This is a genomic window from Ensifer sp. 22460, from assembly GCF_052044935.1.
In the GTDB taxonomy this organism is placed as follows: domain Bacteria; phylum Pseudomonadota; class Alphaproteobacteria; order Rhizobiales; family Rhizobiaceae; genus Ensifer.
This window is the reverse complement of the sequence record NZ_JBQENZ010000036.1, coordinates 1-57,317: the sequence shown is the minus strand read 5'-3', so window position 1 is coordinate 57,317 and position 57,317 is coordinate 1. Positions and strand designations below refer to the sequence as shown.

Below are 57,317 nucleotides of genomic sequence, written 5' to 3'. Positions count from 1 at the left end.
GACCACGACGAGTGCACCAGGTCGAGGCACCACTTGGTCGAGCACAGCCGACGGCGCGTCGGCTCCCTCGACGCGAAGCAGCGCGATGTCAGTCGACGGATCGCGCCCCACCACGCTGGCTGGGTGTTGCGTGCCATCCGAGAATTCGATGAGGATCTGACCTTCGTTGGAAAGAGCTTCATCTGCGGTGATGATGAGCCCTTCGCGCCAGACGAACCCGGTAGCGAGCGAACGGGTTGAGGCAATTTCAACAATGCTCGGCGCCACCGCAGCGGCGGCTTCGACGATCGTGGAAGATAATTGAGCGAGGAAACTAGGTTCAGTCATGGGTGATCTCCTGTAAAGCCTAATGTGTGTCTCTACGGCGGTGATAGCCACTGCCCGGTCAGGTAGGCCGATCACGCTCGGCTTGCCCGCATCCCAACGCCTCGGCGCTCATCACTTGTCGACGTACGCGGCTGGCCCAATATTTCAACGCGATCTGGAAAGTCAGGATAGCGCCCGTGGCGTCGTAGTTGGGGAGCGAGTCTCATACAGGCAGTTTGAATAGATTACCCCGTCAGGGGCATAATTAGCCGGCTGCTCCTTGGCGTAACAGGTATTCGCCGGGGGGTCGTAGCCCCCCAATTAGCCAGAACCAGCGGCCCAGAAAACTCTCCGGATATCCCCGTTCCTCGCATATCGAGCATCCGGCAGGGGCACGGGTTCCCTCGATTCCGCGCTGCTACCGGTCGGCAAATGCGCAGAAGTCCGGATGGTGGCATCATCGTCAAATCAGCCGTCGCTGTCTTTGGTTGATAAAGGCCCGATACATTATGCAATCTTCTTGGCCCAAGAGGTGAACGTCACGGCAACAAGCCGTGCAGGGCTCGTGGGAGCACGATTCTGTCCGCCCCTAAGGCGAGTTCCACGCATAAGTTTGCGAACGGCAGTATTGCGGCCCCATTTCGGCCGTTGAAGCAGACCTTGCACCTGCCGGAAAGCAGATTTTGTCTAGTTTCAAGGTAACGGCGCCGCCTATAGCGGAAGTAAGCGTCGTCGCCTTCATGTCTCGGCGAAGCTGCTTAAATGTTTCGCAAAGCATCCTGTCTTCATTCTGGGCTACGGGCTCATCGCCACCATGATGCGTCCAGCGGAAAATTCATGCGAGACTCGGTCTGGTTGACGCGTTTTGTGGAGCGTCTGAAGAAGCTTGGCACTGCGATCCAGACCGCCGTTCTCGCGCAGCGCATATCCGTTGATCAAGTCCTCGAACGCGTCGGGATTGTCCCCACCAGCTGTCACATCTCCGGCAGGCCAGCCTTTCGGAAGCCGTCGACAAAGTGGTCTCGTACAGATGCATCGCGCAGCGGCTGGGAGCTGAGCCAATGGCCGATCGTGAAATGAGGGTGGGCGATCAGGAACAATTCTGCTTCTCGCCGCGCCTCCTCAGGGTGGCCCAACTGCGCAAGCGAAGCAGCCAGGAATTTGCGTGAGTTGGTACGATACGTGTCCTTCCTGCGGAGTGTAGCGGTTGCCGCCCCATAGTCACGCGCGGCGTATTGCGCCTGCCCAAGATGACAAAGATACCAGCAGGTTGGATAGGGATTGAGCCGCAGAGCTTTTTCGATCTGCGCTAGTCCGTCGGCAACCCTGCCGTCCAGCACGGACATGTCCGACATGGCGGCCCAGGTGTCGGCGTGGTTGGGGTCCAGCTCCAGGGCCTTGGCGAAGGCGGCCTCCGATTCCTCCCATCGCCGCTCATAAGCCAAAATGGTTCCCAGAACGTAACGGCAGCCGGCATCGTTGGGATCTAGGTCGACCGCCTTCTGCGCGAACGTCGCCGCCATCCGACGGTTAGGATCTTCGGGCTCGCCGAAATGAGTCCAGGCAAGCCAACGGTTATAGGCGAGCAGACTGAGCGCCTCGGCATATGATGGCTCGAGCTGAACCGCGCGTTGAAGCAGCATATAGGCCTCACGCTCAGTTTGCGGCGACTCTTCCGTCAGGAGGCGGGCGCGCACACACAGATCGTACGCCTCAAAGTTCTTCGGCCGATTGCGCTGCGTCGGGATGGTCAGCCGGCCGACGAGGGCTTCAACAATCTTGGCGTTAACTTCATCCTGTAATTCGAAAACATCTTCCACCGTCCTGTCAAACCGGTCGGCCCACAAGTGCTGGCCGCCAAGCGCGTCGATCAATTGGGCATTGATGCGGACACGGCCCATTGCGCGTCTGGCGCTCCCCTCAAGGACGTAGCGGACGCCGAGCTCCTGGGCGACCAGCCTTACGTCGACCGGCTTGCCCTTGTAGCCGTACACGGAATTGCGCGCGATGACGAACAGGCCAGCCGTACGGGAAAGGTCGGTGATCAGGTCTTCGGTCAAGCCGTCGACGAAAGGCGCGTCCGCTTCATCCCCACTCATATTCGTGAACGGCAATACAGCGATCGAGGGACATTCGGGCAGCGGCAATATGCTCTGCAGCGCATCCGGCCAATGCCACACGTGGACCGGGCGAGTCAGGTTCTTTAGGTAGCGTTCGCCTGCATCAAAGAACCGGTCGCCGATCTTGCCGACGATCTCGCCGTGAACTTTGGCTGAAATGCAGATACCTCCCGGTGCGGCCTGCGTCTCGAGGCGCGCCGCGACATTGACGCCGTCGCCGAGGACGTCTGAACCGTCGTCAATGACATCTCCCAGATTGACGCCTACACGCAAAAGCAGGCGCCGGTCTCCGGAAGCCTCAACAGCAGTGGTGGCCCGTTGCATTTCCAACGCTGCTGTGACCGCGTCCACCGCGCTAACGAATTCGATTAAGAATCCGTCGCCCATGACCTTGAAGATGCGACCGTTGTGGCGCATCACAGCCGGCTCGATAACGCCAGAACGGAGTTCCCTGAGGTTCGCCAGCGTTGCGACTTCATCAGCCTCCATCAGGCGTGAATATCCCACCACATCGGCAACGACGATGGCGGCAAGGCGACGCTGAAGAGACTGATCCGTCATGTGAGGACAAGCCTAACGACCGAGTTCGCAAGTTATTGTTCAGCGGCGGGTGAGTCAACAAATGGTCAGAGTAATGTCCAGGCGATCGCCACCTCCATCGAGCCGTCATCCTTCTTTGTGACCGACGGCGTCGAAGTGGACGACACGGAAATGAGTATCCACGGAAAGCGGATGGTTCTTGAACGCGTGGTGATGGGCGGCGAGCGGGGGCTTTCGGCGGAAGCGCCCAGTTCTGTTCGCGAAATTGCGTTCCGGGGGAGACCCGAACTGCAACTGCGCTAAGTCGGCATTTCTGGCCAACTCTCCAGATGCGGCCAGTCTCCTTCCGGCCCGAGGGCTGCCAGCCTCGATCGTTTCTCTTTCGGCCAATCAAGGCCAAGGAGAAATGAAATGGGATACTCTCGATATAATGCTGCAGCCCGCGGCTGTGCCGCATGGAATGCGGGGAAGACGGTCGGGACCAAGCGCCCTCTGACGCAGAAGCAGATCTGGGCAATCCGCTTCTTCCTGGATCGGGAAGGGCGGTTCGAGATCGCGCGCTTTTCGATCTCGCGATCGACAGCAAGCTTCGCCGTTGTATCTGGTCAAGATAAAGACAGGCGACCTGGAAACTGGACCGGAGAATCGAACGCGGGCAACGGTCGTTCAACAGAAGACCGGGCGTCCGGGTCCAATTCGAACTGACCAGCGATGTGCGTGCCAGCCTATTGGCGTGGCTTGAGAGACGCGGTGGCACCGTCGATGAATACGCTTTCCTAAGTCGGGTCGATCACTCGCGGCACATGAGCACGCGGCAGTACGCCCGCCTGGTCGATGAATGGGTCACAGCGATTGGGCTTCGAGCATCGGACTAGGCACGCACTCGCTGCGAAGAACGAAAGCGGCCATCGCCATCCAGATATTGCTCGGGCACACCAAGATCGAGAACACGGTTCGATATCTCGGTGTGGACATCGAGGATGCGTTGCTTTTGGCTGAGCGAACCGAAATATGAACATGGAACGGTCATTCGCTCAAACCGGATGACCGCTTCGTGGGGCTGGTTCTTCATTCACGAGATCCGATTTGGGGCGGGAGCGGAACGGCGGCTACGGCCAGTCGAAGAAGGCGCATGAAGAGTTTCATGCCGTCTTGAAGGCTGGAACCGCCGCCTTGGGCGTGCTTGATCCCATTCATGGCAGCGACAATGAGATTGGCCAGCTGCGCAGGTGGCACTTCCAGAGGTTCAAGATCGATTTCGCCCTTCTGCGCAGCAGCCAGTATGGTTTGCGTCAGCAGGTTCAAAAGCTTCTGGCGCGCGTCGAGCGTAATATCGGCCGCCAAGGCCACGTTGGCGGCAAATAGCTCATCTGCATCAGCACTGCCGCCAAATGGCGCAATCAACTCCCGCTGAAAAACCGCCATGGCCTTGGCAATGCGATCAAAGGCACACCCGTCGCTCGCCAGCACCGCTGCCACTTCATCCAAAGCCTTGGCGTGGGCGCGAGCTGAACCGGCCCGAAACAGCTCTTCCTTGCTGCTGAAGCTCAAATAGAGCGAGGCGCGCGAGATCGACGCCGCACGGGCAATGTCCGCCATTGACGTCTTGCGAAAGCCAAACCGCACAAACACCGGCAAGGCTGCATCCAGGATCAGGGTTATTTTTTGGTCGGGCTGCATGATGGGCAGATTGACACCTTAAGTCCAGACTGTCAAAAGACGATTGGACATTTAGGGTTCAAGTGTCTAATCGACATGGCCGACTGATGCGGTCAGAAGGACATTCGATGAAAAAAGAGACGAACGCTGCAAATGCAGCGGTGCTGGTTACCGGCATTGGTGGGTTTCTCGCCGGGCACGTCGCTTTTCAGTTGCTTAAGGAAGGCTATCGTGTGCGCGGTAGTCTGCGCCACATCGAAAAAAGTGACAGCGTGCGACGTCTGCTTGGCGCTCATATTGGCAAGGATGCTCTGGAGCGGCTCAGCTTCGTGCAGGCAGATCTTGATAGCGACAATGGCTGGCCTGCAGCTGTCGAAGGCTGTCGTTATGTCATTCATACCGCGTCTCCCTTTCCTCCTGGGTTTCCGGAAAATACGGACGCTTTGATCCAGACCGCCCGTGAGGGCGCTTTGCGGGTGCTCCTTGCGGCGCACAACGCGCGCGTCGAGCGGGTGGTCCTCACATCCTCGATAGGTGCCACCAACCATGGCGACGGGCAGGCCCCCTTCACCGAAGAAAATTGGACTGACCCGAACGGTCCGCGGGCAACGCCCTATTACCAGTCAAAAACTTTGACTGAGCGTGCTGCCTGGGCCTTTGCGCGCGACGTAGGGCTCGAACTGACGGTCATTAACCCGAGCATGATCCTGGGGCCGTTGCTCGGAGCGAATTTCGGGACATCCGTGGGACTGATCCATCATCTGATGACAGGACAATTCCAAGGTATTCCACGGTTTGGTTTCTCAGTGGTGGATGTGCGCGATGTGGCGCGGGCTCACCTGCTGGCGATGACGCAGCCCGAAGCCAAAGATCAAAGGTTTATCGTTGGCGGGCGCTTTTTCTGGCTCAAGGATTTGGTAGCTGTCCTGGCTGCGTCCTTCCCAGAGTACGTCTCACGGCTTCCTTCAGGTGAAGTTCCCGATGAGGTGGTTAGGGCGATGGCGGAATCCGACCCCCATGCACGAACCATCGTTCATGAACTCAATCGTGACCTGAGTGTCAGCGCAGCAAAGGCCAGGCATGTCCTGAACTGGCGGTCGCGCTTAGAGGAAGAGGCTATACGGGCTAGCGCCCAGAGCCTGATTGACCTGGGCTTGATCGCAGCCATGCCGCCGACAGCCGCAGCCTCCGTATAATCGTCACTTATTTAGAGATCGAGCGATCTCGCCTTTTTCAATTGGAGAATACCGTGACGACCCGATCCCCCGATACTGTCGAAACCTCCAGCACAATAGAGTTTTTGCGTGAAACGGAACGCGCCAGACTGCGCGCCCTCGTCGTCGCTGATCTCGACCGGGCAAGAAAGCTTCACGCACCAGACTTTCAATTGATCACGCCAATCGGCGTGGCCCTTTCCAAAGACGAGTATCTGGGGTCTATCGCATTGGGCAAAATTCGATACCTGACCTGGGAGCCTGCCGACATTGCGGTGCGCCTGTACGACACCGCTGCGGTCATCCGATATCGCGCCCAGTTGGAGGTCTTGTTCAGTGGGCACAAAGTCCCTCTCAGTGATTACTGGCACACCGACGTCTACGAACAGCGTGATGGCCAATGGATGGTCGTCTGGTCTCAGGCGACCAGCATCAGCGGATAGTCGGTGCCGCAGCCACGACAAGGGCCTGAAGTTTAGTGCAGACCGTCAAGCCGACTACGCAGCCAAATCGGCCATGTGATTGGTAGGTAATTGCAAGCAGCTTTGGGGTCTACGTTTTTGGAGAGCGAATGGCCGAATTGCGGTCGCTTACTGAACGGCAGTTTTCTGCCGGACGTTGCTCCGAAGGCGGCGCATTGACGCTGCCGGAGACCACCCCGTGCCCGTGCGCTTCCGAAGCGGATGACGTATGCCACAGAACAAGCGCAAGGAGCGCAGGCACTCCCCACAATTCCAGCATCGTTTCCCAACCCAATAGACGGGACAGACCAGCTGACGTCGCGGCCGCCAGCGTGGCGCCGCCCAAGGCGTTCTTGTAGCGGAAAAAAGAGAACATTTGACTGAAAAGTAGTCGGGTTACCATCCCGGTAGCTTTTCAGTTGCTCAGTTTCCTTCGGACCACGTCCCAATCAACATTGTCATGAAGCGCTCGGCCGCGGGCGAAAGCGTCCCACCGCGACGACGCACAATGCCGATCGTTCGTGAGATTTGAGGATTGCGAATAGGTCTCGTGACGAGGAACGGGTGCTCTTCCTGTGGTGTAGCGAGTTTTGGCAGAACCGAAATTCCAAGCCCGGCTTCCACCAAACCAAGCGATGTCGAAAGATGTGTGACTTCATAGGACCAACGCAGTTTCAGGTTCGATTTCGCCAACGCAGCGTCAAGAAGCGTGCGATTGCCGCTGGACCGGTGAACTGTGATCAGTTGATAGGGCGCCAGATCGTCCCATTCGAGTTCGCTCTTCGCCGCCAGCGGATGATCCTTGCGTGCCGCCAGCACGAATGGATCTTCGATGAGCCTGTCGAAGATGAGGTCGGGATCTGAAAAGCCCATGATATTGATGCCGAACTCGACTTCCCCACGGGCGACTGCCTGTAAACCGTCGGTAGCCGGCAGATCGAGAATGCGAAAACGAATATTGGGATACTCGTCGCTGAACTGCTTGATGACGGTTGGTAAAAAATAAAAAGCGGCCGTTGGCAGACATGCGATAGTCACAAGGCCGCTGCGCTGAGATCCGACATCGCGCACCGCAAACAGCGACGTGTCGAACTCCTCAAGCATTCGTCGCACCAACGGGATCAGCTCCGCGCCAAGGGCGGTTGTCGAGACATGACGGGTGGTGCGCTCGAGCAAGGGCGCCCCGATTGCAAGCTCCAGCTTCTGAATTCGACGGCTGAGTGCCGGCTGTGACAGATTGAGCGCTTCGGCAGAGCGGTGGAAGTTTTCCAGTTCGACGACCGCTAGAAACGCGCGGAGATCCAGTATCTCGCAATTAATGCTCACAACGCATCATTCCTTCTAATATTCGCATTTCACATATCAATCTTTTTGCCGCTTACTGCAACAAAGAAGCTGATTGATATTTAAATCACATCAGTAAGCGGACACAACCATGAACGATCTGATTTCCATTCCCTGCGTTCTGATGCGAGGCGGCACCTCCAAAGGACCGTTCTTTCTCGCCTCCGACCTTCCGTCAGATGAGCGTCCACGCGATCAAATTCTGCTTTCGGTCATGGGATCTGGTCATCCTCTGCAGATCGATGGTATCGGCGGCGGCAACCCCGTTACCAGCAAGGTTGCCATCGTCGGCCCGGCAACCATACCGGATGCCGATGTGGATTATCTGTTCGCCCAGGTCCGCATCGATCAGCAACTCGTCGATACCTCGCCGAATTGTGGAAATATGCTAGCGGCCGTCGGGCCGTTCGCGATCGAGGCCGGCCTGGTCAAGGCGGCGACGGGCGTAACCCGCGTGCGCATTCACAACGTCAATACCGGCAAAGTGATCGAAGCGGAGGTTCCGACCCCTGATGGCTGCGTTGCCTATATGGGGGATGCCTCGATCGACGGCGTGCCTGGCAATGCTGCGCCGATCGCGCTGACCTTCATGGACGCGGCTGGGGCACGCACGGGGAAGCTTTTTCCCACCGGCAACCCGCGCGACAGCATTGACGGTATCGATGTCACCTGCATCGACTGCGCTATGCCGATGATGTTGCTGGAAGCCACCGCCCTCGGTGTGACGGGCGACGAACCTGCAGCCGAGCTTAATACCAACGGCGCATTGCTCGAACGGCTCGAAACTCTGAGGCTCGAAGCTGGCCGGCGCATGGGTATGGGTGACGTCAGCAATCAGGTCACGCCAAAGCCGGTTCTAATCTCCAGGCCCAACAACGGCGGCGATCTCGGCGTGCGCTATTTCATGCCGCATCAGTGCCACCCATCTCTCGCAACGACCGGTGCGGTCGGCATAGCCACGGCCTGCATCAGCGACGGAACCGTCGCCTCGCGGCTGATCGGAGACCGCAAGCCACCGGTCGTTCTCGTTCTCGACCATCCAAGCGGCCGTTTGGAAGTGAAACTGGATACCCGCGATGGCAAGACAGTTGCTGGAATCCTGCGTACGGCCCGGCGCCTCTTCGAAGGCCAGGTCTTTGCAAAACCTATCGCGCAAATGGTTTGCGCGGCATAATCGAAAGTGGTTGCCGGGAGGGCGCCACGCATCAGGGAGGAATACACATGCGTAACCTATTGCTCGCACTTGCGGCAACGGTCGCTTTCGCCGGTTCGGCTATTGCGGAACCCGTCCGCATCAGCGTCGGGTCCTACAACCTCAACAACCTGCCCTTTCCGGTCGCAGCTGGCCTAGGTCTCTACGAGAAGGAAGGTCTTGAGGTAACCGTCGAAAACTTCGCATCGGGCGGTTCCAAGACGCTGCAGGCGCTCGTTGCCGGCTCCACGGATATCGCCGTCGGCTTCTACGACCACACCATCCAGATGCAGTCGCAGAACAAGGCTGTTGTCGCCTTCGTGCAATTGGCCCGCAATTCCGGGCTCGTGCTTGCCGGTGGAAAGAACGCTGCGTTCGATCCCGCCAAACCTGAAACGATCAAGGGCGCGAAAATCGGTATCACAGCGCCGGGCTCGTCTTCAGACTTCTTCGTCCGCTATTATCTGCAGCGCCACAGCCTATCGGCTGATGACGTCTCGTTGATCGGGGTCGGCTCCGGTTCAGCTGCTGTTGCGGCGCTCGAGCAAGGAAAGGTTGATCTATTGGTCAACTACGATCCGGCGGCAACCTTTATCGAAGCCAAGGGTGTCGGCAAGATTTTGATCGACGCCCGCAGCGACGCCGGTGCCACGCAAATCTACGGTGGGATCTACCCGACCTCCGTCCTTTATGCGACGCAGGCCTATATCGATGAGAACCCGGAAACCATCCAGAAAGTCACAAACGCGACCGTGAAGGCGCTGGCCTGGATGAACACACACAGCGCTGAAGAGATCGTCGAAAAACTGCCGAAGGAATTCATCTCCGGTGACCGGGGCACCTATGTGAAGGCTGTCGAGAATGCCAAACTGATCTTCTCGGTCGATGGCAAATTCAGCGAGACCGACACTCAGATACCCCTCGCCGTCTTGAAGAGTTTCAACGAAAAGGTTGCTGCCGCGACTATCGATCTTTCCAAAACCTACACGAATGCTTTCGTGGACAAAGTCAACGACAAGACCATCAATTAATCCAGGAGGAGGCCATGGCTTTGGCTGTCGTAAAACCCATGTCCGTTCCGTCGGGCGAGCTAAACAAGAGGCCAATGGTATCGATTGACGCCGTCACGATGTCATTCGGCTCCTATGTAGCGGTGCAGGACGTGAACCTGACAGTTGCCGATGGCGAGTTTCTCGCCATCGTGGGACCAACAGGCTGTGGCAAAAGTACCGTGCTCAACGCCATTGCTGGTCTTCTGAAGCCTGCCAGCGGAACAGTGGCGATCGACGGCGCTCCGGTTAAGGGCGTCCAGAACGATATCGGCTATCTCTTTCAGCAGGACGCGCTGCTGCCCTGGAAGACATCGATCGAGAATGTCGAGCTGGGACTGCTGTTCAAAGGTGTGCCGAGTTCAGAGCGACGCGAGCGTTCTATGAACTGGCTTGCGAAAGTCGGACTCAAAGGGTTCGAGCATCGCTATCCGCATCAGCTTTCGGGCGGCCAGCGCAAGCGCGTCCAGATGGCGCAGGCCCTAATCTCCGGCCCCAAAGTCATCCTAATGGACGAGCCCTTTTCGGCCCTCGATATTCACACACGGCACCTCATGCAAAACGAACTCCTGCGTCTGTGGCAGGAAGAGCGCAGGGCTGTCGTAATGATCACGCATGACCTCGAAGAAGCAATAGCCCTCGGCGACCGGGTCGCAATTCTTGCAGCCGGCCCTCGTTCACGGGTTATCGAAAGCTTCCCGGTGGAACTCGAGCGCCCTCGCGACGTCGCGGAAATTAAACTCGATCCACGCTTTATGGATCTTTATCGAAATATCTGGGCGTCCCTGCGCGGCGAAGTGGAGAAAAGCTATGAACGTCGTGACTGAACGCATCATCCAGCTCGGGATGCTAATCTTTATCCTCGGCGGCTGGCAGCTTGGCGTGACCGCCGGCTTCATCGATGTCTTCTTCTTTCCAGCCCCGCTCGACATCTTCAACCAGATGATCAGCTGGATTGTTGACCCCAGCTTCTATCGTCATGTGTCAATCACACTGACGGAGACTGTGCTCGGCTACATCATCGGCACAGGCCTTGGCGTCGCAGCCGGTGTATGGCTCGGTCTTAGCCGCAGTGCGGCACGGATTTTGGACCCCTTCATCAAAGGCCTGAACGCCATTCCGCGCGTCGTGCTTGCCCCAATTTTCGTGCTTTGGCTTGGTCTCGGCCTATGGTCCAAGGTAGCGCTCGCAGTAACGCTTGTCTTCTTCATCACCTTCTTCAACGCCATGCAGGGCGTCCGCGAAGTCAATCCGGTCGTCCTCGCAAACGCAAGGATTCTCGGGGCCAAACGTTCCGATCTGTTGCGGCATGTCTATTTTCCGGCGGCAGCCAGCTGGATTTTGTCCTCCCTTCGCACGTCAGTCGGCTTCGCGGTGGTCGGCGCCATCATTGGCGAATATCTCGGCTCCTCTGCCGGGCTCGGCTATCTGATCGCGCAGGCGGAAGGCAACTTCGACGCGGTTGGAGTGTTTGCCGGCATCATCATCCTGGCCGCGTTCGTGCTCATCATCGACCGAATTCTTGATGTTCTGGAAGGCCGGCTGATCAAGTGGAGACCGAATACCGCAGAAGAAAGAGCGACGTAACTATTAATCGGATCAGTTTCCATGTGAGAAGAATTGGGGTGCCGCCATCGGCGGCCCTTCTTAGCACGGTTCTGTCCGCCCCTAAGGCGACGTCCACGCTTAAGTTTGTGACCGGCAGCATGCACCTCCAAGTCGGACACTGAGCAGAGCACGGTGGTATCACAGAAGCGGACATGATACATGCCGCCGAGCTGCAGGTTTGCACCACTTCCAGACCTTACCTCGGAAGCTACGATCGACGCGTTTGGACCCAACGCTGCCATTCGCCGATAGCGCCCGACGGCTGGTCGATCGAAGATTCCGTGCGTTTCGCGGGTTAGCAAAGCGTGTCATCGGTAAATCGCGGTTCATCGCCCGGCTTGCCGCACGCGACCCAGTCGCGCTTCGCCCGCAGATAATTGGTCAGCTCGGCCAATTCAATTGCCTTCTGCTCAAGCCTGACGAGCTGGACGTCCATGATCTCGATCTCACGCGCCGGCGATAAGCCCTCGCGTTGCAGTTCCGTGGCAATCTCCGCGATCTCCTTGAGTGGCAGACCCAGTGATTGTGCGAAACGGATCATCCGAACCGTCGAGGCCTCCTGATCGGTGAAGATCTGATAGGGATTGCGACCACCTTTGGCGCCGAGTTGCGGCCTGAGCAGACCTTTGCGGACATAAAAGCGGACAGTGTCCTGGCTCAATCCTGTCCGCTGGGCGAATTCTCCGATCAGCATATTTTTACACCTTAAGCTGTTGACCATGGACCTTAGTCCAGCCTTATATGATGCGTTCCCTCAATTGTGGAACACTTTCATGCTGAACTATCCTAATAACGAGTCCCATGAGCCGACTGCCTTCGTGACTGGGGCAACCGGCCTTCTGGGCAACAATCTGGTCCGCGAACTAATCGCCGACGGCTGGGGCGTGCGCGCGCTGGTTCGCTCGCACGAGAAAGCAGCAATGCAGTTTGCCGGGCTGGATTTAGAGATCATAGCCGGCGATATGCTCGACGTGTCGGGTTTTGCGGACGCACTTAGGGGCGTCGACGTGGTTTTCCACACAGCGGCTTATTTCCGCGACTCTTACAAAGGCGGGAAGCATTGGGACGCGCTCTACGCGGCCAATGTCGCGGGTACGCGTGGCTTGCTCGATCACGCTTATCGTGCCGGAGTGCGGCGCTTCGTCCATACCAGCTCGGTTGCAGTGCTGCGCGGTGCAAAGGGACAAACCATAGACGAGTCCATGTTGCGGGACGAGCGGGACGCCGATGATTATTACCGCAGCAAGATCCTGTCGGACCGCGTGGTGCTTGATTTTCTCGACAAACATCCCGATTTTTGGGCGGCCATGGTGCTTCCGGGCTGGATGCACGGGCCGGGGGATATCGGGCCGACGTCGGCTGGCCAAACAGTGCTGGATGTGGCGCTCGAGCGCTTGCCCGGCGTTCCCCCCGGCTCCTTCTCGGTGGTCGATGCGCGCGATGTGGCGCGGGCGATGATCCTCGCTAGCCACAGGGGGCAACGCGGCGAACGTTACCTCGCCGCCGGACAGCATATGACCATGGCCGATTTGTTGCCGTTGATCGCACAAGCCACCAGGGCAAAGGCACCGACCCGCCGCATTCCACTCTTCTTGCTTTACCTGATCGGCGCCGGCAATGAGCTCTACGCGCGGATGACTGGCGAGCCTGTACTCTTGAGTTGGGCCATGGCGCGAACAGTTGCCACGGAGAATGACCGATCTCGCTACGATTGTGCGAAGAGCACACGAGAATTGGGTCTGGAGTTCCGGCCCGTGAGCGAAACCCTGCGTGATGAAGTGGCCTGGTTCCGTACGCACGGCTTCTTGCCTAGCTGAAGTTCGCGATACGGCGTTAAAGGGCTACAGCCAAGACAGAGGTTTCAGCCAAAGCCCCTTGAAGGTCGGTGACATTCGTTGAAATCGGTCTTAGTGCCCTTTTCGCCTTAGAAATCGAGCACGGATACGAAGGCGTCGATCCATTTTCGCTTCGGTTAATTGTGGCCCGATCTATTGGGCGATCGCAACGCGATCACCCACACTTACGCTGGCTCATCAGTGGGCGTCACCTCAGATGTAAAGGGGCATCAACGTGAACAGGAGTGGGGACGATTCTCCCAGAGTTTGACCGCCACCGCGTGCTCAGGTTTCGGCTTGGCCAGCACTCGACGGGCAACACGCGTGGCGGTGCGACGGCAAAAAAACAAGGCGTCCGGCGGTCTGCATGTGGATTACAACCCCGGAACATCGCGCCGATTGATTGTCGCACCATCTGATCCGGCATTCGTCGCGCTATACGCTCACCACCTAATTGCTGTGACGCCGCCTCGGCATCAGATGCGCCACGATGGCCGTTATGGTGCCGTGCCCAACTCTTCGAACAATACACGTGCGTAGAAATCCACACACTCTCCAACCCGTGCGGTGACCTCCTCATCGCTATCGTTCCATGGTGTTTCAAGGCCGATAGCGGCCCTGCGCAAGGGCTCAGCAACCAGAGCAGCAAGGATCATCCGGGCAGATCGGATGACATCAAATGACTGGACATCGGCTTGGTACTCGCGCAGCCAGTTCGCCACGGCCAGCACTCCCCGCTCGACTCCATTTCGATTATAGATTTCTGCCAGCCGTTCTCGACCCTCCTTTTCAGCACAGATGAGACGGAAAAGGGCTACAGCTTCCTTGGATAGGGCGATCCGATAAATCCTGCTCAATAGCTCCCGCAGGCTCCCCGGATCAGGACGCGGCTCGCTCGGCCGGTGATCTCCACTCGTTTGGAGTTGCTCAGTCCAGGACGCTACGATTTTCCCGACCAGTTCCTCACGATTGGCCGCCATAGCGTAAACAGTCTTTTTGGCAACTCCTGCGCTACGCGACACCGCATCGATGCTGAACTTGGCAAATCCCTGATCAAAGAGAAGCTGTGTTGAGGCTTGGAGAATTTTGCGTTCCACCTCAAGCCGATTACGGGCCGGACGCCCTCTCGCTCGCTTTTCCAAATCTTGATCCCCTTGACCAACGTCGTACGAAGGGTATACCCATCGAATTTAGGAAACGCCACACGTTTCCTAAATATAGGAGATAGGAAATGCAACAGGATTTGGAAGCAGCAATCCCTGTCGCGCTGCTGCACGCCGACCCAATTAGACTCGAAATGGGTATCGAGCGCTTCGGCTCCGGCACCCTCACGGTCGCCTGCAGAACGATAATGCCAGGGTGCAACGGAGCGATGCTGGAATGGTGGTTCAAGTATTTTGAAACCGACGAACACCTTCGCTGGTGGCATCCGATTGATCACAAGCGCCATTTCGGTTGGGACGAGCTTTGGAAAAAAGGTGAGAACTACATCGGCGCGACGATCAGGGCGACGGAGTCGCTAGGAGAGGTTCCTCCGGTCAAAGCAACCATCAAGTTCCTAAGCCCAGCTGCATACTTCAGTGCCACGGACATCGATGCCGCAAAGCGGGTGGGCGGCGTATCCGCACTTTTCTACGCCGGAATTGGCTTTGGCGATGATGTTGAGACTGACGAGCATGGAGTTCCAATAGGCGGCCGGATGATGCACGTCACACGGGACACGCCCGATGGCCTCGTTCTGCGAAGCAGATTCGTTCTTGGTCTCGATAGCGACAAGGGCGGCCACGCTGTCCCGGACGAGATCGGACTGGGGCTGATGCGCCATTGCCATTCGGAGTTCTCGTTCCTCGCGAAGGCACTTCCGTCTGCATATTATGGTGATCTCGCAAATTCTCGACCTGCCGACAACTGGTAGGTTCGCCCGGAGGCTGCTTATGCTGACTTGTCCGGTCGAAAGCGGGGGCAGTTCAGCTATCGAACTCATTCCGGAAGTTTGAACCACGAGATAACTTTTCTCAAAATTTTTCGGTGGCACGGTGACGTTCGCTTCCATCTGCCAACGGCGGCTGTCTATGCAGATTTCCGGGAATGAACGATGGATATGGCCGGAAGCAAAGCGCGGCCAGCCAGCTCGGGGCGTTCTATCCGCCAACCCACGCTTCGGTGGTGATCTTGAGAAGATCTGAACCTGGATCTGCTGCCAATTCCACACCTGCTCACGACTTGATCGTGAGCCTTGAGTACTCAATGCCCCCGCAGATAGATCGTTTGTCTCCAACACGGAAGCGAAGAAAATATGACGCGGCCCGGCTGGGACGCAAAAACAAACGGGGCGCAGAGACCGAAGTCCCTACGCCCCACTCTGGGAGATCGTCTGGCGCCGGATCAAAGATTGGCGAGCAGGTCGTTGATGCGGCTCTCGGCGCTGCCGAGGGCTTCGTCGACTGTCTTGTCACCATTTACGGCCGCACCGACTTCTTCGCCGATGATGTCCTGGATGGCAAACTGGCGCTGGACGGCGCCCGGCAGCGAGCGGCCAGTCTGTGCGACCTCGGCGATGTTATCACGGCGCGGCAGCGACTTGAATTCCTGCATGTCGAAGACCGCCTTGACCGCCGGCAGGTGACCGGTGCGAGCCCACTGGAAGTCGTTGTCGACCAGGAACTTGAATAGCTTGCCGACCGCTGCAGTTTGTTCCGGCGAACGATCCTTTCGCGGTACGACCCAGCTGTGGCCGTCGGCATAGGTACTGTCGCGACCAGCATAAAGCTGCGGAACCGGGTAAACCGTGTAGCCTTTCGCAAGGGGGGTGCCTTCCTTCTCCGATTGTGCGACGAAATCGCCGATCAGCCAGGTGCCGTTGACCGCAATGCCACCATCGCCGTTGGTGAACGCGGTAACAGCTGCCGCATAGTCAAGACCGGTTGTTGTCAGGCCCTCGTCCTTGATCTTCTTCATAAGCTCGACGACGTTCTTGGCTTCGAGCGTATTCAGCGTAATCTTGGTCGGGTCGGCGAAGAAGTCAGCGTTCTGCTGCTGCAGCAGTGTGTAGAGTACCCGCGCATAGGCGGCCGTCTCATTGGCGAGGATCTGCACGAGGTAAGGCTTGCCGGTCTTTTCCTTGAACTGCTTGCCCTGAGCTACAAGTTCGTCAGCCGACTTCGGAAGGATTGGCGTGCCGTCTGCGTTGACGAGGCCAGCTTGCTTCATAAGGTTCATGTTGACGTGGAAGAGCATCGTCCAGTTGTCGAAGGGCAGGCCGAACATCTGGCCTTCCTTGGTGACACCGTCACGGGCGGCAACCGTAAAGCTATCGGGCGAGATGCCCTGCGCGGAAAGAACCTCATCGACCGGGTCGATCAGACCGCGCGACTGATAATCGGAGATCGCGGAGTAATGCATGGACACGACGTCTGGCGCAGCGCCCGATGAGAGTTGGGCGTTGAGCTGGTCATAACCCGGCCATTCCACGGTGGTCACATTGACGTCGATATCGGGATTATCGGCTTCGAACTTGTTCACCAGCGAGGTGATGATACCGCACTCGCCGATAGCCTTGGAAACATCGGTGACGGAACCATAGTCTGCCTCGCAGGCGCCGAAGAAGCGCTGCAACTCGATCTTCGTCTGCGCGTGAGCCGACGTGCCGCAAGTCAGCGCGATCAATGCTGCCGTACTGAGTAGAAAACGTCTCATGGTAAATCTCTCCCTTTGACGGGCTCTCGCCCGGGTTCAAACCTGCTGCGGCCATTTCCTCCCGGCCGCAGCAGCAGTCACTTCACAGCACCGCTCGAAACCGCGGTGACGATATGGCGCTGGAAAATCACGTAGACGATCAGCACCGGCAGGCTGGCAAAGACTGCCTGCGCGCTGAGAAAGCCGAGCCCTTCGCTTTGGGCGAAATTGGTCTGGGACGAGGCGATGCCGATGGTGAGCGTAAACATCTCCTTTCTCGTGGCGGAGATCAGCGGCCACCAGTAGTCGTTCCAGGCATGCAGGAAGGTGAAGATGCCGAGCGTCGCTTGGGCCGGCAGCGTCTGCGGCAAGAGTACCTTCCAAAAAATGCGCAGCGGAGAGGCATTGTCGAGCAGTGCCGCCTCGTCGATCTCCTTGGGGATAGCCTTGAAGAACTGGGTCATCAGGAAGACCCCGAAGGCAGACGACATGCCAGGCAGCATCAGTCCGACATAGGTGTTGTGAAGGCCAAACCAGTTGAACATCTGGTGACGGGCAATGATGACTGCCTGTTCGGGCACAGCAAGACCGAAGAGCACGATGACGAATATCGTCTTGCGCAACGGAAATTCGAGGCGGGCAAAGGCATAGCCGGCAAGTGAAGACAGGATCAGCACGCCCGCCGTCTGTCCGATCGCAACCACCACGCTGTTGAAAAACCAGCCAAAGGCCTGCGATGAGTGGACGATGTTGACGTAGTTGATGAGCGTGTAGGGCAATCGGAATACCGATTCCGTGCCGAGCATCAGTTCCTTGTTGTCCTTGATCGACAGGCCGACGAGCCAGGCGACCGGCGCCATCATGGCGAGCGAGAGCGCAATGGCGATCGTAAGCAGGGTTCGATTGCCGGTCAGGGCATCCGAACGACAGGTCCTTTGATCCGTGCTCATTCGGAGGCCTCCGACTTGCGCGTCGAGACCACATACTGCGCCATCGCCGCCACGAGAATGATGAGGAAAAGGAACTCGGAGGCTGCAGCAGCCTTGCCGACATCCCAGCGCACGAAACCGACTTCATAGATATACATGACGAGCGGTCGCGACGTGCCGTTGGGGCCGCCATTCGTCATGATCTGCGCCTGGCCAAACAGCTGAAACTGCATCACGATCTGGACAATCGTGACCAGCATAATGGTGCGTGCGATCGAGGGAAGCGTCACGCGGGTGAGCACGCGCCATGGGCTGGCATTGTCGAGCGCCGCGGCTTCATAGAGATCGTTCGGGATTTGTTGCAGAGCGGCAAGAAACAGCATCATCGGCAGGCCGAGGCACCACCACACGGTAGCGACGCCGACCGAAAACAGCGACCAGCCGCTCGTTGAAAGGAAGTTGATCGGCTGTATTGCGAGCTGTTCGGAAACAACCGCCAACAGCCCGTCGCCGGGAATGAAGACAAAACGCCAGATCAGCGTCACGATCGTAACCGAAAGCACGGACGAAGAGAAGAACAGGCCGCGCAGGAACGAGGTTGTTCGCGTCGTCTTGTTGAGGGCAAGCGCCAGGAAAAGTCCGAGTACAACGAGCGACGGCACACTCACGAGCACGAAGATGACCGTATTGCGCAGTGCCTGCAGGAAGACTGGGTCGGCCATGACGCGCGCATAGTTTCCAAGGCCGACGAAACGGCCCGGCCCGAAGAGATCGACCTTGTGCAGACTCAACCACGCGCCCCAGAAGAGCGGAAAGACCAAAAGCACGACAAAGACAGTTAGATAGGGAAGGATGAAAAGGCCGTTGCTCCACTGGCTGCGGCGATAGCTCTCGGCCATGTCAATCGCCCTCCGAATGGTGGGCGATACCGGCGGCGTCGAAAAGGTGAATGGCGGTCGTGTCGAGGGCGATCTGCAAAATGTCGCCGCCACGCGCCTCGCTGCGCCCGTCGGTTTCGGCCGTCAGTTTCGTGCCGTCAGACATTTGTCCGTAGATCAGCGTGCGATCGCCAAGTCGTTCGACAACTTCGGCCTTGAGCGCAATGCCGGTCTGACCAGCTGGCAGCACGGTCACATCCTCGGCGCGAATGCCAAGACTCGCACCTTCAGGCGAGAAGCTGGGCGGCAAACGAAAGACGGTACGGATCTCGCCAAGACCGTTCGTCCCGACGGTCAGTGTATTGCTATCGTCAGACACGCTCTTGAGTGGCAAAAAATTGATGGCTGGCGAGCCGACAAAACCTGCCACGAACCGGGTTGCAGGACGTCGATAGATTTCCATCGGCGTACCGATCTGCTCGATCTTGCGGTTCTGCATGATGACGATGCGGTCAGCGAGCGTCATCGCTTCCACCTGATCATGCGTTACGAAGATCATCGTGCTGCCGAGGCGGCCATGAAGCTGGGCGAGCTCCAACCGCGTACGTGCGCGAAGGGCAGCATCGAGGTTCGAGAGCGGTTCGTCGAACAGGAACGCCTTCGGTTCCTTGACGATGGCGCGCCCGATCGCCACGCGCTGGCGCTGCCCACCGGAAAGCTTCTGCGGCTTTCGGTCGAGAAGATGGGCGATTTCCAGAGTCGAGGCGGCTTGGCGGACGCGACGATCGATCTCCTCCTTTGGCATGCCGATGTTTTCCAGACCGAAGGACATGTTCTCGGCAACGGTCATATGCGGGTAGAGCGCGTAGGACTGGAAGACCATCGCGACGCCCCGCTTGCCCGGTGGCAGCGTATCGACGCGCTGTTCGCCCACCGCGATCGTGCCGCTCGTCACGTCTTCCAAGCCTGCGATCATGCGCAGAAGCGTCGACTTGCCGCAACCCGAAGGCCCGAGGAAGACGACGAACTCGCCTGCCTTGATGGACAGCGAGATGTCGTCCAGCACGGTGAGCGCGCCGTAGCGCTTGGTGACGTTGGTGATCTCAATCGATGCTGACATGGTCCCTCCTCCCTGTCATTGCCGTCTTACGCGCCGAGCCGGATCATCCGATAACTCAGCGGTGCGATGGCGGCGACGAGCCGGCGACCGGCAACCGATGCGCCCGAGCCGTCGCGCGGCTCGATCGCTTGGCTACCGGGTCCGTTGGCGGCACGAAGATCGTGACCTTCGATGACCTTGTCCATGATCACCTTGCGGTCGCCGAAGCCTTCGAGCGAGAGATCAAGCTCGATCGTTTCCGCCTGGTGGCGGCTGACGATGAAGAAGGTGAGAGCGCCATCCGCCTCCGTCTCGACGGCGGAGACGTCGAGATAGGCGACATTTTCGGCAAAGTCGGTTGAATAGCCGGGGCAATCAAGCGCCAGCTGGAGCGCCTTGCCGCGGCCGTATTGCGAGGCGTAGGCATAGGGGAAGAACGTGGTCTGCCGCCATGCCGGGCCACCCGGAACGGTCATGATCGGGGCGATGACGTTGACAAGCTGCGCCAGGCAGCCGACCTTCACCACATCCGAGCGGCGGATGAAGGTGTTGAGGATGCAGCCCACCTGCAGCACGTCCTCGAAATTGTAGATGTCTTCCAGAAGGGCGGGGGCATGCGGCCAGCCGTCGTTACCCTCCAGTACCTTCCGGTCGGCCTCGCGGGAATGATACCAAACGTTCCACTCGTCGAAGCTGATATAGACATCCTTCTTGGAGCGCTTCTTGGCCTTGGTATAGGCGATCACGCCGGCAATGGTTGCGATGTAGTCGTCAAGACGGGTGTTCTGCGCCAGATAGTCGGCCGTGTTGCCTGCGTGATTGTCGAAGTACATGTGCAGGCTGATGTAGTCGATGGAATCGTAGGTGTAGTCGAGCACCGTGGCTTCCCAGGCCGGGTAGGTCGCCATCTTCGGCGAGGACGAACCGCACACTACGAGCTCGATCGACTTGTCGAAGGCGCGCATTGCCTTTGCTGTTTCGTACGCGATGCGGCCATATTCTTCCGCCGTCTTCTGGCCGATCTGCCAGGGGCCGTCCATCTCGTTGCCAAGGCACCACAACTTGACGTTCCACGGCTCTTCGCGACCGTTCTTGCGGCGAAGATCCGACCAGTAGCTGCCGCCCGGATGGTTGACATATTCAAGGAAGGCGCGAGCCGAATCCAGGCCTCGCGAGCCGAGATTGACAGCGAGCATCATGTCAGTGTTTGCGGCTTCTGCCCAATCGGCGAATTCATGGATACCGACGTGGTTGCTCTCGGAGCTGTGCCAGGCGAGATCGAGGCGCACGGGCCGTTCTTCGCGCGGACCGATGCCGTCCTCCCAGTTATAGGCCGAAACGAAGTTGCCGCCGGGGTAGCGCACGATCGGCACGTCGGCCTCACGAACGAGGTCAATGACGTCCTGGCGCATACCGTTCTCGTCGGCAGTCGGATGATCCGGCTCATAGATACCCGAATAGACGGCGCGGCCGAGATGTTCGACGAAGGATCCGTAAAGACGCGGATCAACTGAACTAATGATGTAACCGCTGTGAGCGGTACCGACTGCGCGCATGCTTTTCCTCCATGTATATCCAAATTTCGGATATATATCAATTAGTATGATAATTCGCACAGGAGGACGCAGGCGTCAATCCGCCTTTCGGCGACAAGCGCCGAAATGACAAAATCAGATCTTCAATCGCAGCACGATGTCCTGATCGTAATTGCCGAAACCTCGCCCGAAGATATTGATCCCGCCGGGATGCTCGGCCGTTTCGGGAACTTCGATCCGCAGGCGGATCGAGCGATGTTCAAGCAGGTTCAGGTCGGCCAGTCTGGTGTCGGAAAAGCGCACACCATCGATAAAGGTCCCGTTTTCGGTGACGCGGAAGGACTTGAGCACGCCGTACTGGCTGCCCCGAAGCTTCCACCAGTCGGGCGTATATTTTCCCCGACGATCGCCAAAATCGCCAGGTGAGGTCCAGGCGAAGATGCTTTTGCCGTTAATGGAAAGCGTGATGTCGGACGGCCAATTGTCTGAGGTTCCCGGCACCTCGGAGGAAAGCTCCAGGATGACTTCAAGTTCCTTGACCTCCGCTCCCTTGATGCGGGCATTGTTGGGAAACTGATAATCGACATATCCCGTTGAAAACCATAGCAGACCAGCCTTCATCCGGTCCGGTGTGAGGAATGTGTCGGGGCTGTCGAGATAACCGATGATGCCGTCGCGAGAACACATGCCGCAGGGAGCGTAAACCTCGCATCCGCTATAGAGGCCGACTGGCATCGCCACTTCGATCAATTCCTGGGCGGTTTGGGCATGGCGGGCAAAGGAGAGGATGATTTCCTCGTGCACGGCATGACAGACCTTTTGGCTGCCCTTGCGCGCTTTGGAAACCTCTGTACGGATCAGGCCCGCCTCCTCCAGCAGATTGAGATGGGTGGATGTGGTCGACTGCGGCAGCTCCAGTGCCTCTGCGATTTCATTGACGTTCAGCGGTCCGCGGCTGTGCAAGAGATCCAGCATCGATAGCCGCGCGGGAGCGGCAAGGCATCTCAACACATCCTGGCCGTCTTGCGGGCCGATCATCAGAAATCGCGTGCTCATATATTCCCCCAAACGTCGCATCTGATCTGTATCAGAGATTTTGATACAATCAACATCCGGCTGAAATTGGGACTGTGAAATATAGTCTCGGTCAGGTCGCAGAGGGCGACGCCGTTACTGTTACGTTTCGAAACCGGATTGGGCTTGGCAGGGTAGAAGAATGCGAGAGCGCAAAGTGATGCAAGCAAGGCTAGCAATTGTCCGATGTTGCCTTGGTGCCCGGCGCAGGTCGGAGCTTCGGGCTTTCAATATCTTGGTGGAATTCACACATAGCTTCGGACAACAAGCAATTGGGGCTTTCTTAAACTCATGCTACGGCTGCCCATCGTTCGCGGCCAGCTTCAGCTTCTCAGCAGCCGCGAGCTTCAGCGTCGGCATCCTCAGAGTCGGGTCGCGTGTCCTCAAGAGCCTGCAACACCTTGGCGCGAAACCAGGCATCGTGAGCCTCAGTGCTACCGACCAACTCTAGTGGAAGCGAGCCTTCGTTCGCCGTCCGAGTTAAAAGGATTCGCACGGCATCCGAAACCGTTAGTCCCATGTTCTGCAGGACTGCAGTAGCACGGTCCCGAATGTCGGGATCAATTCGCGTTTGAACGAGTGCATTAGAAACCATCGCCAATCTCCTTCACTGAATTCAGTGTAATGCGATTGCATGACAGAATCCAACCAGGGTTAGGACGTTCCTGACGATACATGGCCTTTATCAACCAAAAACAGTAATAACCTTGATAGCCAACGATTCCATGCGATTCTTCGGGCATGATCCGAAGGAGATGAGAATGTCGGAAACGATGCTTGCAGCGCTTACCAATATTCGGACCGCGGAAGATATGATCGTGGCCTTTCGCGATGAGGAGCAGTGTCGGCGATTGCTGGAAAGCATGGTGTGGCCGGCCGGGAGAGTTTGCCCTGCCTGTGGCTACAAGCGCTCGATCGCGATCGCCGGGCGATATGAGCAAGCGGCGTGCGCGTCCGGGTCTCTATCAATGTTCCAGCGGCGGATGTCGGTTCCAGTTTACGGGTGACGACACACACACCGCTGCATTCCACAAAGCTTCCTTTGCGTGTCTGGCTGAAGGGCATGTGGCTTATTCTGCAGTCGGATAAAGGTTTGTCCTCGGTGCGTCTGGCCGAGGCTCTGGGGGTGAGCCAACCCACGGCCTGGCGGATGGGACACGCGCTGCGTCTCATGGCGGCGCGCGAGCGCATGCTCGATGGCACGGTGGAGATCGACCATTTTCATCTCGGTGGGCGACCGAGAATAAATCCGGACGATCCACCGCCTGGACGAGGCCGAAAAGGTCTACCGAATACCCAGAAGACGCCTGTCATGGTGATCATGCAGCGACCAGATGACGTCACACCCGGCACTCCGGCCGGTGACGCGCGTGCTGCGGTGGTGACGGGTCTTTCGCTCCGTGCAGCGGCGCGCGCGGCCGAAGCGCAGATCGACCCCGACGCCTACTTGATGAGCGATGAGGCGACAGCGTTCATAGCCCTTGGCGAGAACTATGCCAGGCATGACACCGTGAAGCATTCCAGCCGCGAATACGTTCGCGACGCCGTTCATGTCAATTCGGTCGAAGGTTTCAATTCCCGCGTCCGCCGCACAATTGCCGGCGTCTTTCATCATATCAGCCCGCAGCATGCCGACCTGTATTTCCACGAGATCGGTTTCCGCTGGTCCCAGCGCGTCATTACTGGCCAGGTTGTGTGGAAAAGCCGAAATGGCAGGGAGCGCATGAAAACAATGTGGTCACGGGTGCCGCCGGCGCTGCAATTGCTGCAGGTCTTCCGCGCTGCTACCGGTCGGCAAATGCGCAGAAGTCCAGATGATGGCATCATCGTCAAATCAGCCGTCGCTGTCTTTGGTTGATAAAGGCCCGATACATTATGCGATCTCCTTGGCCCAGAACGTGAACATCCTAGGGTCCGGACCCAATAATTGGCTCTCCCTGAGCGCTGGGACATGATCCATTGCCGCAACGAAAGGGCGGTGAGATGTCTGATTTCTTTTGGTTTTCCGATGCGCAGTGGGAACGGATCGAACCGCTCCTACCAACGGATGTGCGGGGCAAGCCACGCGTGGACGATCGTCGCGTGTTGAGCGGAATCGTCCATGCGCTGCGATGCGGTGGCCGCTGGGCGGACTGCGCCGACGTCTATGGATCGAAGAAGACGCTCTACAATCGCTTCGTTCGCTGGTCCGAGCGCGGCATCTGGGAAGGCATCTTCAGCGCACTCGCCGGAGCCGAGGATGCGCCGGACCGATTGTTCATCGATAGTAGCTGCATCAAGGTCCACCGCTGCGCAGGCGGCGGAAAGGGGGGGGCTTGGCTCATGGTATCGGCCGCACGAAAGGCGGACGGAACACCAAGCTCCATGCCGTCTGCGACGCCAAAGGTCGCCCTCACGTCCTGCTCCTGACGCCCGGCATTCACGCATTGCAAATCTGTGTCCGCTTGGAGCGTTGAAGAGACAAACAAGCTTCTCCACTGGCGGTTCAATTAGCTCACTGTCGCGAGCTCACGCGCAAGTTCCAAGAACGCCCTGACCCCGGCTGACAGATTTCGGCGCCCAGGGTAGTAAAGGCAAAGCCCCGGATATGGTGGCGTCCAGTCTTCCAGTACACGGACGACGCGCCCCGCCTCAATGTCCGGGAAAATGTCTTGCTCGAAGATGTAGCCTATACCGGCGCTTTCCAGGACAGCGGTTCTTGTGAGGCTAGCCTCGTCCAGCGATATCGGGCCGCGTGCATCGATTTGCACCTGCTCCCCGTCCTTCTCGAAACGCCACCGAAACAGGGAGCCATCGGGCAGGCGAACGCGAATGCATCGATGGCTGAGAAGGTCGGGAGGGACCACCGGCTTCCCATGCCTCTCGAAGTATTCAGGAGACCCAACCACAGCATGTCGCTGGGGCCGGCCGAGCGAAACTGCAATCATGTCGCTGGGAACGAGGCCCGCAACCCTGACTCCCAGATCAAACCCGTCCTTGACGATATCGACCATCTTTCCTTCAGTTACAATATCGACATTCATGTCGGGATAGCGGCGCAGGAACTCAAGCACGAGCGGTGAGATGATTGCGCGCGCCGCGAACGGCGCCGCGTTGATCCGTATTGTTCCGGAAGGTGTCTCACGTTGCGCACGCACCGAATCCAAAGCGGCATAGAGATCCTGGAGCGACGGCGCCACCTGCTGCACAAAGAGCCTGCCGGCATCCGTCAGCGACACGCTGCGTGTGGTGCGGTTGAACAATCGCACCCCAAGCTCCGCCTCAAGCCTGCCTATTGTGTGGCTCAACGCTGTCGTAGACATGCCGAGATCGATGGCCGCTGCGCGGAATGTGCCGCGCCGGGCAATAGCGATGACCGCTTCAAGTTCCTTCAGGTTGGCTTGTTCCATTGTCCCGATCTGTTCATTGCTGCATGCCGGCTTATCCCACTTATCTACGCAATGGTCGAGCGCTACTATCGGGTCAGCCAATGAGGAGAAACACAATGGATATGCCCGATATCGCGAACATGTACTTTGACGCTGACAGCGGCAGCAACGCGGATGCGCTGTCGGACACCTTTGCGATCGAAGCCGTTGTCGAAGATGAGGGATCGCGCCATCAAGGCGTCGTCGCCATCCGTGAATGGTGGGTGGCTGCGAAGAAGGCGACGCAGTACGTTTCTGAACCTTTGGAATCCACCGTTGACGGCAACAAAGTGCTCGTCCGAGCCAAAGTTGGCGGCCAGTTTCCCGGCAGTCCGGTGACGCTCTCATATGCCTTCACCATCAAGGACGGCAAAATCGCTAGGCTGGAGATCCGGTGATGACAGACTTTCTCAACCTGAGAGGCAAACGAGCCCTCATTACTGCTGGAACCAAGGGCGCCGGGGCTGCGACCGTCAGCCTGTTTCGGGAACTCGGCGCGCAGGTGTTGACGACCGCGCGGGCGCGTCCTGAGAACCTGCCGGAAGAATTGTTTGTCGAGGCCGATCTCACGACTGAAGAGGGGTGCGCGGCCGTCGCGGACGTTACACGTCAACGTCTCGGCAACATCGATATCATCGTTCATATGCTGGGTGGCTCGTCAGCAGCCGGCGGTGGCTTTGGGGCGCTAACTGATGCCGAGTGGCACAAAGAAATGTCTCTCAATCTTTTTCCCGCTGTTCGACTCGATCGCGAACTGGTTCCAGGCATGGTCGAACGGGGAACCGGTGTGGTTGTGCATGTCACGTCCATCCAAAGAGTGCTGCCTCTCCCGGAAGCGACCACGGCTTATGCTGCAGCCAAGGCGGCACTCTCGACTTATAGCAAGGCCATGTCCAAGGAGGTATCGCCCAAGGGCGTCCGCGTCGTGCGAGTGTCTCCGGGTTGGATCGAAACGGAAGCGTCCGTTCACTTGGCCCAGCGCTTGGCGGACAAGGCGGGTACGGATCTTGAGGGTGGCAAGAAAATCATCATGGATAGTTTGGGCGGCATACCTCTCGGACGCCCTGCCAAGCCCACGGAAGTGGCAAACCTGATTGCCTTCCTGGCATCGGATCGCGCTGCATCGATCACAGGTACCGAATACACCATCGATGGAGGAACTGTGCCAACAGCTTAGGATCGAGACGCCTTCACAGATCAAGCGGGCGCGTCCCATCCGCCGATCTGTGAATAGATGGCGTCGCGGAGATGCCGGACGTCGCGATTCAAGGATGCCAACTCCTGGGGCGTCTGTGTAGAGGTTGCGAGCAATGTGTCGCTGAGGCAGCCGGCCCTGTGCTGCAACGTGCGTCCCTCGTTCGTCAATGCAACGACAACCTGCCGCTCATTGCTCAGATTTCGTGTCCGTCGCAGCAAGCCTGATGCTTCCAGCCGCTTCAGAAGCGGCGTAAGCGTGCTGGATTCCAGAGCGAGGGTATGGGCGATGGCACCAACCGTCTGCTCGTCGTCGCGCCAGAGAACGTTGAGCACGAGGTACTGCGGATATGTCAAACCCAACTCGTCGAGCACCCGCTTGTAGGCACGCTGGATAGCGATGCCAGCGGTGTAGATTGCGTAGCAGAGCTGATCGTGAAGCGGCGGTGGGTCGTTATGTCGTTTAGTCATTTTGAGCTCCTGTCGGCTCAGGATTAGCAAAAAGTACTGCAAAAAACAATATTGCGATAAATGATGTTGACACGAAAAATTAAATCTGACAGGTAATATTTATTGCAATAACAGTTATCGCATACACCAAGAGGAGAAAGCCATGACCACCAGGACCAAATTGGCCACTGTCGCAGCCGTAGCCGCAATATCCGCCGCAGTGCCTGCGAACGCTGGGGACACCATCCCTGCTAACCAGGCCGTGAAGAACGTTGTACTCGTTCACGGTGCTTTCGCCGATGGTTCCGGTTGGAGGGGCGTCTACGACAATCTCACGAAGCGTGGATATCGTGTCACCATCGTCCAGAATCCGTTGACCTCCCTTGCAGACGACGTTGCCGCCACCAAGCGTGCGCTTGAGCGGCAAGATGGACCGGCCATTCTGGTAGGCCATTCATGGGGTGGAACAGTCATTACGGAATCCGGCATTGATACGAAGGTCGCGGGACTGGTTTACGTCTCCGCGCTCTCACCGGACGCAGGCGAGACGACGGCCCAGCAGTATGAAGGTTTTGCCCCGGCATCTGAATTCGTCATCGAAACCACGAAAGATGGATTTGGGTATGTTAACCCTGGAAAATTCAAGGTTGGGTTTGCGCATGACGCCAGCGATACCGACGTCGCGTTCATGCGGGATTCGCAGGTCCCAATCAACATGTCGGCGTTTGCCACGAAGCTGGAAAATGCTGCCTGGCGAACCAAGCCAAGCTGGGCCGTCATCGCCACAGAGGACAAAGCATTTGATCAGGCCATGCTGATCCATATGGCAGAGCGGATTAAAGCCAAGATCACCAAGGTCTCAGCAAGCCACGCTCTGTTCATGACGCAGCCAACGGTGGTCGCAGACACCATCGACGAAGCGGCGAAAACTGTTTCGGCGCAGTAAGGATGGTCATTCGAGCTTTATCATCGGGACAGGCATTACTGTTCCGATGATCGGATGCTGGAACGTCCTCACTTCCCACCACGCTCGGCTCTACACCCAGTATGTAAAACCGTCGATCTCCAACTGAGATCGATTGCATCTCCGATGCCAATAGCGCTCACGGCCATTTCTTACGATTTCAGCCCACCAATTCACAAAGGTAACCCCGTGGATCAGAACACGCATGACATAAACCGACATGAAAATCCGGCACCACTACATCGTGAGGTTCCAGTCGATTTTGACTTTATAGTATGCGGAGCCGGATCCAGTGGTTCCGTCGTTGCTGCTCGACTGGCAGAATGCGGAAACGCACGCGTCTTGCTTCTTGAGGCTGGCGGAGATGATGCGGCCGAGTCCGTTGTAAACCCGTCGCAATGGCCGCTCAATCTCGGTACGAACCGTGACTGGGGTTTCGTTGGAGAGCCGGCGCCTGAGCTCTACGGTAGGCGGCTTCCTCTCAGCATGGGCAAGGGTCTGGGTGGTGGGTCGAGTATCAATGTCATGGTCTGGGCGCGAGGCCACAAGGAAGACTGGAATCATTTCGCGGCTGAAGCGGGCGATGAAGCCTGGGGTTATGAATCGGTTCTCGGCTACTATCGGCGGATTGAAGACTGGCGCGGCACGCCGGATGCGGTACGCCGCGGCGCTGGAGGGCCGGTATATGTCGCCCAGCCACGTTCGCCACAGCCAATCGCAGAGGCTCTGCTGGACGCTGCATCGGCGATGGGCATTCCGGTATTCGACACTCCAAACGGCGAACTGATGGAGAGTGCCGGAGGTGCATCGATCGCAGAACTGCGCATCCGGCATGGCAAGCGGGAGTCCGTATTCGGATCTTATGTTCGTTCGCTCATGTCACGACCAAACCTTACGGTCGTAACCGACGCGTTGGTCACGCGCCTCATCTTCGATGGCAAACGGGCGACAGGCGTCGAGGCTCTCGTCAACGGTCAGCGGCGTGAGTTCACTGCGCGATGCGAAACGGTATTGTCGCTGGGTGCGATCAACACGCCAAAGGTGCTGATGCAGTCAGGCATTGGCCCGAAGGACGAGCTGAAAGCTCACGGGATATCTGTCGTGCAGCATCTCCCTGGTGTGGGTCGAAATCATCAAGATCATCTCGCGTTCGGCTGCACGTGGGCATATCGAAAGCCGGAAGGCGTCGGCGGGGGAGGCTGCGAAGCAAAACTCTATTGGAAAAGCGACTCCCGCCTCTCTCAGCCGGACATTCTTCAGTGCCAGTTGGAGTTCGCCGTACCTTCGCCAGCAGAGACAGGTCTGGAAACCCCGGCGCATGGCTGGACGATGTTTTCAGGGCTTGCGCAGCCGAAAAGCCGTGGCCGGCTGAGGCTCTCCGGCCCCAATACAAACGACCCTATCCTGATTGAAACAAATTCTCTCAGTGAGCCGGAAGACATGGCTGCCGCCTTGGCGGCGGTTGAGCTGTGTCGCGAACTCGGAAATAGCGACGCCTTCACGCCGCTGGTCACGAGCGAGGCAGCTCCGGGCACACGCGACCGGGCAGGGATGATCGATTTCATCCGAAAGTCGGCCGTCACTTACTGGCACCAGTCCTGCACGGCCAAAATGGGACGCGACAGCATGTCCGTGGTCAACAACGAGCTCAAGGTCTACGGGATTGAAAGTCTTCGTATCGCAGATGCCTCGATCATGCCGCGTATCACCACCGGAAACACGATGGCACCGTGTGTCGTCATCGGAGAGCGCGCAGGCGATTTGATCAGGAAGACGCATGGTCTTGCTGACTGGAGTGGTGTCGCTCCATTCGACTGAAGATGCTTTAGAAGAGCTCGGCGGCCCGCACACACTGGCGGTCGAGCACTTTATGCCCTCTTGGGTTGACCGTTCGGCGTGTTTCAAGACCTTCTACTAGCACCTCAATAGACGAGCGGCTTACAGAGTTGTGTTCAGCATATTGACGGCAGCGTCGCGCGCCCACGCCAGTCGTTGAGGTCGATTGGGCTTCGCCCCGAAAACAGCCAGCCAGCCAATGCATAATCAACCAACGCAGCCCGGGTCCGGAGCCCGGCGAAGGCTGGGTCGCAGTAAGTGGAACGTGTGGGCAATGTCGTTACGCTCGGCGGCTCGCAGTAGAGCGACCGTCGAACGCAATTCATTGATCAGGCTTCGCCCGTGTTTTAACGGTCGAGACCCCAAACGTCCGGGTTCCGTTTGAAGTACTCAGTCAGCATTTCGGTAAGCACACGCACTTTCCGCGTGGGATGCTGACCCGGCGGGCGGACGACATACGCCGCCCCCGGAGGGACCGGATAGCGTGTCAGGATCGGGACCAGACCGCCGGAGGCCACATATCCATATGTGATGCAATCGGGGAGCCAGGCGATGCCGAGACCTGCCGCCGCCGCAGCGGCAAGCGCCGTGGCGCTGTCGGCCTTGAACCTGCCCTGCGGCTGAACCGTGACGATCTTGTCGCCATCCATGAACTGCCAGGCTTCCGTTCCCTGCATGAGGGCCTGATGGGTAACGAGTTCGTCCAGGGTCTCAGGTGACCCGTGCGCTTTGATGTAATCCGGGCTGGCGACAAGCTTGCCATGGATCGGGCCAACGCGCTTCGCGATCAGGTTTGAGTCTTGGAGGTAGGCACCCCGAATCGCGCAATCAAAACCCTCTGCAATGAGGTCGACGAAGCGATCGCTGTAGGAGGTATGGATGTGAAGCTGCGGGTGCTGGCGCGCCATGTCAGCAAGCACGGGGGCGAAGTGGGTCGGGCCGAACGTAAGCGGCATGGCAACCCTCAGGCGGCCGCGCAACTCACCGGTGGGGAGTATCGTTTCCTTGGCGGTGTCAATCTCGGCGCTGGCTCTGGCCGCATGGTCCCTGAACGTGATCCCCGCTTCCGTGAGCGCGGCGCCGCGGGTCGTTCGTGCAAGAAGCTGGACGCCAAGCTCCGCTTCGACCCGGAAGAGTCGCCGGCTGACGATCGATTTGGAGACGCCGAGCCGGCGCGCGGCGGCCGATACGCCCCCGGCATCGGCCACTGCGACGAATGTCTGTAGGTCTTCGATGTCCATTCCGGCGTTCCTTATTTCGCGACACAGCTCGCCCGAATATGGCACTACCGCACTACCAAAAGGAACAGCAAATTGCGTCCAGGCAACGGCACCCGCTGGCGCATGTCTCCCGTGAACCCATTGCCGTCCATAGCGGCAGAAAAAGGAAGTCTTGATGCCCCCTCGTAACGGCCTCGATTCGCTTCTTCGTCCCGAAGATTCAGTTCTCGTTCTGATCGATCACCAACCTTATCAACTCGCGAACCTGAACAGCCACGATCCGCATATGGTGGTCAACAACACGACCGCGCTGGCGAAGCTAGCAAGAGCCTTCAATGTTCCGACCATTCTCACCAGCGTGATCGCGGCGCGCGGTGGACTTCTCTTTAAGCAGATCACCGACGTATTTCCGAACCAGGAAGTCATCGATCGCACCTGGGTGAACACCTGGCAGGACGAGAATGTGGTGAGCGTCGTCAGGGCGACCGGCCGCAAGCAACTGATCATCGCCGGCCTGTGGACCGAGGTCTGCGTCGCAATGCCTGTCATCCAGGCCGCCGGCGAAGGCTGGGACGTCACCGTGATCACCGACGCGTCGGGCGGGATTTCGAAGGAGTCTCACGAAGTTGCCATCCAGCGCATGGCCGCGGCCGGCGCGAACGTGATGACCGTGATGGCGCTCGCTGGCGAATGGCAACGCGATTGGGCGCGCACCGAGCATGTCGAGGAGCTGACCGAGATTCTCATCCAGCACTTCGGCGGCAGCGGCATCGCGTATCTTTGGGAGCAGCAGCTTCTCAACACGCCGGTGCCAAGCGAAGGCTGACCCAGGCCGGGTAGCCAAAGCCGTCCTCGTCGCCGCCCTTCCGCCGCTGATGCTGAAGACCGACGACAACCCCGAAGGCACGCCGATGGAGGTCTTCGACGGCTTTCGGACGGCACTGGCCGGAAACCGTGCACAGTTCTACCGCGACGTCCCGTCAGGCCCGTTCTCCGGCTTCAACCGCGAGGACGGGGCGGTCCATGAAGGCGTGCTCCAGAACTGGTAGCGGCGCACGGGATGCTGACAGTGAACGCTGATGTGCTGAACGCCGACCTTCTGGAGTTCATCACGAAGAGAAGTGGCTGCGGGGCGTGGCTCGCGGCCCCGTCCCGTAGTTCGAGTCGACGCTTGAAAAGGTGTGCGTGCGTCGGTGGAGCACAAGAACTGGCAATGTCACGTTGTTTCATCAACGCCCGGACATGGCTTTTGTCTGGAACCTCAGACTGTTGCGCCGGCCACGGCATTCCACTGCGCTATCGTGCGGATCCGCTGAATGTGGGTGGCGAGGGCTGAGCGTTTCTGGTGCGGCGGGACGACGAGATTTCGGACTGCTGAAAAGACTGAGATGAACGTTACAGCAGATCGAAATCCCTGCATCATCCGTTCTCGTTTTCGAAGTGGCACGTGAGAATTCTCCGCGCGATTGTTCAGCCCCTTGTGCGAGCGATGTTCGACAGCCGACATCACCTCGCGTCTTGCCGCTCCATTTGAGCGCAGCTTGTCGGTGACGATCCGCTTCGGCGCTAAGCCTTGCTTCTTCAGCAGCCTGACCAGCAATCGCTTGGCAGCTTTGGTATCGCGCCGCGCCTGGACGATCTCGTCGAGAACGTAACCGTCCTGGTCAACGGCACGCCAAAGCCAATGCTTGCGGCCGCCGATGGAAATCACGACCTCTTCCAGATGCCAGATGTCCTTTCACGACGGCTTCTTTCTGCGCAACTGCTTCGCGTAAGCCGCGCCGAATTTGCGGCCCCATCGCCGTATCATTTCGTAGGACACGACAATGCCACGCTCCAACAGCTTTTCCTCGACCAACCGCAGGCTCAAAGGGAACCGAGCGGTGGTTCTTGTGGCTGATGGTCGGTTCGCTCATCCCCGCCAAAATTCCTCCAACCTTTAAGCCACAGACAACGTGACATCACCCCGGCAGCTATCGGTAATGTTCCGTATGGGGAGGCTCGCTAGTGGCTTTCCGTGTCGCGAAGTCCTTCCGCCTGGACCCGACGAAGCGGAAACCGACAAAGAGCGAGGACTATGTCGCGTACGGCGTTTCCGGCCGGTATGGGGTCCAGTAGCGGAGGTCTAATGCCACAAAAACTAGGGAGGGTGCGCACTGCACAATGCGGAACTCACCTATCTATCGGCGGGGGCAAGGGTGTGACAGCGCGAGAGCTGATCACCACGTCTCACCCTGATTGAGCAGCTTCGCCCGAAGCGATCGCGAACGCCGCCTTGATACAAATCGAGGTCCGGACTGTCGATGCTACTCGGCTTGGAGCGGAACCGCGTCGCAGCAACGATCCCCCAGCGCATTCGCTCTGGATTTTTCGTTTCTATCCTGATTGGCTGGTTCATGAGCTTTCGCATTTGCTTATCAGGCGATACTGTATTTTCTTGGCGGAGGGGCAAGCGTGGAACGTCGCCTTACCACAATAATGGCTGCCGATTTGGTCGGCTATTCTCGTCTCATGGCGGCGGACGAGGAAGGCACCATTTCGCGGCTGCGCGATGCGCGAACCTACGTGATTGACCCGGCGATTATGGAAGGCGGTGGCCGCATCGTCAAAACCATGGGCGACGGGCTCCTAGTCGATTTCCCATCGCCAGTGTTGGCGGTAAGAGCGGCTCTTCTAATGCACCGCAGCTTGATCTCGCACGAGTCTCTTCAAGGGGAAGACCGACGTCTGCGTTTCCGGATCGGTATTCATCTGGGAGACGTGGTGATCGATGGGGACGACATCCTCGGCGACTGCGTCAACATCACTGCGCGTTTGGAAACCATCGCACCCGCCGGAGGCATCTGCATATCTCGTGCAATCTTCGATCATGTGCAAGGCAAGATAGACGCTGGGATGACGTGGCTCGGGCCACAGTCCGTTAAGAACATCCCCGAACCAATTGACGTGTGGCAGGTCGAGGTGGACGGCACGGCGCCGAGCCCGGTTCGGCTCTCTGGCCAGGAACGTGCTTCGATCGCGGTTCTCCCATTTCAGAATTTTTCTGCCACGCCCGATCAGGACTTCTTTGTCGACGGACTGGTCGAAGACGTCATCACGGAACTAGGTCGCTTTCGATGGTTGTTCGTGATCGCTCGCAACTCGACTTTCGCCTACAAGGGAACAGCCAAGGACGTACGCAAGATCGCCCGGGAACTTGGTGTGCGCTATGTCGTGGAAGGATCGGTTCGGCGGTCAGGTGATCGTTTGAGGATCACTGTACAGCTAATCGACGCGATGTCCGGAGCACACATCTGGGCCGAGCGGTGGGATCGTCCGATCGCCGATTTTTTTGATGTGCAGGATGAGATAACGCGCCGGATTATCGCGGGCATCGAACCAGAACTGGGAGCGCACGAACGGGGCCTCGCCCTCGCCAAATCGACGGACAACCTTACTGCTTGGGAACTTTGTCACCGCGGCCTTGCTGAATTGCTTTCCTTCGAAGCAGGTTCTCAAGCCACTGCCGAGAAGTTCCTTCGACAAGCGCTCGAACACGATCCGAATTTCGCACTTCCCTACGCCTATTTAGCTCGTCACCGATACGCACTCGTACTTTGGGGGCGTGCCGCAGACGTGCCTGTCGCTATCAAGGAAGGACTATCGTTCGCCACGAAGGCCTTAGAAATCGACAGGCGGAGCGATATCGCGTACGCGATGATGTCGCTCCTTCTTACGGTGGACGGGCGAGCGGCTGAGGCCATGCCTCTCGCTGAACAGGGCCTTGCATTAAATCCCAACTACGCGTTTCTTCACTTCGCACATGGAATGGCAGCCGTGCGGCTCAGGGACGCCGATACGACGATTAGAGCCGCACAAAATGCCATCGATCTCAGTCCTCACGATCCGTCTATGTTTGCGTTCAAGACACTACTCGGTATTGGCTTGATGCTGAGAGGCGAGCCCGATGACCTCTCAACGGCCCGGATGCATCTACGGGAAGGCGCGTCCTTCGAACGCACAACCTATTATCCATTCATTGGGGCAGCGTTGCTCGCCCTCAGGGCGGGCAATACCGATGAAGTGAGTATCTGGATCTCTGATGCTTTGAAGAAATTTCCAAACCTGAATGCGGAATACGTCCGAGAGGCGGCCCACCCATTCTATGAAGGCAGTCCTTACTGCGACTACCTCGACAGGTTGATCGAGCAGGGGCTCCCCCCGGGAGAGAAGCGTCTGATCGAAGAATAATCGCGTCGGACTGCCAGCACGAAAGCACAAATGTATGGCTCTTACGCCAAAGCCGCCACCCGTCCGGGGGCGGCCTTTGATCACCAGCATTTTACAGTGATTACTGTGCAGCCTCTTCGATGAGGTCCGCAACGGCTTGAGGCTGCGACACCATCACAACATGGGATGCACCTTTGATCACGACAGTGTGCTTTGAGCCTGCCCGTTCGGCCTTGAAGCCGAGTGCCTTCGCTGGGATGTCCGCTTTTTGACCTCGCGATAGACAGCAAGCTGCGAGGATGCGACCTGGTGAAGATCAAAATCGGTACGCTCGTGACCGGTCCGGAATACGGACCCGCGCAATGGTGATTCAACAGAAGACCGGCAGGCCGGTCCAGTTTATAGCGCGGCGATCAGGATGATACGAATCTCACCTTGATTGCCGCCGTGCACCAGTTCGAGATCACGCCCGATACTCGAGCAAGTCTGCTGGCGCATCTTACGAGACGTGACGGAACGCTGGACGACTTCGCTTTTCCCAGTCGTGTTGATGCCAACCGTCATTTGACTGGTGGGTGAATGGGTGTCGGCGATCGGGAAGAATATGGCACGCATTCGCTGCGCAGAACCAACGGCGCGAACGACCGCGATGGTCTGCTGGTTGTTCGTCGGTTCGGCGACCTTCGCATCCGTATTCGCCTATCTCGGCGGCCAACAGCTCATCAGAGACTTCGTGACCGGCCTGGACATGTCGCCGCTGATGTTCCTGATCCTGGCCAGATCATCATCTTCATTCTCGGCTGGCCTCTGGAATGGACTGAAATCATCGTCATCTTCATCCCGATCTTCATTCCGCTGCTGCCGCATTTCGGGATCGATCCGCTGTTCTTCGGTATCCTCGTGGAAATCAACCTGCAGACGGCCTTCCTATCACCACCCATGGCGATGTCGGCATACTACTTGAAGGGCGTCTCGCCTCCGCATGTCAAACTGACCGACATCTTCCGCGGCATGATGCCGTATATGTTGATCGTCATTCCCTGCATGGTGAACATCTATCTGTTCCCGAGCATCGTCTACATCCTGCCGAATCTACTCTATGGAGGACAGAGATGACGCAGTGTCTGGCCCATTCCGAGAGGATAGACCGATGAACAGAAGCCGGTTTTTTGCAATATTTGCATTCGTGACGCTTGTCGCGTTCTGCGCGGTCATCCTGGCGTTTGTTCCACGGTTCGATTTGGCCGCTGCACTGCTGATCGGGATTGTCCCTGCGGGGTACGACATCTGGGATTAGCTCTTTCGGCGACGCCCGTCGAAATCGCCTGGATAGACCGCAATCGTTCAACCGCCGCCCTTTCGTGACGGCAATCCGCTGCAAAAAGCCCGTCTCCTCGACCTACGGGCTCTCGGCTTGGAAATTGATCATCCATGGCCCCTCCCTGTGAAAGCGAGAGGCACCGTCGTTACGCGAACTTCCGGTTAACTCGCGTGGCTGGGCTTCGATAGTTTTAAATGCCCAAACCCAACCCCTTCTTCAGTCCTCGTGTAAGCTCATACTTTTGGCTCAACTCCGCCCTGTGTGCGCGATCAACGATGCGAGCGACCTCGTTGATGCGCTCGATCTTCGTGGTGTCAGCCAGCTGAAGTCGGTCGAGTTCCTTCTTGAACGAACGCGGGTCTGAACTGCCAAAGCGCTGTTCAAGCGCGTGCGCGATCTGCTTTGCCTGTTCCAGTGCGTCTCGTCCCTCGGGATTGCGAGCAAGCTCTTCCACGAACTGCGCCTTCTGGGCCTGGGGTAGGTTATCGAGTTGCTTCAGGATGCCCTCACTGCGCGGCATGAGCCCTGGGACTTCGACCACGTCGCGCTTTTCCCGCTGCCAGGTCTCAGCGTCGCGCTCCGCTTCAAGTCGCCGCGTCCAGGTCTGGGCAGCAGCTTTGACGTGGTTGCCAAAAGCGCTTGCGAATTGGCGGGCAGCCTTGCGCTCTTTGTTCTCGCCAAACAGCCCTGCCCTGCCCTGCAGCGCACCGAACTGCTCTGGCCGCTCTGCGATAGTTTTGGCAAGCGCCTCTCCGGTTACACTCTGCTCGACGATCGCCGAACCGATCTTGGCGCTAGCTGCATCTGCATCGATGTAAATGCGTCGCCCGAGCGACCGCACCGACTCCATTTCGCGATCGAAGTTAGGCTTGGCTCTTTCTCGAGCTATGTGGTCGACCGTGCGGGAGTAAGTGGTGAGTGCCGGGACAAGAGGCTCGACCGTCCGGCGCTCATCGGCGTGTCTTTCTGACGCTGCAGCGTGGACGGCGTTCGAAAGCTCACGATCGCCAGTCTTTCTTCTTTGGGACGTGTGTTCCTGAGCGGGGCCAATCTGGATCTCGCTACTTATCCCAAGCTGCTCTGCCAATCCTCGCCGCTCGGCAAAGGCGCCGGTGTAGTAAAGTGTCGTTTCCTTCGCCCCAGATCGTCCCATACTTGCTGCCAGCGCCGTCATGTCCTTCAGCTCGTCGCAGCCTATGTAAAGCCGCACTTCCTCCCGATGACGCGTCATCGCAACGTAAGAAAGATGACGGTCCATGGTTCTCGACGCCATGACGAAAGCACGATCGACGGTCGATCCTTGCGACTTGTGAATCGTAGTGGCGTAACCGTGGTCAAAGGATTGGTAGTTTCTGACCGGTATGGAGATCGAGCGAGCGCTCTTGCTGCTGCCAGCTCCGCCGTCGAGACGTAAATGTAGTGCGTCCGGCTCGACGGCGATCACGTTACCGAGCATACCGTTCTTCACACCGAGATCGCGATTGTTCTCGAGAAGTACGATGCGATCGCCGCGGGCAAATGGCCGCTCACCGTCATTCGTCCGGTAGACGATTTCCTGCCCAAGAGAAGCGTGTTCCTCGCTGCCCTTCGCCAACAGCCCACGTTCCTGAAGGCCGGAACGGATCTCTGCATTGATCGCCCTCACATCGATACGCCGATGGGCAAGTGCGATGCGAGAGCCGGCAGGGCGGGCTTTGTTGTCTGCCAGGTAATCCTGCACCAGGGACGTTCTTGCCTGATCACGGTTTTCGCGAAACTCGACCGCATCGTGCTCAGCGTAAAGCGCGAGCCCCTCCCCTGTGCGATGGGTGGCAAAAGCGATCGAGGCGTCGCGCTGCCAGGCTGTGCCCTGACGTCGGATTTCAGAGAGTTGCACCGCACCGATTTGTTCGACAATCGCGCGGAACGGAGAACCGGCGCCGATCGCTTGCAGCTGTTCGTGATCACCTACAAGAACAAGTTTAGCGCCGGAGGTTTCTGCCTGTCTGACGAAGCGTGCTAGCTGTCGGCTGCCGAGCATACCGGCTTCATCGATGACGAGAACGTCTTTGCTGGTAAGCAGGCCTTTGCCGTTCTGCCAACCGTACTCCCAAGAGGCGAGCGTACGCGCCGCAATGCCGGATGACTCTTCCAGACCTTCGGCTGCCTTGCCGGCAAGGGCAGCACCATGAACGCGGTAACCTTGCGTGGTCCAGGCGCTCCTCGCCGCCGCGAGCATCGTCGACTTACCCGCTCCAGCAAATCCTATCACGGCAGCAATCTGCTCAGACCCCGTGATGTGACGCACGGCGAGACGCTGTTCGTCGCTGAGCCCTACGCGCGCGTTCGCCTCGTCTCGATCCGCTGTTCGTTGCTCCTGCTGAGGCTTGGACGCGGATAGATTGGCGCGAAGGGCCGCATCCTGAATGTCCAGCGCTCGCTCGACATGTTGAAGACGAACAGGGTGACTGGAGCGGTGCCCCATCCGCTCTGAACGTGCTGCCATCGCGTGTTCGGTCTCGACCATCTCCCGTGTCGAATAGCGCGCAAGTTCAGTCTCGGTTTCGGGCTTCAACTCAACGAGTGTCGGTGATGCCATGACAGCCGCAAAGGCATTGTGGAAACCCTGTGGATCGTCAATGTAGCGATGCAACGCCCGCGCCACGTCATGACGATCGAACACGCTCTTTTCGCCGGTGATGATGGTGAGGACCTGCTCAGGTTTTCTCCGGATCAATTGTGCGTTCAAGCGTGCCGCCTTTGGATCAATTTTGTCGCGCGACACCCCCAAGCCACGACGGTCCATCTGCGAAGCGTGAACGCCCATGTGCTCCGTTGGCTCGATCTCCAGACCGCGCTCTACATGCGAGCGATGATCGACGCGAACGTCCAGTCCGAGCCGCGTCAAATGACGGTTGGTATGATGTTCGAACAGTTCTCTGATCTCGCGGAGCTGCATGTGCGAGGTCGGCTGATTGTTCTCGAGCAGCCACTTGTTCTCACGCTCGATCAGCGTCTTTTCTGCGAGCCCCTGCTCCGTCACCACCCGCGTTGTCATCACTACATGAGCGTGAAAGTTGCGGACGTCAGTTTCGCCCTGCGGCTGATGGATGGAGAAGTCGACTGCCGCACCGTAACGGTTCGCAAGCTCGCGCGCGAAGTCACGTGTTAGCGCCAGGCGGTCGGCGGCATCGATCTCATGCGGAAGTGCCACTTCGAATTCTCGCGCGACGCGAGCGTCCTTGCGATGCTCCGCCTTCTCCACCGCATTCCAGAGCACTGAACGATCGAGTGCCCAGGCGGCATCGACACCATCCGGAAGAAGGATTTCAGAATGCTCGACGCCATGCTTGCGCGTGAAATCATGCACCATGCCATCGCGCTCATTCAGCATCTTTGTCGCCGTCCGATAAGCGATGGCCGCGACCGCGCTGCGGCCGCCGCTTCGAGCGATCGGCTTCATGCTGCAATGGTAGATGGCCAAACGACACTCTCCAAAGTCGCACAACCATACCAAGCGCTGAGTTGCCATGCAACTCGTAAGTGCGCGCTTATAGACTTTACTCGCTTCGCTCCCTCCGTCCGGGATCATGCAAGATGCACCGTTCCCCTGCTAATTCCGGGGTTGTGCATTCCGCAATGTCGACTACCCTCCCAGTACAACGCGCAATGGCAGACACTCTGGTGACCACAAGCATTAGGAGAATCGCATGGCACACAAGTCGATCTCACAGCGCCTCGCCGAACTGGAAGAGCGCAAGAAGACGCTCAAAGCTCGGCTCGGAAAACAGGAGCGCGCCCAGGACACACGTCGCAAGATCCTGCTTGGCGCGCTGGTGCTTCACCGGCTGGAGCAGTCGAACGATCCCGATTTTACGCGTCGTCTGAGAGACTGGCTTCGAGGAGAGTTGCCCGGCTTTCTCACGCGTGACGGTGATCAGGATCTCTTCGCCGACCTCCTCAACCCGCTAACGACCAGCGCAGGCACGGGAGGATCCGCAGAATGAATGGAGTGACACTCGCCTGGCTAGGATTCGAAAACATGAAGCGGGAGGCCGCGCGTTCGCCATCGCCGTTGCAACTATAGCTATTAAAGGGCCAAAAAGACATAATCTCGTTAATTGCAAGATATCAGATCAACCTGAGAGATGGGAACGTCGATGATCAACACTCAAGCGTCTGCATCATGACGTGCTGCAAGGCACGCACGGCGGCCAGATCTGATGGTCGCCCATGGGAAAACATCACTTCGTGATCGCTCATGCGATCGCGCTCCTAACCGACGGAGAGTAGAAGGATTAGGCCATGTCACGCAAAGCCATAAGGGCCAAACTTGCCGAGGTTCGCAGACCGCCGTGGCAACTGCTAATGACCAGTGTTCGTGAAGACGCGCCGGCGCTCAGTTCCGAGACGAACTACGCCCTCACCCGCATCTTCCAACTACTACCCCACCTCGGCAGCCTCACCGTTCAAACCACGCATGGCGAGATCCGCGTGACGCGGGACTTTGCAAGCGGCTATGCGGCTGAAGTGGATCAAACCCTTGCCGAGATTTTCCGGAATGATCCGGCTGTAACGGGTATCGTTGTTCCGGCCACCGGCACGGCGCCGGGGCATACCGCCACACGCGACAATCCCTATTGGTCACCGGACGGCAAAACACTGCCTGCCATTGATGCGGCCTTGGCGTCGGGCGAGATCACACCTCAGCAAGCGATCGACAGAATAAAAGCCGTCAGCACACGGAGTTAGAAATGGCCCGAAAATCCATTGACCCGTCCTTGGCCGAGCTGGCGGCAAAACGTTCTGCTCGCAGGGCGCGGTTGTCGAAACCGGAACGAGCCAACGATACGCGCTCGAAGGCGCGGCTTGATGCGTTCTTCCTGCCGCGATTTGAAAACGCAAGCGATCCGGAATTCACCAACCGCCTCGGTGACTGTTTCCACCGCGAGCTTCCTGGCCTCCTCACATTGATAGTGACGAGGCGTTGTTTGCGGATCGCTTCAACGCGAAGCACGCTTGCGAACCCGTAAGCACCTCCCCTTCCGCGGACGAGCCCACATGAGAGTGACGGAAGTATTTTCGACCATGTTTCGCCTGGCGGTTCAAAACCCAAGCTGGGCATTCGCCAACCTGCTTGCGGTTGCGCTGAACAAGAGCGGCTTGCAGTTCGCCGCTATCTATATGGGGCTTGTTATCGTTGCCGGCGTTACGGCCGGACCGATGTTCTTGGAGGCCGGGTTTCAGGAAGGCACGTGGGTATGGGGCGTTTTCAACATCGCGTTCATGATCTTCATGGCGCTGCTCATCCTTGCGACGATCGCCCCGTCCGTCTTACTCCATTTCGGTCACCTCGACGCCGAGACCCACGGCTCGGCTCGTCTTTGCGACCGACAGGGAGGTTGCTCCCATCGCCCGCGCCGGCTCCGGCCTCCTGATTGGCCGCGAACCGAAGAGCGGGAAGCTGCTGCGTTACGACGGTCCGGCCCATCTGTTGACCATGGCGCCGACGCGAACCGGCAAAGGAGTAGGAACAATCATCCCGAACCTGCTCACCGCCGACCGCTCGGTGATCTGCATCGACCCCAAGGGCGAAAATGCGAAGATCGCCGGTCGTGCGCGCCAGCAATTCGGCCCGTCCATATCCTCGACCCCTTCGGCGTGACTGGCACGCCCTCGGCTGCGTTCAATCCGCTCGACGCGCTTGATCCTGATGGACTCGATGTTGCGGAAGATGCCAGTACTCTAGCCGACGCCCTCGTGTTGGACGAACCGGGCGGCGCGCCACTCGGCCGATCGAAGACGAAAGCCGAAGCTTCCTAATGAGCGGACTTGCGCGACCGAAGTGATGAGTTAAGTGGCGTTCGCCGCCTCGGCCAGTTCGCTCAGCCGCTCCTGACTGACTGTCTCAACGAGGCTGAGAAGATGCTCCGTCCGCTCAAGAAGCCAATCGAGGGCTTCCACGGTAATCTCGAAGTGCTTCGAATAGCGCGCCTTAACATAGGCTTCGTTCAGAACGTTGTACCAGGCGGCAAAACGGTGCTGATCGCGCGGCCAAGCTTCGACCAGCCGCTGGTCGCGATCCTCGGCGAGACCGCGGAGAAATTTGAGATTATGCGACGGCGGGCTGTAGTTAGTGAGCGTGAGGAGCAGGCTTGAATACGCTGTTTCGACGGCCTGATGGAGCACAAAAGCAGCGAGGGGGAGATTTGATTTGTCTCGGTAGAAACGACTGCCATCCGCAAAGTCCGTTGCGTTCGTGAAGTGCCGTTCAAAATGATCCTTCGCCACGCGGAGTGCATCGGCCGGCGAGAGCTGTTTCGGCTCGGCCAGTGGCCGGTCGTCGAGTTCGTAGAGCACAATGCCCTCGCGCAGAATATCGACGAAGAAATATTGTCCGTCTGCAAGGAAGTTGTTCACTTCCCGGGCGCCATGGACGATCAGCCCCACCGGCATCGACACCGCCTTGTCCCACATCAGACGATCGGTCGCCTTGTCCCAGTATTCCGGTTCTGCGAGCTTCTTCGAATTGACGATGACGAGGATGTCGTAGTCGGAGCGGTAACCCTTCATCGTATGCGGTTCATCGACCCACGTTCCGCGGGCGTAGGAACCGAACAGGATAATCTTCAGGATCCGGCCGCGCTTCTTGAAGTCGGCGGAGCCTCCTTCAAGCGCATCGGCAAACTCCTCGTGGATGATCTCCACAATGCGGGCAAGCTCGCGCTGTTTCTTCTCGGGAAGATGTTCGAGGCTCGTTTTCATATGCAACCAGTAGGATAAAGACGACTCGCCGTCTACTACAGGAATTATCAGGCAGGCGCGCGTCTCCTTGATTGCGCAGGCCTCCGTGGCTGGCCGCACTTCAAGTTCCGGCACACACGCTATAGATGCTCAGGAACTGACGTCGTTGGTTCGTGCTGTCGAATGGGCGTATCCTTGAGTAGTGACATCCTAGATTGGCGGGGGCTGCGATGAGTCAGAAAGCGGACGCGACGAAACTTCCCCGAAAGAACTCCCGACCGGTTCTGGCTCGCGAACGAGAAGTCGCAAAGACCGAGGCGATTAACGCCCTTCTCACCCGACCCATCGCAATCCTTTCGGTCAAGGTCGGCGACCCCATCCGAACCTTTGCGCTTGGGCTTTGGAATGACATCCGCCCTCTCCTGCTACCGGATATCAGCGTGTCGACGCTGCGCAAGGCAATGGCAACCTATGTGCATTCGCGGAGTTATCAAATCGCGATCGCGCGGGCAGATTCCATGCGCCATGATATTGATGGCGAGCCGGTCGGGCCTATTTCGGATGGCGACCGGCTGGATGCGCTCAGGAAGTATGAAGGCTTCAAGGCGCGCGATGGATCCAGCGAGCCAAAGTCGGCATTGCCGGCTCAACTGACAAAGACAGAGGCGATCCGGATGGCCCTTCTCAGGCGGAAGGAAAATCCGCGCTAGACGGGAGCAGCGTCTCCTTACTTCGCAGCTTTGGCTGTGATAGCGTCCACCGCGTCCTGAGACCGGTCCATCACGAAAATGAATCGATCACGTCCAATCGACCTCTCCAGCCATTCCCATCATTCGTTGCGAAAGTCGCAAAAGCGAGGGTTTGCTGCCGTTCACGCCGTCGCCTGCGGCATCGGCGACTGCAATTGCCGCTGTCGATCGTGTGGGCATTGCCTGCCATTCACGGCGAGTCGGGCAAGCATACTTGGCTTGACAACCCAACCCACGGAATATGGGATGTCGGAAAATAGTACACCGGTTTCTCAAGGCTTCGGACTGGCAGGCGGCGCGCTGGCAATGGATCATGACCGGGTTGCGGCAACGAAACGTTTGCTTATGCGTGGCAGCAGGACTATCGCGGCCCGCCAATTCTGGATGGAGTAGTTGTTATGGCCAAGGCCGACGCTGACAGGGGCGCCGATCCCACGCAACCGGCCGCCCAAGACTCGCCTGGCCAGCCCAATCTTAAAATCTTGATGCTTGGCGCACTCGGTGTCGTTTACGGCGACATCGGAACAAGCCCTCTCTATGCGCTTCGCGAAGCGCTTCTGATAGCCGCGTCCGACGGCTCGGTGGTGCGCGAGGACGTGCTGGGAGTCCTTTCGCTGATCATTTGGGCGCTGACACTGATCGTGTCCGTTAAGTATGTCAGGTTCGTGCTACGGGCCGACAACAAGGGTGAGGGTGGTACGCTCTCTTTAATGTCTCTTGCACGCCGCAGTTTTCCGGCGCGTTCGACCGCAATGTTGGCACTAGGCGTCGCTGGCGCGGCACTGTTCACGGGCGACTCCATGATCACGCCGGCAATTTCGGTCCTGGCGGCTGTGGAAGGCCTTGAGACTGTGACGCCGGCCTTCGAGCCCTATGTCGTGCCCATCACGCTGCTTATCCTCGTTGCACTTTTCGCCGTTCAGCGCTTTGGAACGGGCGCAGTCGGAGGCGTTTTTGGTCCGATCACCGGTACCTGGTTTGTCGCGATCGGAATTTCGGGGTTGAGCCATATCATCGCCAATCCCGACGTGCTGTGGGCGATCAATCCCTATTACGCGATCCATTATCTCGCCGCCAATCCGGCGCTCTCGCTTGGCACGATCGGCGCTGTTTTCCTGGCTGTGACGGGTGCGGAGGCGCTTTACGTCGATCTCGGCCACTTCGGCCGCAAACCGATCGTCCTGGCGTGGCTTTGCATCGCTTTTCCTTGCCTTCTCCTCAATTACACCGGGCAGGGCGCTTTCGTTCTGACGCGTACAGACTTGCCAGCAAACGTCTTCTTCGACATGCAGCCGGGTTGGGCGCTGTTGCCGATGGTCGGTCTGGCGACCGCTGCCACGATCATTGCCAGCCAGGCGGTCATTTCCGGCGCCTATTCGCTAATTCGCCAGGCGGTGCAGATGAAGCTCCTGCCGCGCTTCAGCATTCTGCACACGTCGGAGACGCAGGAGGGTCAGATCTACCTTCCGCGGGTTAACTGGATGCTCGGCGTTGGCGTCGTGCTGCTGGTACTTGGCTTCGAGAGGTCCGGCAATCTGGCTTCGGCTTACGGCATTTCGGTCACCGGTGAGATGGTGGTGACGGATCTGCTTCTCTTTATCGTTATGCGTAGAATCTGGAACTGGTCCTGGGCCGCGGCGCTTTTGGCTTCGATACTATTCCTGATCGTCGACCTGGTATTCCTTGGCTCCAACATCATCAAGGTGGTCGACGGCGGATGGGTCACGCTAGCCATTGCTCTCGTGGTGTGCCTTATCATTTGGACCTGGGTCCGCGGAACGCGCTATCTGTTCGACAAGACTCGCAAGAGCGAAATTCCCCTCGATTTCCTTGCCGAGCAGATGGTGAAGAAGCCGCCTCAGCTTGTACCCGGCACCGCCATCTTCTTGACCAGCGACCCAACGAGCACGCCGACGGCGCTGATGCACAGCCTGAAGCACTACAAGGTGCTGCACAAGCAGAACGTCATTCTGACCGTGGCAACCGCCCAGGCGCCCACCGTTCCCGACAGCCAGCGGATCAAGATGGAGCCGATCAACGATCTGTTCATGCGGGTGACGATGAAGTTCGGCTACATGGAGCAGCCGAACATTCCGAAAGCCATGGCAATCTGGCGCAAGCAGGGCTGGAAGTTCGACATCATGTCGACCTCCTTCTTTCTCTCCCGCCGGTCGCTCATACCATCGGCCACTTCCGGCTTACCGCTCTGGCAGGCTCGGCTGTACATCGGGCTGGCCGGCACCGCCGCCGACGCGACCGAATATTTCCAGATTCCCACCGGCCGCGTAGTCGAGATCGGGACTCAAGTCACCGTCTGATCTGACCTCAGCAGCCTCGGTCGATGGTCCTTAACGTCAGCGGCGACACACCTCCCGAAAACTTGGCGTCGCTCGTCGGCGAACCCATCAATGTCGAGCGGATCAAGGTTGGAATGACATCCTGCGCCTGGTCACGACCGACATTATCAAACACATCACCCCGCTCGGGGTGGCAGCATATCAGTCTCACCGGCGCGACATCATCTATCCGTTGGTGCATCTCGCCGTCGCCGGTAGCGATGCGAGAACCGAAGGCCCCGGCCGCGGCCGCGAGGCAGCGGTTCGCGCTGCCACGTTAGCGGCCGCTTTTTATGCGAGGGCGTACCCAAATCGGGGCCCCCACGGGGTCGGGAACCAACTTCGACAAAGAGCGGCGATTGCGTTGTGGAAATCGTCGGCATTTTGCTCCTCCTCGCTGGGACGCCAGATGACAAAAGGGATCCCGTTGGACGAGAATTCCCGCGTCATCAAAGAGGGGAAAAACCATGACAACGACCAATGAGATTGCAGAAAAGATCGCGACCGAACATGGTTTGACCAAAGTCCAGAGCAAGGCGGTTGTCGAGGCGGTCTTCGCGGCCGTGACCGCCGCCGCCACATCCGGCGCCGAAACATCGATCCCGAGCTTTGGCAAGTTCAAGGTCAAGGACACGCCTGAGCGCGAGGCGCGCAATCCGGCAACCGGTGCGACCATCAAGGTTCCCGCTGCGAAGAAGTTGTCCTTCGCGCCGGCCAAAGCTCTCAAGGACGCGCTGAACGGCTGATGCGACTGGAAGGTTCGGGGCAAGAACTGGAAGATGCGGAGGCTGTTGAGGGCGCCACGGCTTCTAAACGTCGGAACGATGCTTCCCGCGCTGCGCTCCACTTCACGGTGGTGGTAGCTGGTCGGCCCGAATCTTCGACGATTGCGGATTGCACGGCAGAACCGGCGGCCTGAGGCACTTGAGCGCTCTGGGACCCGCGGTGGCTTACGCCCGCCCCACGCGGTTCCCGACGATACTACATTACCCACGAGGACAAGCGCCGAGGGTAGATCCTTCCGTGACGTTTCTGCCGCGAGCGCCTGGTGGACGGCAGGTCCGTACAATCCGAAATAGAGCGAGGTGAGGACCGGCGAAAGGCTTTGACGGCCCATGTATCATCCAACTCGCGGGTTGGCCTTTCGAGCCCATTGCCGGATCGACTGCCGTCCTGGCGAGAAGCCAGATGGATGCGTGTGGCGCTTCCTCTGTTCTCCGCAAGCTTAACGGCTGGCTGGCGCACGACCATAGAGCAGGAGCATGAGTATGATCATCACGCCGTAGATGATCTGGCGCCCGGCCTCTGGCATCTGCGTGACGGAGAGGATTGACTGCAGGAGTGTGACGAGGATGACGCCGGCGACAGTGCCGAGATAGGATCCCCGGCCGCCCAGGATCGAGGTTCCGCCAAGAACAACAGCCGCTATGGCAGGAAGCAGATAGGCATCGCCCATCGATTGCGAGGCCTTGGAAGCGTAGCCTGCCAGCAGGACGCCGCCGAAGGCCGAGAGCCCGCCCGAGGCGGCGAAGGCGATCATCACGATGCGGCGGGTATTGATCCCGGAAAGATAGGCCGCCCGTTCGCGATTGCCTATGCCGTAGACGGCCCGCCCGAAGCCCATCCGGCGCAGCAGGAAGACCATCGCCGTGCCGACCAGCCCCCAGATGAAGACGACATTCGGGATGCCGGGGATCAAGGCGCCGGTGGAGAGATAGCGCATGGCCGCGGTGGCGGAATCCTGTGGCGAGAACCCGCCTGTGTAGACCACCATCACCCCTTGAGCGACGGCATTCGTCGCCAGCGTCACGATCATCGAGGGTATGCGCATATATGCCACCCCGACGCCGTTGACGAGCCCGATGCCGATCCCGCAAAGGATTCCGAAAGGGATGGCAAGAGCAGTGCCGACCGGACCGCAGGCGGCAGCCGCGCAGGCCATCATGGCGCCCGTTGCAACGGTCCACGGTACGGAAAGGTCGATCTGCCCGAGCAGGATGACAAGCATCATGCCGGTGGCGATGATGCCGAGGAAGGATGCCACCTTCAATTGCTGCAGGAGATACTCCGGTGACAGGAAGCTGCGCGAATAGAAGCTGCCAAGGACAAGCAGCAGCAGGATGCAGCCGAACGCGGTGACCACCGCCGGATCGAGTTTGCGCAGGAAGTTCGGCTTGCGTCCGTTTACGTGCGTCATCGCCGTCTCGCTCACAGGAACCACTCCAATCTATTGCGCACCCGGAAAAGGGCCAGAGCGCCGAGGCTGATGGCCGCAAGCAGGATCAGCCCCTGGAACAGCGGTTGCCAGAGCGGGTCGAGATCGAAAACGAACAAAAGGTCGCCGATCGTGCGGAACGCCAGCGCACCAAAGACGGCACCGATGGCGCTGCCCTTGCCGCCAAACAGCGAAACGCCCCCCAGCACCACTGCGGCAATCGAGAACAGCGTGTAGGCGTTACCGCTGGCGAAAGCCGCGTCACCGGTATACGTGAAAAAAGTGAGAAACAGCCCGCCGAGGGCGGCCACCAGGCCCGAAAGCGTATAGGCAAGCAGCTTGCCGCGCCGGATCGGCATGCCGGACATGTAGGCCGCCGTTTCGGAAGAACCGACGGCATAGGCCGCCCGGCCATAGACCGACCGGCTGAAGGGCACCCATATCAGCACAACCACCGCCGCGAGTGCCGCGAGGCTCGCCGGAACGACTCCGAATATCCGTCCCGTCAGGGCGTCCGCCAGACCCTCGTTAACGGAACCTCCCGGAAAAGGTCGCAACAACAGGGCGACACCGAAATAGATTGCCCCCGTCGCAATCGTCGCCACGATCGGCTGCAGCCGCCCATATATGACGATGGCTCCATTGATCGCGCCGCACACAGCCCCGACGACCAGGACGATAACGACGCCGAAGGTCGTTTCGAGCGGCGAGCCCACGACCAACCATGAGGCCAGGCAGTTGGTGAGAAGGAAGATCATGCCGACGGAGAGGTCAATTCCCGCGGTTATCACCACCATGGTTTGGGCCATCGCGACAAAGGCGAGCAGCACCCCCTTGTTGGCAGCCGTTTGAATAACGTTGGCTGTGAAACCAGCCGGATGGTTCGCCGTGTAGATGATGAACATCACCACGAAGATCGCAACCGCAGTCAGCGTGCCCCGGTGCTCGGCCAGTCGATACTGCCAGTCGTTCATTGCGCGGGCTCCTGATGGAATGGTTCCGCGGACGGCATGTTAAGCGCGCTCGCGATCAGGGTGCGCTCCGTTATCTCAGCTCCCACCAGTTCCCGCTTCACCGCCCCGTCATAAAGCACGAGGACCCGGTCGCAGCAGCCGATGAGCTCGGCATAGTCGGTCGAATAGAACAGGATGCCCGCGCCCGCGTCAGCCAGACGCCGCAAGAGCAGATAGATCTCCTGCTTGGTTCCAACGTCAATGCCGCGTGTCGGATCGTTGAGGAGGACGATGCGTGGCTGCCGCATCAGCCATTTCGCGATGACGACCTTCTGCTGGTTGCCGCCCGAAAGGGCGCCGACGGGCGCGTCAATATTCCCCGCCTTGATGGCGAGCAGCGTCATCATCTGATTGATGGCGCTCTCCTCTTTCGCGCTGTCGATGATCCCGCCGCGCGTCAGCCGGTCGAGCGACGCAAGCGAGAGATTGTCGCGCACCGTCATCGACAGCATCAGCCCCTCGGTCTTACGGTCTTCCGGGATGAGCGCCATGCCGATACCGTGGCGGCGCGCCTGCGCGGGGCTGCTGATGCTGATCGGGCTGCCGTCGACTAGGACCGTGCCACGCAGCCCGCGCAGGACCCCGAACAGCGCTAAAAGGAGATCACGCTGCCCCTGCCCGTCCAACCCGCCAAGACCGACGATTTCGCCCGAGCGGAGCGAAAACGAGATGTCGTGGAGCCGGTCCGCCCAGGACAGATTTCGTGTTTCAAGCACTGACGCAGTTTGTGCAAGCCGGTCCGGCTTAGGAGGGTAGACGCTGTGATACTCACGGCCGATCATCATCTCGATGACTTCGTCGTCACTCTTGGAGCCCGCCGCGTAGCTCGCGACCTTGCTGCCGTTGCGAAACACCGTGCAGTCGTCCGCAAGTTCCGCAATCTCGTTCATTCGATGCGAGATGTAGACAAGCGCCAGCCCTTCCGCACGCAATCGCTTCAGCACTGCAAAAACCTTCGAAACGTCGGCCGCAGTCAGCGCCGATGTCGCCTCGTCGAGGATGAGGATGCGCGGCTTGCGGGCCAGCGCCTTGGCAATCTCGACGATCTGCTTGCGCGACAGCGGCAGATCCTTGACCAGAGCCAGAGGATGGATGTCGACGGCACCGGCGCGCGCCAGCGCCTCCTCTGCCAGGCGCCTCTGGGCCTTGCGGTCGATCATGCCGAACCGCGTCGGCGGATTGGAAATGACGATATTGTCAGCAACGCTGAGTTCTGGGATCAACGACAACTCCTGGAAGACGCAGGCGATCCCGGCGGCGTTGGCGGCAGCCGGCGAAGCGAATTTCACCGGCTGTCCGTCGAGCGTCATCTGGCCCTCGTCCGCAGCCACGACGCCGGCCATGATCTTGATGAGCGTCGACTTTCCTGCACCGTTCTCGCCGAGAACGGCGTGGATGGCCCCAGCCCTGACCGACAGTCCGGCATTTTCAAGCGCGCGAACCCCACCATAGCGCTTCGATATCCCCTCCATGCGAAAGAGCGGGCCGCCATTTTCCATTGCTCTCTCCGGGAAACCGTTACGGACGACGGGCACTGCACAGCTGCGCAACGCCCGTTCCTGATCGACCTACTGGTTTTCCTTGCTCTGCTTCATGATTTCCTGGGCGGAGAAATTGATCCCGCAGGTAGGGAAGGAATTACCGACGAAGAAATTGTCGGATTCGGACTGGAAGTAGTCCTGGCCCTCCTTGAAATTCGGATCCTCGACAATGGCCAACGGCAACTTGACCGACTGCGGCACCACCTGTCCCTCGAGCGCGGCGATCGCCGTCTTGATGGCAACGGCCACCTGTGCGGGTCCGGTTCCGGCCGACGAGCATTTCAGGCCGTCTGCGGCATGTGCTGCACAGAACTTGCGAAACCCGTTTTCGGTTTCGCCGCCAAACGGCACGAACGGATGTTTGGCGTCGATCATCGCCTGGACAATGCCGGTATCGCCGCCCTGGCCGGTAATGCCGTCGAAGGGACCGCTGGTGGCGATCGCATCCGCCGTCACCTTCTGGGCCACCCCGTCATCCCATTTGCCCACGACCTCGATGACCTCGAAGTTCTTGCCCGACGCCTGGAGTCTCTCATGGATGCCGTTGTGCCGATCGGTGTCGACCGAAGTGCCCGCCACACCGCGCACCTCGAGTACCTTGCCGCCGTTCGGCAGGTGTTTGACGAGCCATTCGCCCCACAATTGGCCGAGCCCCTTCTGGTCGACGTTGACGTTGATCGCGTCCTGGGTGTCGAGGATATTGTCGAAGGCAACCAGCACCACGCCGGCTTCCTTCGCCCGCTTGATGACGGGCGCAAATGCCGTCGGGTTCTGGGCGTTGACGACGATGGCGTCATAGCCGGAATCGATGAAGTTGTTGATCGCCGAGATTTGGGCGGGCACGTCCTCACCCGTCGAAACGACCTTGAACTCCTTCAGCTTCGCCGCGACGTCGGGCTGGGCGGCATAGGCCTTTGCCGTCTGCACCATCTGGATACGCCAGGTATTGGCGATGTAGCCGTTGGCAAGCGCGATGCGGTACGGGCCTTCCTTTTTCGGAAACTTGAAGAATTTGGTGTCTGCCGACCAGGGCGCGAAACATTCCGGCTCCGCCGCGGGCCCTGAAACCACTTCCGGCTCCGCGTAGGCGGCCGATCCCAACATGAAAAAGGCAGTGGCAGCAACGATGCCGCCAGCGAGTGACTTCATCATCGACATTTCCTCCCATTGGCGCGCCACTGATTTTGTTCTCCGGTTCGAGAGGGAACTCCTTCCCCCGGAACGGCACGAACTTCTCTGGCACCGGCACGCTGGATGCCTGCTTTCACCATTGACGAGGCGCTCTGGTCTCCTCCCGAAAGCACCCCTGTCTCTTAATTAGGTAGCGCTACCACAAAAAATTGTAAAGTAACATTTGCGGATTACCGAGAACCGAAATCCCCAATTTTCAAGTGAAATTCGGCGACGTCGACACCGATGCAGGAAGGCTATTCCCTTCCGTGATGATAGCGCTATCATGCGATCAGCGGTCAGAGTGCGATCGTTGCCGCATGAGGGTACCCATGGCCGAGGATTTCGAGATCGTAGACCAGCGCTTTGCCAGCCTGGTCAACCACAGCGCCCGAGTGGAACAGCTCTATACGGGGTGTCGCTGGGCCGAAGGGCCGGCCTATTTCGCCGCCGGGCGCTATCTCGTCTGGTCGGATATCCCCAATGACCGGATGCTGCGTTATGACGAAACCGACGGGCATGTGAGCATCTTTCGCCAACCGTCGAACTTCGCGAACGGCAATACGACCGACCGGCATGGCCGTCTGGTGACCTGTGAGCACGGTGGCCGCCGTGTCAGCCGCACCGAACATGACGGGAGCATCACCACCGTCGCCGATCGCTGGAACGGCAAGCGGCTCAACTCGCCGAACGACGTCGTCGTGCGATCAGACGGGTCGATCTGGTTCACCGATCCCGCCTACGGCATCGAGTCCGATTACGAGGGCCACAAGGCCGAAAGCGAAATCGGCGCCTGCCACGTCTATCGTGTCGACCCGGCGACGGGCGCAGTTGCGGCCGTCATTACTGACATGGTGCGGCCGAATGGCCTCGCCTTTTCGCTTGACGAAAAAAAGCTCTACGTCGTCGACACCGGCCGGACGCATGGGCCCGACCTTCCTGCGCATGTGCGCGTTTTCGATGTGAACGAGTCGGGCGCGATATCGGGCGGGCGGGTCTTTGCCGATTGCACCGTAGGCCTCTTTGACGGGTTCCGCCTGGACGACGAAGGGCGGATCTGGACAAGCGCCCGCGACGGCATCCATTGCTACCACCCGGACGGCGCCTTGCTCGGCAAGGTGAGAGTACCGGAAAACACCGCCAATTGCGTGTTCGGCGGGCCTAAGCGAAATATCCTCTACATCTGCGCGACCAGCTCGCTTTATGCCGTTCGGCTGATGGTCAACGGCGCAAAACTCGACTGAGGCAGGAGGCCAGCCATGCCGTTCTTGCGGATCACCATCGTGCGCGAGACCCTCGCCGACGATCCTGCGGCCAAGAGGGCGGCAATCAGCAGCCAGGTCACTGCGGCGATTGCCGAGGCAACCGGATTGTCCGAGCGCGAAATCTCCGTCGTCTTCGATGAGGTGGACGCAAGGAACTGGTATGTCGGCCGCACCGATGTCGGGACCCTGCGCTCACGCAGCCAGAAGGAGTCGACGTGAAGGACGACATCACTTCCAAAGACCAGAGCCGGAAGGCAAGCCGACGCGGCAGTGGGAGACCGACCATAGCCGACGTCGCAAAACTGGCAGGGGTCGCCGCGATTACCGTGTCGCGCGCGCTACGCGATCCCTCGCTGGTTTCGGCCGAACTGCGCGCGGGGATCGATACGGCGGTGGTCCAGCTCGGCTATGCGCCCGACCCCAATGCGCGCGCGCTCGCATCCTCCCGAGCCGATGTGATCGGTGTTCTCGTGCCGTCACTGACAAACATCGTCTTCGCCGACACGGTGAGAGGCATCTATGACGAGCTCGGCGACGGTCCGTTGCAGATACAGATGGGCAACACCCACTATTCGCCCCGGGAAGAGGAACGGCTGATCCGGATGTTTTTGAGCCAGCGGCCATCGGCGCTGATCGTGTCCGGCATCGACCAGACCGAAACGACCCGCAAACTGCTCGAGAGCGCGGATTGCCCTATCGTGCAGATCATGGAGTATGGCGACGATCCGGTCGATATGCTGGTCGGGTTCTCCCACTTCGATGGCGGCAAGGCGGCGACCAACCATCTGATCGAGGCTGGATATCGCCGTATAGGCTTCATCGGCGCGCGAATGGATCCTCGCTCGCAGCGTCGCCTCGCCGGTTACCGCTCGGCTCTGGAGACCGCTCAGCTCTTTGATCCCAAGCTGGTAACCACCACGCTGACGCCTTCACGCGTATCGCTCGGCGGGCCGCTCCTGGCCGATGCGCTTGCCAAGGTCGCCGATCTTGACGCGGTCTTCTGCAACAATGATGACCTTGCCATGGGCGTGCTGTTCGAATGCCAGCGGGCGGGCATCGCCGTGCCGCACAGCATGGCAATCTGTGGCTTCAACGATCTCGACATGATGCACGTCGCCTATCCGTCGCTCACCAGCGTACGCACGCCGCGCTATGAAATCGGCCGGCGCTCGGTGCAGATGGTGCTGGATCGACTTGCCGGCCGGCCAATTGAATCGCCGATCGTCGACTTGGGCTTCGAGCTTCAGGTTCGCGAAAGTACGCCGCACATCACGTGATCGCGGTAGACTATCGGGGGATCGGCCTTTCCAGCGGATCGGCTCCGGTGACCATAGATGAAACGGCCCGCGACGCGATGGACATGATCGGCAAGCTGGGATTTGGCACGGTTGAGCTGATGGGCTTTTTGCTGGGCGGCTTCGTCGCACAGGATATCGCACTGAAAGCCCCCGGTCGGGTACGCAAGCTGATCTTGACGGGCACTGGCCCGGCGGGAGGAGCAGGTATTGAACGGGTCGGAGCCGTCTCCTGGCCGTTGATCCTCAAGGGCATGCTGACGCTGCGCGACCCGAAAACCTATCTGTTCTTCACCTCAACCCCCAATGGTCGCCGCGCAGCCAATGACTTTTTGGCGCGTCTGAAAGAGCGCAAGCTGGATCGCGACAAAGGTCCGACACCCCGTGCCTTTTTGCGCCAGCTTGCGGCGATCAAGGCCTGGGGGCGTCAGGCACCGCAGGATCTCGGGCGCATCCGCATTCCCGTTCTCGTGGCCAACGGGGACAACGACATCATGGTGCCGACATCCAACAGCCGGGATTTGGCCCGACGCATCCCGAATGCCGATCTGGTGATCTACGAGGATGCCGGCCATGGCGGCATCTTCCAGTACCATGCCGAGTTCGTGCCGAAAGCCTTGGCTTTTTTGGCTGCCTGACCTGATAAAAGTTTCACACTGGAGAAAGCCCGTGAAAGCCTTCGTCGTCGACAAATATAAGAAGAAGGGCGCGTTGCGTCTGGCCGACATGCCCGATCCCCGGATGGGCGCGGACGATGTTCTGGTGCGTATTCAGGCCACCGCGGTCAACCTTCTGGATTCTAAGGTGCGGGACGGCGAATTCAAGCTGTTCCTGCCGTATCGTCCGCCCTTCGTTCTAGGCCACGATCTGGCGGGAACGGTTGTAAGCGTCGGCGTGAATGTGCGGCAATTCAAAGCGGGGGATGAGGTTTACGCCCGTCCGCGCGATCACCGGGCTGGCACATTTGCAGAGTTCATTGCGGTTGATGCCGCCGACGTGGCGCTGAAACCGGCGAGCCTTTCCATGGAGCAAGCCGCATCGATCCCGCTGGTTGGACTGACCGCCTGGCAGGCGCTGGTCGAGGTGGGCAAGGTCAAGCCCGGCCAGAAAGTGTTCATTCAGGCCGGTTCCGGCGGGGTTGGGACCTTTGCCATCCAGCTTGCCAAGCATCTTGGCGCCACTGTGGCCACCACGACCAGTGCGGCGAATATTGACCTGGTCAAAAGCCTCGGCGCTGATGTGGTGATCGACTACAAGACGCAGGATTTCGAACAGGTGCTGTCCGGCTATGATCTGGTGCTGAACAGCCAGGATGCCAAGACGCTGGCAAAATCGCTGAACGTGCTGAAACCGGGTGGAAAGCTGATCTCAATCTCCGGCCCTCCGGATGTTCCCTTTGCTAGATCTCTGGGGCTGAGCCTGTTCCTGCGCTTTGTGACGCGCATGCTGAGCCGGGGCGTCCTGAAGAAGGCTAGAGCGTTTCCCTGACTGATTGAATCATTTGGGCTTTGCAAATCAGATGGGTTCTGATTCAAACTTTCTGCCGATGGAGGTCGGCAGATAATGTCGAAAGCCCTTTCCGTTGATCTTCGCGCACGTGTTCTTGCCGCCGTCTCAGCCGGAGCGTCGCACCGGGAGGCTGCCGAGCGCTTTGGCGTCAGTGCGGCCAGCGTGAGCCGGTGGCGAAACCTGCAAGTCCGTCAGGGCCATGTTCGACCGGGTCCGCTGGGTGGAGACCGTCATTCGTACAAAACCGAAGCCAACGCCGACGCGATCATGTCGTGGCTTGAGGAACACCGGGACGGCACCTTGTTCGAACTTCGTGATGCCCTTGCAGCTCAGGGCATCGCCATCAGCAAGTCGGCGCTGCACCGTTTCCTTGTCCGGCACA

49 protein-coding genes and 10 pseudogenes (1 of these 59 running past the window's edge) are annotated in these 57,317 nt (G+C 58.9%); 34 read left to right on the top strand and 25 right to left on the bottom strand.

Annotation, left to right across the window (positions count from 1 at the left end):
- Both ACTJKM_RS31755 and ACTJKM_RS31750 read right to left on the bottom strand, forming a co-directional pair.
- Positions 1-327 carry the 5' end (the start) of a S1C family serine protease gene (locus ACTJKM_RS31755; RefSeq protein ID WP_058328592.1) on the bottom strand. Its footprint begins 549 nt before the window's first position, so only the first 327 of its 876 coding nucleotides appear in the window; its start codon is at positions 325-327; its stop codon lies beyond the left edge, outside the window.
- A 953-nt stretch (positions 328-1,280) separates the two neighbouring features.
- Positions 1,281-2,987 carry an adenylate/guanylate cyclase domain-containing protein gene (locus tag ACTJKM_RS31750; protein ID WP_113513408.1) on the bottom strand — a complete coding sequence of 569 codons (1,707 nt, stop codon included), beginning with the start codon at positions 2,985-2,987 and terminating at the stop codon, positions 1,281-1,283.
- Here ACTJKM_RS31750 and ACTJKM_RS31745 point away from each other — a divergent pair, their 5' ends adjacent.
- Together ACTJKM_RS31745 and ACTJKM_RS31740 are read left to right on the top strand one after the other, a co-directional pair.
- On the top strand, positions 2,988-3,269 hold the full coding sequence (locus ACTJKM_RS31745; RefSeq protein WP_058328590.1) for a hypothetical protein: 282 nt from the start codon (positions 2,988-2,990) through the stop codon (positions 3,267-3,269).
- Positions 3,270-3,377: 108 nt separating this feature from the next.
- Positions 3,378-3,981, top strand: a pseudogene (locus ACTJKM_RS31740) (tyrosine-type recombinase/integrase).
- Positions 3,982-4,034: 53 nt separating this feature from the next.
- Here ACTJKM_RS31740 and ACTJKM_RS31735 read toward each other — a convergent pair.
- Entirely contained in the window at positions 4,035-4,646 is a 612-nt protein-coding gene (locus ACTJKM_RS31735; protein WP_058328589.1) for a TetR/AcrR family transcriptional regulator, read from the bottom strand.
- 107 nt (positions 4,647-4,753) lie between these two features.
- Between ACTJKM_RS31735 and ACTJKM_RS31730 the strand changes: the two genes are divergently transcribed.
- Positions 4,754-5,821 (top strand): SDR family oxidoreductase, encoded by a 1,068-nt coding sequence (locus ACTJKM_RS31730; protein WP_058328588.1) that lies wholly within the window; start codon positions 4,754-4,756, stop codon positions 5,819-5,821.
- 53 nt (positions 5,822-5,874) lie between these two features.
- Positions 5,875-6,282, top strand: coding sequence for a nuclear transport factor 2 family protein (locus ACTJKM_RS31725; protein WP_057248381.1), 408 nt, complete (start codon positions 5,875-5,877; stop codon positions 6,280-6,282).
- Between the two features lie 441 nt (positions 6,283-6,723).
- Here the strand turns inward: ACTJKM_RS31725 and ACTJKM_RS31720 are convergent, their stop codons facing one another.
- Positions 6,724-7,626, bottom strand: coding sequence for a LysR family transcriptional regulator (locus ACTJKM_RS31720; protein ID WP_058328587.1), 903 nt, complete (start codon positions 7,624-7,626; stop codon positions 6,724-6,726).
- Between the two features lie 109 nt (positions 7,627-7,735).
- Here ACTJKM_RS31720 and ACTJKM_RS31715 point away from each other — a divergent pair, with 109 nt between their 5' ends.
- The 4 genes from ACTJKM_RS31715 to ACTJKM_RS31700 are packed head-to-tail and all read left to right on the top strand — an operon-like array spanning position 7,736 to position 11,472.
- Positions 7,736-8,818 (top strand): 4-oxalomesaconate tautomerase, encoded by a 1,083-nt coding sequence (locus tag ACTJKM_RS31715; protein ID WP_058328586.1) that lies wholly within the window; start codon positions 7,736-7,738, stop codon positions 8,816-8,818.
- 47 nt (positions 8,819-8,865) lie between these two features.
- Complete coding sequence (locus tag ACTJKM_RS31710; RefSeq protein WP_058328585.1) at positions 8,866-9,867, top strand: ABC transporter substrate-binding protein; 1,002 nt, start codon at positions 8,866-8,868, stop codon at positions 9,865-9,867.
- Between the two features lie 14 nt (positions 9,868-9,881).
- Positions 9,882-10,712, top strand: coding sequence for an ABC transporter ATP-binding protein (locus ACTJKM_RS31705; RefSeq protein WP_058324019.1), 831 nt, complete (start codon positions 9,882-9,884; stop codon positions 10,710-10,712).
- Entirely contained in the window at positions 10,696-11,472 is a 777-nt protein-coding gene (locus ACTJKM_RS31700; protein WP_113513406.1) for an ABC transporter permease, read from the top strand. Before ACTJKM_RS31705 ends, ACTJKM_RS31700 begins: the two co-directional genes overlap by 17 nt.
- A gap of 316 nt (positions 11,473-11,788) precedes the next feature.
- Here ACTJKM_RS31700 and ACTJKM_RS31695 read toward each other — a convergent pair whose 3' ends face one another.
- Positions 11,789-12,187 (bottom strand): MerR family transcriptional regulator, encoded by a 399-nt coding sequence (locus ACTJKM_RS31695; protein ID WP_058328583.1) that lies wholly within the window; start codon positions 12,185-12,187, stop codon positions 11,789-11,791.
- Between the two features lie 79 nt (positions 12,188-12,266).
- On the opposite strand from ACTJKM_RS31695, the gene ACTJKM_RS31690 reads away from it, so the two are divergent.
- Positions 12,267-13,310: an SDR family oxidoreductase gene (locus ACTJKM_RS31690; protein WP_058328582.1), complete on the top strand. Its 1,044-nt coding sequence runs from the start codon at positions 12,267-12,269 to the stop codon at positions 13,308-13,310.
- Positions 13,311-13,825: 515 nt separating this feature from the next.
- Here the strand turns inward: ACTJKM_RS31690 and ACTJKM_RS31685 are convergent.
- On the bottom strand, positions 13,826-14,470 hold the full coding sequence (locus ACTJKM_RS31685) for a TetR/AcrR family transcriptional regulator (protein ID WP_063893395.1): 645 nt from the start codon (positions 14,468-14,470) through the stop codon (positions 13,826-13,828).
- 89 nt (positions 14,471-14,559) lie between these two features.
- Between ACTJKM_RS31685 and ACTJKM_RS31680 the strand changes: the two genes are divergently transcribed.
- Positions 14,560-15,243: a DAPG hydrolase family protein gene (locus ACTJKM_RS31680; protein ID WP_058328580.1), complete on the top strand. Its 684-nt coding sequence runs from the start codon at positions 14,560-14,562 to the stop codon at positions 15,241-15,243.
- A 470-nt stretch (positions 15,244-15,713) separates the two neighbouring features.
- Here ACTJKM_RS31680 and ACTJKM_RS31675 read toward each other — a convergent pair whose 3' ends face one another.
- The 7 genes from ACTJKM_RS31675 to ACTJKM_RS31645 all read right to left on the bottom strand — a co-directional run bounded on the left by ACTJKM_RS31675 (position 15,714) and on the right by ACTJKM_RS31645 (position 23,113).
- Positions 15,714-17,024, bottom strand: coding sequence for an extracellular solute-binding protein (locus ACTJKM_RS31675; protein ID WP_058328579.1), 1,311 nt, complete (start codon positions 17,022-17,024; stop codon positions 15,714-15,716).
- 77 nt (positions 17,025-17,101) lie between these two features.
- Positions 17,102-17,953, bottom strand: coding sequence for a carbohydrate ABC transporter permease (locus ACTJKM_RS31670; protein ID WP_058328578.1), 852 nt, complete (start codon positions 17,951-17,953; stop codon positions 17,102-17,104).
- Entirely contained in the window at positions 17,950-18,831 is an 882-nt protein-coding gene (locus ACTJKM_RS31665; RefSeq protein ID WP_058328577.1) for a carbohydrate ABC transporter permease, read from the bottom strand. The genes ACTJKM_RS31670 and ACTJKM_RS31665 overlap by 4 nt, the downstream gene beginning before the upstream one ends.
- Before the next feature lies 1 nt (position 18,832).
- Entirely contained in the window at positions 18,833-19,930 is a 1,098-nt protein-coding gene (locus tag ACTJKM_RS31660) for an ABC transporter ATP-binding protein (protein WP_058328576.1), read from the bottom strand.
- A gap of 26 nt (positions 19,931-19,956) precedes the next feature.
- Positions 19,957-21,465, bottom strand: a complete 1,509-nt coding sequence (arfA, locus tag ACTJKM_RS31655; RefSeq protein ID WP_058328575.1) for an arabinosylfuranosidase ArfA — start codon at positions 21,463-21,465, stop codon at positions 19,957-19,959.
- 114 nt (positions 21,466-21,579) lie between these two features.
- Positions 21,580-22,500, bottom strand: a complete 921-nt coding sequence (locus tag ACTJKM_RS31650) for an ArsR/SmtB family transcription factor (protein WP_058328574.1) — start codon at positions 22,498-22,500, stop codon at positions 21,580-21,582.
- A 349-nt stretch (positions 22,501-22,849) separates the two neighbouring features.
- Complete coding sequence (locus ACTJKM_RS31645) at positions 22,850-23,113, bottom strand: type II toxin-antitoxin system RelB/DinJ family antitoxin (RefSeq protein ID WP_058328573.1); 264 nt, start codon at positions 23,111-23,113, stop codon at positions 22,850-22,852.
- 166 nt (positions 23,114-23,279) lie between these two features.
- Between ACTJKM_RS31645 and ACTJKM_RS31640 the strand changes: the two are divergent.
- Positions 23,280-24,376: pseudogene (locus ACTJKM_RS31640) on the top strand (IS1595 family transposase).
- Between the two features lie 125 nt (positions 24,377-24,501).
- A pseudogene (locus ACTJKM_RS31635) lies at positions 24,502-24,911 on the top strand (IS5 family transposase); the annotation flags it as partial.
- Between the two features lie 96 nt (positions 24,912-25,007).
- Here the strand turns inward: ACTJKM_RS31635 and ACTJKM_RS31630 are convergent.
- Positions 25,008-25,907, bottom strand: coding sequence for a LysR family transcriptional regulator (locus ACTJKM_RS31630; protein WP_057217558.1), 900 nt, complete (start codon positions 25,905-25,907; stop codon positions 25,008-25,010).
- 95 nt (positions 25,908-26,002) lie between these two features.
- On the opposite strand from ACTJKM_RS31630, the gene ACTJKM_RS31625 reads away from it, so the two are divergent.
- Positions 26,003-26,323 carry a nuclear transport factor 2 family protein gene (locus ACTJKM_RS31625; RefSeq protein WP_058329624.1) on the top strand — a complete coding sequence of 107 codons (321 nt, stop codon included), beginning with the start codon at positions 26,003-26,005 and terminating at the stop codon, positions 26,321-26,323.
- Positions 26,323-27,102, top strand: coding sequence for an SDR family oxidoreductase (locus ACTJKM_RS31620; RefSeq protein WP_058329623.1), 780 nt, complete (start codon positions 26,323-26,325; stop codon positions 27,100-27,102). Before ACTJKM_RS31625 ends, ACTJKM_RS31620 begins: the two co-directional genes overlap by 1 nt.
- A 20-nt stretch (positions 27,103-27,122) precedes the next feature.
- On the opposite strand, the gene ACTJKM_RS31615 is transcribed toward ACTJKM_RS31620, so the two are convergent.
- On the bottom strand, positions 27,123-27,590 hold the full coding sequence (locus ACTJKM_RS31615) for a MarR family winged helix-turn-helix transcriptional regulator (protein WP_058329626.1): 468 nt from the start codon (positions 27,588-27,590) through the stop codon (positions 27,123-27,125).
- A gap of 142 nt (positions 27,591-27,732) precedes the next feature.
- Here ACTJKM_RS31615 and ACTJKM_RS31610 point away from each other — a divergent pair, with 142 nt between their 5' ends.
- Entirely contained in the window at positions 27,733-28,515 is a 783-nt protein-coding gene (locus ACTJKM_RS31610; RefSeq protein WP_058329622.1) for an alpha/beta fold hydrolase, read from the top strand.
- 207 nt (positions 28,516-28,722) lie between these two features.
- Positions 28,723-30,351 (top strand): GMC family oxidoreductase, encoded by a 1,629-nt coding sequence (locus ACTJKM_RS31605; protein ID WP_058329621.1) that lies wholly within the window; start codon positions 28,723-28,725, stop codon positions 30,349-30,351.
- A 365-nt stretch (positions 30,352-30,716) separates the two neighbouring features.
- On the opposite strand, the gene ACTJKM_RS31600 is transcribed toward ACTJKM_RS31605, so the two are convergent.
- A complete protein-coding gene (locus ACTJKM_RS31600; protein ID WP_058329620.1) occupies positions 30,717-31,610 on the bottom strand; it encodes a LysR family transcriptional regulator in 894 nt (297 codons plus the stop codon).
- 154 nt (positions 31,611-31,764) lie between these two features.
- Between ACTJKM_RS31600 and ACTJKM_RS31595 the strand changes: the two genes are divergently transcribed.
- Positions 31,765-32,415, top strand: a complete 651-nt coding sequence (locus ACTJKM_RS31595; protein ID WP_058329619.1) for a hydrolase — start codon at positions 31,765-31,767, stop codon at positions 32,413-32,415.
- A 4-nt stretch (positions 32,416-32,419) separates the two neighbouring features.
- Positions 32,420-32,635, top strand: a pseudogene (locus ACTJKM_RS31590) (alpha/beta fold hydrolase); the annotation flags it as partial.
- Between the two features lie 215 nt (positions 32,636-32,850).
- Here the strand turns inward: ACTJKM_RS31590 and ACTJKM_RS31585 are convergent.
- Positions 32,851-33,551: pseudogene (locus ACTJKM_RS31585) on the bottom strand (IS6 family transposase).
- A gap of 492 nt (positions 33,552-34,043) precedes the next feature.
- On the opposite strand from ACTJKM_RS31585, the gene ACTJKM_RS31580 reads away from it, so the two are divergent.
- On the top strand, positions 34,044-35,819 hold the full coding sequence (locus ACTJKM_RS31580; RefSeq protein WP_058329617.1) for an adenylate/guanylate cyclase domain-containing protein: 1,776 nt from the start codon (positions 34,044-34,046) through the stop codon (positions 35,817-35,819).
- 100 nt (positions 35,820-35,919) lie between these two features.
- On the opposite strand, the pseudogene ACTJKM_RS31575 reads toward ACTJKM_RS31580, so the two are convergent.
- Together ACTJKM_RS31575 and ACTJKM_RS31570 are read right to left on the bottom strand one after the other, a co-directional pair.
- A pseudogene (locus ACTJKM_RS31575) lies at positions 35,920-36,060 on the bottom strand (alpha/beta hydrolase); the annotation flags it as partial.
- 137 nt (positions 36,061-36,197) lie between these two features.
- Complete coding sequence (locus ACTJKM_RS31570) at positions 36,198-36,413, bottom strand: hypothetical protein (protein ID WP_245296276.1); 216 nt, start codon at positions 36,411-36,413, stop codon at positions 36,198-36,200.
- Between the two features lie 16 nt (positions 36,414-36,429).
- On the opposite strand from ACTJKM_RS31570, the pseudogene ACTJKM_RS31565 reads away from it, so the two are divergent.
- Both ACTJKM_RS31565 and ACTJKM_RS31560 read left to right on the top strand, forming a co-directional pair.
- A pseudogene (locus ACTJKM_RS31565) lies at positions 36,430-36,914 on the top strand (TRAP transporter large permease subunit); the annotation flags it as partial.
- 34 nt (positions 36,915-36,948) lie between these two features.
- Entirely contained in the window at positions 36,949-37,095 is a 147-nt protein-coding gene (locus ACTJKM_RS31560; protein WP_197423541.1) for a hypothetical protein, read from the top strand.
- Positions 37,096-37,309: 214 nt separating this feature from the next.
- Here ACTJKM_RS31560 and traA read toward each other — a convergent pair whose 3' ends face one another.
- On the bottom strand, positions 37,310-40,582 hold the full coding sequence (gene traA, locus ACTJKM_RS31555; protein ID WP_058329615.1) for a Ti-type conjugative transfer relaxase TraA: 3,273 nt from the start codon (positions 40,580-40,582) through the stop codon (positions 37,310-37,312).
- Between the two features lie 226 nt (positions 40,583-40,808).
- On the opposite strand from traA, the gene ACTJKM_RS31550 reads away from it, so the two are divergent.
- The 4 genes and pseudogenes from ACTJKM_RS31550 to ACTJKM_RS31535 form a co-directional block, all read left to right on the top strand.
- On the top strand, positions 40,809-41,105 hold the full coding sequence (locus tag ACTJKM_RS31550) for a hypothetical protein (protein ID WP_058329614.1): 297 nt from the start codon (positions 40,809-40,811) through the stop codon (positions 41,103-41,105).
- Between the two features lie 298 nt (positions 41,106-41,403).
- Complete coding sequence (locus tag ACTJKM_RS31545) at positions 41,404-41,850, top strand: hypothetical protein (RefSeq protein WP_058329613.1); 447 nt, start codon at positions 41,404-41,406, stop codon at positions 41,848-41,850.
- A gap of 2 nt (positions 41,851-41,852) precedes the next feature.
- Positions 41,853-42,131, top strand: a complete 279-nt coding sequence (locus tag ACTJKM_RS31540; RefSeq protein WP_440639129.1) for a mobilization protein — start codon at positions 41,853-41,855, stop codon at positions 42,129-42,131.
- A 28-nt stretch (positions 42,132-42,159) separates the two neighbouring features.
- Positions 42,160-42,876: pseudogene (locus ACTJKM_RS31535) on the top strand (type IV secretory system conjugative DNA transfer family protein); the annotation flags it as partial.
- Between the two features lie 75 nt (positions 42,877-42,951).
- Here the strand turns inward: ACTJKM_RS31535 and ACTJKM_RS31530 are convergent.
- Entirely contained in the window at positions 42,952-43,863 is a 912-nt protein-coding gene (locus ACTJKM_RS31530) for a nucleotidyltransferase and HEPN domain-containing protein (RefSeq protein ID WP_113513398.1), read from the bottom strand.
- A gap of 209 nt (positions 43,864-44,072) precedes the next feature.
- Here ACTJKM_RS31530 and ACTJKM_RS31525 point away from each other — a divergent pair, with 209 nt between their 5' ends.
- The 3 genes from ACTJKM_RS31525 to ACTJKM_RS31515 all read left to right on the top strand — a co-directional run bounded on the left by ACTJKM_RS31525 (position 44,073) and on the right by ACTJKM_RS31515 (position 47,673).
- The gene (locus tag ACTJKM_RS31525) at positions 44,073-44,552 is read left to right on the top strand and encodes a ProQ/FINO family protein (RefSeq protein ID WP_058329899.1); all 480 of its coding nucleotides are present in this window, start codon (positions 44,073-44,075) and stop codon (positions 44,550-44,552) included.
- 437 nt (positions 44,553-44,989) lie between these two features.
- A complete protein-coding gene (locus ACTJKM_RS31520) occupies positions 44,990-46,909 on the top strand; it encodes a potassium transporter Kup (RefSeq protein WP_058329900.1) in 1,920 nt (639 codons plus the stop codon).
- Between the two features lie 485 nt (positions 46,910-47,394).
- Complete coding sequence (locus ACTJKM_RS31515; RefSeq protein ID WP_113513397.1) at positions 47,395-47,673, top strand: HU family DNA-binding protein; 279 nt, start codon at positions 47,395-47,397, stop codon at positions 47,671-47,673.
- A 479-nt stretch (positions 47,674-48,152) separates the two neighbouring features.
- On the opposite strand, the gene ACTJKM_RS31510 is transcribed toward ACTJKM_RS31515, so the two are convergent.
- The 4 genes from ACTJKM_RS31510 to ACTJKM_RS31495 form a co-directional block, all read right to left on the bottom strand.
- Positions 48,153-49,124, bottom strand: a complete 972-nt coding sequence (locus ACTJKM_RS31510; RefSeq protein ID WP_440639124.1) for an ABC transporter permease — start codon at positions 49,122-49,124, stop codon at positions 48,153-48,155.
- 11 nt (positions 49,125-49,135) lie between these two features.
- Complete coding sequence (locus ACTJKM_RS31505; RefSeq protein ID WP_058329903.1) at positions 49,136-50,116, bottom strand: ABC transporter permease; 981 nt, start codon at positions 50,114-50,116, stop codon at positions 49,136-49,138.
- A complete protein-coding gene (locus tag ACTJKM_RS31500; RefSeq protein WP_058329904.1) occupies positions 50,113-51,654 on the bottom strand; it encodes a sugar ABC transporter ATP-binding protein in 1,542 nt (513 codons plus the stop codon). The genes ACTJKM_RS31505 and ACTJKM_RS31500 overlap by 4 nt, the downstream gene beginning before the upstream one ends.
- 69 nt (positions 51,655-51,723) lie before the next feature.
- Positions 51,724-52,848, bottom strand: a complete 1,125-nt coding sequence (locus ACTJKM_RS31495) for a sugar ABC transporter substrate-binding protein (RefSeq protein WP_058329907.1) — start codon at positions 52,846-52,848, stop codon at positions 51,724-51,726.
- A gap of 350 nt (positions 52,849-53,198) precedes the next feature.
- Between ACTJKM_RS31495 and ACTJKM_RS31490 the strand changes: the two genes are divergently transcribed.
- The 6 genes and pseudogenes from ACTJKM_RS31490 to ACTJKM_RS31465 form a co-directional block, all read left to right on the top strand.
- Positions 53,199-54,110 carry an SMP-30/gluconolactonase/LRE family protein gene (locus ACTJKM_RS31490; RefSeq protein WP_058329905.1) on the top strand — a complete coding sequence of 304 codons (912 nt, stop codon included), beginning with the start codon at positions 53,199-53,201 and terminating at the stop codon, positions 54,108-54,110.
- Positions 54,111-54,125: 15 nt separating this feature from the next.
- On the top strand, positions 54,126-54,350 hold the full coding sequence (locus tag ACTJKM_RS31485; RefSeq protein ID WP_058329906.1) for a tautomerase family protein: 225 nt from the start codon (positions 54,126-54,128) through the stop codon (positions 54,348-54,350).
- Complete coding sequence (locus tag ACTJKM_RS31480) at positions 54,347-55,408, top strand: LacI family DNA-binding transcriptional regulator (protein WP_245296299.1); 1,062 nt, start codon at positions 54,347-54,349, stop codon at positions 55,406-55,408. Before ACTJKM_RS31485 ends, ACTJKM_RS31480 begins: the two co-directional genes overlap by 4 nt.
- A pseudogene (locus ACTJKM_RS31475) lies at positions 55,399-56,064 on the top strand (alpha/beta fold hydrolase); the annotation flags it as partial. The gene ACTJKM_RS31480 and the pseudogene ACTJKM_RS31475, both read left to right, overlap by 10 nt.
- A 31-nt stretch (positions 56,065-56,095) precedes the next feature.
- Positions 56,096-56,902, top strand: a pseudogene (locus tag ACTJKM_RS31470) (NADP-dependent oxidoreductase); the annotation flags it as partial.
- Positions 56,903-56,989: 87 nt separating this feature from the next.
- Positions 56,990-57,317: helix-turn-helix domain-containing protein (locus tag ACTJKM_RS31465; protein WP_440639882.1), on the top strand; the 328-nt coding region annotated here is incomplete at its 3' end.

Coding starts and splice junctions, on each gene's coding strand:
- ACTJKM_RS31750 (WP_113513408.1), bottom strand. CDS start 2,987: ATGACGGATCAGTCTCTTCAGCGTCGCCTTGCCGCCATCGTCGTTGCC.
- ACTJKM_RS31735 (WP_058328589.1), bottom strand. CDS start 4,646: ATGCAGCCCGACCAAAAAATAACCCTGATCCTGGATGCAGCCTTGCCG.
- ACTJKM_RS31730 (WP_058328588.1), top strand. CDS start 4,754: ATGAAAAAAGAGACGAACGCTGCAAATGCAGCGGTGCTGGTTACCGGC.
- ACTJKM_RS31715 (WP_058328586.1), top strand. CDS start 7,736: ATGAACGATCTGATTTCCATTCCCTGCGTTCTGATGCGAGGCGGCACC.
- ACTJKM_RS31710 (WP_058328585.1), top strand. CDS start 8,866: ATGCGTAACCTATTGCTCGCACTTGCGGCAACGGTCGCTTTCGCCGGT.
- ACTJKM_RS31705 (WP_058324019.1), top strand. CDS start 9,882: ATGGCTTTGGCTGTCGTAAAACCCATGTCCGTTCCGTCGGGCGAGCTA.
- ACTJKM_RS31700 (WP_113513406.1), top strand. CDS start 10,696: ATGAACGTCGTGACTGAACGCATCATCCAGCTCGGGATGCTAATCTTT.
- ACTJKM_RS31695 (WP_058328583.1), bottom strand. CDS start 12,187: ATGCTGATCGGAGAATTCGCCCAGCGGACAGGATTGAGCCAGGACACT.
- ACTJKM_RS31690 (WP_058328582.1), top strand. CDS start 12,267: ATGCTGAACTATCCTAATAACGAGTCCCATGAGCCGACTGCCTTCGTG.
- ACTJKM_RS31680 (WP_058328580.1), top strand. CDS start 14,560: ATGCAACAGGATTTGGAAGCAGCAATCCCTGTCGCGCTGCTGCACGCC.
- ACTJKM_RS31675 (WP_058328579.1), bottom strand. CDS start 17,024: ATGAGACGTTTTCTACTCAGTACGGCAGCATTGATCGCGCTGACTTGC.
- ACTJKM_RS31670 (WP_058328578.1), bottom strand. CDS start 17,953: ATGAGCACGGATCAAAGGACCTGTCGTTCGGATGCCCTGACCGGCAAT.
- ACTJKM_RS31665 (WP_058328577.1), bottom strand. CDS start 18,831: ATGGCCGAGAGCTATCGCCGCAGCCAGTGGAGCAACGGCCTTTTCATC.
- ACTJKM_RS31660 (WP_058328576.1), bottom strand. CDS start 19,930: ATGTCAGCATCGATTGAGATCACCAACGTCACCAAGCGCTACGGCGCG.
- arfA (WP_058328575.1), bottom strand. CDS start 21,465: ATGCGCGCAGTCGGTACCGCTCACAGCGGTTACATCATTAGTTCAGTT.
- ACTJKM_RS31650 (WP_058328574.1), bottom strand. CDS start 22,500: ATGAGCACGCGATTTCTGATGATCGGCCCGCAAGACGGCCAGGATGTG.
- ACTJKM_RS31645 (WP_058328573.1), bottom strand. CDS start 23,113: ATGGTTTCTAATGCACTCGTTCAAACGCGAATTGATCCCGACATTCGG.
- ACTJKM_RS31630 (WP_057217558.1), bottom strand. CDS start 25,907: ATGGAACAAGCCAACCTGAAGGAACTTGAAGCGGTCATCGCTATTGCC.
- ACTJKM_RS31625 (WP_058329624.1), top strand. CDS start 26,003: ATGGATATGCCCGATATCGCGAACATGTACTTTGACGCTGACAGCGGC.
- ACTJKM_RS31620 (WP_058329623.1), top strand. CDS start 26,323: ATGACAGACTTTCTCAACCTGAGAGGCAAACGAGCCCTCATTACTGCT.
- ACTJKM_RS31615 (WP_058329626.1), bottom strand. CDS start 27,590: ATGACTAAACGACATAACGACCCACCGCCGCTTCACGATCAGCTCTGC.
- ACTJKM_RS31610 (WP_058329622.1), top strand. CDS start 27,733: ATGACCACCAGGACCAAATTGGCCACTGTCGCAGCCGTAGCCGCAATA.
- ACTJKM_RS31600 (WP_058329620.1), bottom strand. CDS start 31,610: ATGGACATCGAAGACCTACAGACATTCGTCGCAGTGGCCGATGCCGGG.
- ACTJKM_RS31595 (WP_058329619.1), top strand. CDS start 31,765: ATGCCCCCTCGTAACGGCCTCGATTCGCTTCTTCGTCCCGAAGATTCA.
- ACTJKM_RS31570 (WP_245296276.1), bottom strand. CDS start 36,413: ATGCGTGCCATATTCTTCCCGATCGCCGACACCCATTCACCCACCAGT.
- ACTJKM_RS31560 (WP_197423541.1), top strand. CDS start 36,949: ATGAACAGAAGCCGGTTTTTTGCAATATTTGCATTCGTGACGCTTGTC.
- ACTJKM_RS31550 (WP_058329614.1), top strand. CDS start 40,809: ATGGCACACAAGTCGATCTCACAGCGCCTCGCCGAACTGGAAGAGCGC.
- ACTJKM_RS31545 (WP_058329613.1), top strand. CDS start 41,404: ATGTCACGCAAAGCCATAAGGGCCAAACTTGCCGAGGTTCGCAGACCG.
- ACTJKM_RS31540 (WP_440639129.1), top strand. CDS start 41,853: ATGGCCCGAAAATCCATTGACCCGTCCTTGGCCGAGCTGGCGGCAAAA.
- ACTJKM_RS31530 (WP_113513398.1), bottom strand. CDS start 43,863: ATGAAAACGAGCCTCGAACATCTTCCCGAGAAGAAACAGCGCGAGCTT.
- ACTJKM_RS31525 (WP_058329899.1), top strand. CDS start 44,073: ATGAGTCAGAAAGCGGACGCGACGAAACTTCCCCGAAAGAACTCCCGA.
- ACTJKM_RS31520 (WP_058329900.1), top strand. CDS start 44,990: ATGGCCAAGGCCGACGCTGACAGGGGCGCCGATCCCACGCAACCGGCC.
- ACTJKM_RS31515 (WP_113513397.1), top strand. CDS start 47,395: ATGACAACGACCAATGAGATTGCAGAAAAGATCGCGACCGAACATGGT.
- ACTJKM_RS31510 (WP_440639124.1), bottom strand. CDS start 49,124: ATGACGCACGTAAACGGACGCAAGCCGAACTTCCTGCGCAAACTCGAT.
- ACTJKM_RS31505 (WP_058329903.1), bottom strand. CDS start 50,116: ATGAACGACTGGCAGTATCGACTGGCCGAGCACCGGGGCACGCTGACT.
- ACTJKM_RS31500 (WP_058329904.1), bottom strand. CDS start 51,654: ATGGAAAATGGCGGCCCGCTCTTTCGCATGGAGGGGATATCGAAGCGC.
- ACTJKM_RS31495 (WP_058329907.1), bottom strand. CDS start 52,848: ATGATGAAGTCACTCGCTGGCGGCATCGTTGCTGCCACTGCCTTTTTC.
- ACTJKM_RS31490 (WP_058329905.1), top strand. CDS start 53,199: ATGGCCGAGGATTTCGAGATCGTAGACCAGCGCTTTGCCAGCCTGGTC.
- ACTJKM_RS31485 (WP_058329906.1), top strand. CDS start 54,126: ATGCCGTTCTTGCGGATCACCATCGTGCGCGAGACCCTCGCCGACGAT.